45 protein-coding genes and 1 tRNA gene (1 of these 46 only partly in view) are annotated in these 57,671 nt (G+C 57.0%); 22 read left to right on the plus strand and 24 right to left on the minus strand.

The window, feature by feature from the left end; translation table 11 throughout:
- The 4 genes from KGFNPO_RS10710 to xerD form a co-directional block, all read left to right on the plus strand.
- Window positions 1–315 carry the 3' portion of a TRAP transporter small permease gene (locus tag KGFNPO_RS10710; RefSeq protein ID WP_472631273.1) on the plus strand. 246 nt of this gene lie to the left of the window's left edge, so only the last 315 of its 561 coding nucleotides appear in the window; its start codon lies off the left edge, out of view; its stop codon occupies window positions 313–315.
- On the plus strand, window positions 312–1,592 hold the full coding sequence (locus tag KGFNPO_RS10715) for a TRAP transporter large permease (protein WP_472631274.1): 1,281 nt from the start codon (window positions 312–314) through the stop codon (window positions 1,590–1,592). The genes KGFNPO_RS10710 and KGFNPO_RS10715 overlap by 4 nt, the downstream gene beginning before the upstream one ends.
- Before the next feature lie 411 nt (window positions 1,593–2,003).
- The gene (locus KGFNPO_RS10720; protein WP_472631275.1) at window positions 2,004–2,510 is read left to right on the plus strand and encodes a methylated-DNA--[protein]-cysteine S-methyltransferase; all 507 of its coding nucleotides are present in this window, start codon (window positions 2,004–2,006) and stop codon (window positions 2,508–2,510) included.
- Entirely contained in the window at window positions 2,507–3,415 is a 909-nt protein-coding gene (gene xerD, locus KGFNPO_RS10725; RefSeq protein ID WP_472631276.1) for a site-specific tyrosine recombinase XerD, read from the plus strand. Before KGFNPO_RS10720 ends, xerD begins: the two co-directional genes overlap by 4 nt.
- Window positions 3,416–3,419: 4 nt before the next feature.
- Here xerD and KGFNPO_RS10730 read toward each other — a convergent pair whose 3' ends face one another.
- Window positions 3,420–4,421 (minus strand): endonuclease/exonuclease/phosphatase family protein, encoded by a 1,002-nt coding sequence (locus KGFNPO_RS10730; RefSeq protein WP_472631277.1) that lies wholly within the window; start codon window positions 4,419–4,421, stop codon window positions 3,420–3,422.
- 48 nt (window positions 4,422–4,469) lie between these two features.
- On the opposite strand from KGFNPO_RS10730, the gene KGFNPO_RS10735 reads away from it, so the two are divergent.
- The gene (locus tag KGFNPO_RS10735) at window positions 4,470–4,961 is read left to right on the plus strand and encodes an aminoacyl-tRNA deacylase (RefSeq protein ID WP_472613020.1); all 492 of its coding nucleotides are present in this window, start codon (window positions 4,470–4,472) and stop codon (window positions 4,959–4,961) included.
- 124 nt (window positions 4,962–5,085) lie between these two features.
- Here the strand turns inward: KGFNPO_RS10735 and KGFNPO_RS10740 are convergent, their stop codons facing one another.
- From KGFNPO_RS10740 to nirB, 12 genes are all read right to left on the minus strand, one after another.
- Entirely contained in the window at window positions 5,086–5,793 is a 708-nt protein-coding gene (locus KGFNPO_RS10740; protein ID WP_472631278.1) for a pirin family protein, read from the minus strand.
- 253 nt (window positions 5,794–6,046) lie between these two features.
- Entirely contained in the window at window positions 6,047–7,552 is a 1,506-nt protein-coding gene (locus KGFNPO_RS10745) for a DEAD/DEAH box helicase (RefSeq protein ID WP_472631279.1), read from the minus strand.
- Between the two features lie 6 nt (window positions 7,553–7,558).
- A tRNA-Ile gene (locus tag KGFNPO_RS10750) sits at window positions 7,559–7,637 on the minus strand.
- A gap of 94 nt (window positions 7,638–7,731) precedes the next feature.
- A complete protein-coding gene (rpoD, locus tag KGFNPO_RS10755; protein WP_472631280.1) occupies window positions 7,732–9,984 on the minus strand; it encodes an RNA polymerase sigma factor RpoD in 2,253 nt (750 codons plus the stop codon).
- A gap of 551 nt (window positions 9,985–10,535) precedes the next feature.
- Window positions 10,536–12,329 carry a DNA primase gene (gene dnaG, locus KGFNPO_RS10760; RefSeq protein ID WP_472631281.1) on the minus strand — a complete coding sequence of 598 codons (1,794 nt, stop codon included), beginning with the start codon at window positions 12,327–12,329 and terminating at the stop codon, window positions 10,536–10,538.
- A gap of 28 nt (window positions 12,330–12,357) precedes the next feature.
- Entirely contained in the window at window positions 12,358–12,807 is a 450-nt protein-coding gene (locus KGFNPO_RS10765; protein ID WP_472631282.1) for a GatB/YqeY domain-containing protein, read from the minus strand.
- Window positions 12,808–12,900: 93 nt separating this feature from the next.
- Window positions 12,901–13,113, minus strand: a complete 213-nt coding sequence (gene rpsU / locus KGFNPO_RS10770; protein ID WP_025917312.1) for a 30S ribosomal protein S21 — start codon at window positions 13,111–13,113, stop codon at window positions 12,901–12,903.
- A gap of 123 nt (window positions 13,114–13,236) precedes the next feature.
- Window positions 13,237–14,433, minus strand: coding sequence for a BaiN/RdsA family NAD(P)/FAD-dependent oxidoreductase (locus tag KGFNPO_RS10775; protein ID WP_472631283.1), 1,197 nt, complete (start codon window positions 14,431–14,433; stop codon window positions 13,237–13,239).
- A gap of 12 nt (window positions 14,434–14,445) precedes the next feature.
- Window positions 14,446–15,441 (minus strand): DNA-binding protein YbiB, encoded by a 996-nt coding sequence (ybiB, locus tag KGFNPO_RS10780; protein ID WP_472631284.1) that lies wholly within the window; start codon window positions 15,439–15,441, stop codon window positions 14,446–14,448.
- A 54-nt stretch (window positions 15,442–15,495) separates the two neighbouring features.
- A complete protein-coding gene (locus tag KGFNPO_RS10785; RefSeq protein WP_472631285.1) occupies window positions 15,496–18,276 on the minus strand; it encodes a nitrate reductase in 2,781 nt (926 codons plus the stop codon).
- Window positions 18,273–18,626, minus strand: a complete 354-nt coding sequence (nirD, locus tag KGFNPO_RS10790; protein WP_472631286.1) for a nitrite reductase small subunit NirD — start codon at window positions 18,624–18,626, stop codon at window positions 18,273–18,275. Before nirD ends, KGFNPO_RS10785 begins: the two co-directional genes overlap by 4 nt.
- A 214-nt stretch (window positions 18,627–18,840) precedes the next feature.
- The gene (nirB, locus tag KGFNPO_RS10795; protein WP_472631287.1) at window positions 18,841–21,282 is read right to left on the minus strand and encodes a nitrite reductase large subunit NirB; all 2,442 of its coding nucleotides are present in this window, start codon (window positions 21,280–21,282) and stop codon (window positions 18,841–18,843) included.
- Between the two features lie 264 nt (window positions 21,283–21,546).
- Here nirB and KGFNPO_RS10800 point away from each other — a divergent pair, with 264 nt between their 5' ends.
- Window positions 21,547–22,761 carry a nitrate/nitrite transporter gene (locus KGFNPO_RS10800; protein ID WP_472631288.1) on the plus strand — a complete coding sequence of 405 codons (1,215 nt, stop codon included), beginning with the start codon at window positions 21,547–21,549 and terminating at the stop codon, window positions 22,759–22,761.
- Window positions 22,762–23,028: 267 nt separating this feature from the next.
- Window positions 23,029–24,732, plus strand: coding sequence for a protein kinase domain-containing protein (locus tag KGFNPO_RS10805; RefSeq protein ID WP_472631289.1), 1,704 nt, complete (start codon window positions 23,029–23,031; stop codon window positions 24,730–24,732).
- A gap of 119 nt (window positions 24,733–24,851) precedes the next feature.
- Here the strand turns inward: KGFNPO_RS10805 and KGFNPO_RS10810 are convergent, their stop codons facing one another.
- The 4 genes from KGFNPO_RS10810 to KGFNPO_RS10825 form a co-directional block, all read right to left on the minus strand.
- The gene (locus tag KGFNPO_RS10810; protein ID WP_472631290.1) at window positions 24,852–25,667 is read right to left on the minus strand and encodes an ABC transporter ATP-binding protein; all 816 of its coding nucleotides are present in this window, start codon (window positions 25,665–25,667) and stop codon (window positions 24,852–24,854) included.
- A 38-nt stretch (window positions 25,668–25,705) separates the two neighbouring features.
- A complete protein-coding gene (gene ntrB, locus KGFNPO_RS10815) occupies window positions 25,706–26,608 on the minus strand; it encodes a nitrate ABC transporter permease (RefSeq protein WP_472631291.1) in 903 nt (300 codons plus the stop codon).
- Between the two features lie 9 nt (window positions 26,609–26,617).
- On the minus strand, window positions 26,618–27,895 hold the full coding sequence (locus KGFNPO_RS10820) for a CmpA/NrtA family ABC transporter substrate-binding protein (RefSeq protein WP_472631292.1): 1,278 nt from the start codon (window positions 27,893–27,895) through the stop codon (window positions 26,618–26,620).
- 249 nt (window positions 27,896–28,144) lie between these two features.
- Window positions 28,145–28,768, minus strand: a complete 624-nt coding sequence (locus KGFNPO_RS10825) for an ANTAR domain-containing response regulator (RefSeq protein ID WP_472634453.1) — start codon at window positions 28,766–28,768, stop codon at window positions 28,145–28,147.
- 159 nt (window positions 28,769–28,927) lie between these two features.
- Here KGFNPO_RS10825 and tsaD point away from each other — a divergent pair, with 159 nt between their 5' ends.
- Entirely contained in the window at window positions 28,928–29,956 is a 1,029-nt protein-coding gene (gene tsaD / locus KGFNPO_RS10830; RefSeq protein WP_472631293.1) for a tRNA (adenosine(37)-N6)-threonylcarbamoyltransferase complex transferase subunit TsaD, read from the plus strand.
- Between the two features lie 188 nt (window positions 29,957–30,144).
- Here tsaD and plsY read toward each other — a convergent pair whose 3' ends face one another.
- Together plsY and KGFNPO_RS10840 are read right to left on the minus strand one after the other, a co-directional pair.
- Entirely contained in the window at window positions 30,145–30,750 is a 606-nt protein-coding gene (gene plsY / locus KGFNPO_RS10835; RefSeq protein ID WP_472631294.1) for a glycerol-3-phosphate 1-O-acyltransferase PlsY, read from the minus strand.
- Between the two features lie 35 nt (window positions 30,751–30,785).
- Window positions 30,786–31,628 carry a sulfurtransferase gene (locus tag KGFNPO_RS10840; protein ID WP_472631295.1) on the minus strand — a complete coding sequence of 281 codons (843 nt, stop codon included), beginning with the start codon at window positions 31,626–31,628 and terminating at the stop codon, window positions 30,786–30,788.
- Between the two features lie 80 nt (window positions 31,629–31,708).
- On the opposite strand from KGFNPO_RS10840, the gene dnaE reads away from it, so the two are divergent.
- From dnaE to KGFNPO_RS10875, 7 genes are all read left to right on the plus strand, one after another.
- A complete protein-coding gene (gene dnaE, locus KGFNPO_RS10845; protein ID WP_472631296.1) occupies window positions 31,709–35,167 on the plus strand; it encodes a DNA polymerase III subunit alpha in 3,459 nt (1,152 codons plus the stop codon).
- A gap of 136 nt (window positions 35,168–35,303) precedes the next feature.
- On the plus strand, window positions 35,304–36,584 hold the full coding sequence (locus KGFNPO_RS10850; protein ID WP_472631297.1) for an O-antigen ligase family protein: 1,281 nt from the start codon (window positions 35,304–35,306) through the stop codon (window positions 36,582–36,584).
- A gap of 121 nt (window positions 36,585–36,705) precedes the next feature.
- Window positions 36,706–37,806, plus strand: coding sequence for a glycosyltransferase family 9 protein (locus KGFNPO_RS10855; protein WP_472631298.1), 1,101 nt, complete (start codon window positions 36,706–36,708; stop codon window positions 37,804–37,806).
- Window positions 37,807–38,790 carry a glycosyltransferase family 8 protein gene (locus KGFNPO_RS10860; RefSeq protein WP_472631299.1) on the plus strand — a complete coding sequence of 328 codons (984 nt, stop codon included), beginning with the start codon at window positions 37,807–37,809 and terminating at the stop codon, window positions 38,788–38,790.
- A gap of 109 nt (window positions 38,791–38,899) precedes the next feature.
- Window positions 38,900–40,630 (plus strand): lipid A export permease/ATP-binding protein MsbA, encoded by a 1,731-nt coding sequence (gene msbA, locus KGFNPO_RS10865; protein ID WP_472631300.1) that lies wholly within the window; start codon window positions 38,900–38,902, stop codon window positions 40,628–40,630.
- Window positions 40,631–40,889: 259 nt separating this feature from the next.
- The gene (locus tag KGFNPO_RS10870; RefSeq protein WP_472631301.1) at window positions 40,890–42,068 is read left to right on the plus strand and encodes a GGDEF domain-containing protein; all 1,179 of its coding nucleotides are present in this window, start codon (window positions 40,890–40,892) and stop codon (window positions 42,066–42,068) included.
- Window positions 42,069–42,083: 15 nt separating this feature from the next.
- On the plus strand, window positions 42,084–42,974 hold the full coding sequence (locus KGFNPO_RS10875; RefSeq protein ID WP_472631302.1) for an AEC family transporter: 891 nt from the start codon (window positions 42,084–42,086) through the stop codon (window positions 42,972–42,974).
- 229 nt (window positions 42,975–43,203) lie between these two features.
- Here the strand turns inward: KGFNPO_RS10875 and KGFNPO_RS10880 are convergent, their stop codons facing one another.
- Both KGFNPO_RS10880 and KGFNPO_RS10885 read right to left on the minus strand, forming a co-directional pair.
- A complete protein-coding gene (locus KGFNPO_RS10880; protein ID WP_472613046.1) occupies window positions 43,204–43,404 on the minus strand; it encodes a YbdD/YjiX family protein in 201 nt (66 codons plus the stop codon).
- Complete coding sequence (locus KGFNPO_RS10885) at window positions 43,404–45,476, minus strand: carbon starvation CstA family protein (protein WP_472631303.1); 2,073 nt, start codon at window positions 45,474–45,476, stop codon at window positions 43,404–43,406. Before KGFNPO_RS10885 ends, KGFNPO_RS10880 begins: the two co-directional genes overlap by 1 nt.
- A gap of 195 nt (window positions 45,477–45,671) precedes the next feature.
- Between KGFNPO_RS10885 and KGFNPO_RS10890 the strand changes: the two genes are divergently transcribed.
- Window positions 45,672–47,027 carry a cache domain-containing protein gene (locus KGFNPO_RS10890; protein ID WP_472631304.1) on the plus strand — a complete coding sequence of 452 codons (1,356 nt, stop codon included), beginning with the start codon at window positions 45,672–45,674 and terminating at the stop codon, window positions 47,025–47,027.
- Between the two features lie 14 nt (window positions 47,028–47,041).
- Window positions 47,042–47,665: a response regulator gene (locus KGFNPO_RS10895; protein WP_472631305.1), complete on the plus strand. Its 624-nt coding sequence runs from the start codon at window positions 47,042–47,044 to the stop codon at window positions 47,663–47,665.
- An 82-nt stretch (window positions 47,666–47,747) separates the two neighbouring features.
- Here KGFNPO_RS10895 and queG read toward each other — a convergent pair whose 3' ends face one another.
- Window positions 47,748–48,851 (minus strand): tRNA epoxyqueuosine(34) reductase QueG, encoded by a 1,104-nt coding sequence (gene queG / locus KGFNPO_RS10900; protein WP_472631306.1) that lies wholly within the window; start codon window positions 48,849–48,851, stop codon window positions 47,748–47,750.
- Between the two features lie 71 nt (window positions 48,852–48,922).
- Here queG and tsaE point away from each other — a divergent pair, with 71 nt between their 5' ends.
- Together tsaE and KGFNPO_RS10910 are read left to right on the plus strand one after the other, a co-directional pair.
- Entirely contained in the window at window positions 48,923–49,414 is a 492-nt protein-coding gene (tsaE, locus tag KGFNPO_RS10905; RefSeq protein WP_472631307.1) for a tRNA (adenosine(37)-N6)-threonylcarbamoyltransferase complex ATPase subunit type 1 TsaE, read from the plus strand.
- Window positions 49,378–50,724, plus strand: a complete 1,347-nt coding sequence (locus tag KGFNPO_RS10910) for an N-acetylmuramoyl-L-alanine amidase (RefSeq protein WP_472631308.1) — start codon at window positions 49,378–49,380, stop codon at window positions 50,722–50,724. Before tsaE ends, KGFNPO_RS10910 begins: the two co-directional genes overlap by 37 nt.
- A gap of 87 nt (window positions 50,725–50,811) precedes the next feature.
- Here KGFNPO_RS10910 and KGFNPO_RS10915 read toward each other — a convergent pair whose 3' ends face one another.
- The gene (locus KGFNPO_RS10915; RefSeq protein WP_472631309.1) at window positions 50,812–51,219 is read right to left on the minus strand and encodes a MerR family transcriptional regulator; all 408 of its coding nucleotides are present in this window, start codon (window positions 51,217–51,219) and stop codon (window positions 50,812–50,814) included.
- An 87-nt stretch (window positions 51,220–51,306) separates the two neighbouring features.
- On the opposite strand from KGFNPO_RS10915, the gene KGFNPO_RS10920 reads away from it, so the two are divergent.
- Window positions 51,307–53,955 carry a heavy metal translocating P-type ATPase gene (locus KGFNPO_RS10920; protein ID WP_472631310.1) on the plus strand — a complete coding sequence of 883 codons (2,649 nt, stop codon included), beginning with the start codon at window positions 51,307–51,309 and terminating at the stop codon, window positions 53,953–53,955.
- A 139-nt stretch (window positions 53,956–54,094) separates the two neighbouring features.
- Here the strand turns inward: KGFNPO_RS10920 and KGFNPO_RS10925 are convergent, their stop codons facing one another.
- Window positions 54,095–54,748 (minus strand): VTT domain-containing protein, encoded by a 654-nt coding sequence (locus KGFNPO_RS10925; protein ID WP_472631311.1) that lies wholly within the window; start codon window positions 54,746–54,748, stop codon window positions 54,095–54,097.
- 76 nt (window positions 54,749–54,824) lie between these two features.
- Between KGFNPO_RS10925 and mutL the strand changes: the two genes are divergently transcribed.
- Both mutL and miaA read left to right on the plus strand, forming a co-directional pair.
- Complete coding sequence (gene mutL / locus KGFNPO_RS10930; RefSeq protein ID WP_472631312.1) at window positions 54,825–56,696, plus strand: DNA mismatch repair endonuclease MutL; 1,872 nt, start codon at window positions 54,825–54,827, stop codon at window positions 56,694–56,696.
- Window positions 56,693–57,646 carry a tRNA (adenosine(37)-N6)-dimethylallyltransferase MiaA gene (gene miaA, locus KGFNPO_RS10935; protein ID WP_472631313.1) on the plus strand — a complete coding sequence of 318 codons (954 nt, stop codon included), beginning with the start codon at window positions 56,693–56,695 and terminating at the stop codon, window positions 57,644–57,646. Before mutL ends, miaA begins: the two co-directional genes overlap by 4 nt.
- The last annotated feature ends 25 nt before the right edge of the window (window positions 57,647–57,671 follow it).

The following is a 57,671-nucleotide window of genomic DNA, read 5'->3' on the forward strand; positions in this document are numbered from 1 at the left end:
TTGATCAACAAGTTGAATACGCCGTGGCGCAAAAAATTCGTCATCTTCGGCCTGCTGGCCGGCGCCACATTCACCGGCCTGGTCGGTACTTTCGGCGCCAAATTCGTATACGAGCTAAGTCATACCAGCAGCGTTTCCGAAGTACTGGAAATTCCAATGTGGATGGTCTATATGGCAGTGCCGCTCGGCTCGTACCTGATGGCATTTCGCTTCCTGCAAGTGGCCTGGCATTTCATACAAACTGGCGATTTGCCAAAACACGACCATACCCACGTCGAAGGTCTGGAAGAAGAGCTTAAAGGGGAAAAAGCATGAATGCACTGATCATCTTTGTGCTGCTGTTCGGCCTGATGCTGACCGGCATGCCGATCTCGATTTCACTCGGCCTGACGGTATTGACTTTCCTGTTCACGATGACGTCGATACCGATCGAAGCGGTCGCTTTGAAGCTATTTACGGGTATCGAAAAGTTCGAGATCATGGCCATCCCGTTCTTCATTCTGGCCGGCAATTTCCTGACCCACGGCGGGGTGGCGCGACGCATGATTAACTTTGCCACGTCGATGATCGGCCACTGGCATGGCGGTCTGGCTTTGGGCGGGGTGGCGGCTTGCGCTTTGTTCGCCGCCGTTTCCGGCTCTTCGCCTGCCACTGTGGTCGCAATCGGCTCGATTATCATTCCAGCCATGGTCAAGCAAGGTTATCCAAAAAGCTTTGGTGCGGGTGTAGTCACGACATCCGGTGCATTGGGCATCCTGATTCCGCCATCGATCGTGATGGTGATGTACTCGGTCTCGACCAATACATCGGTGGGCAAACTGTTCATGGCCGGCGTGATTCCTGGCATGTTGCTGGCCTTCTTTTTAGGATTGACTACCTGGGTTTTGGCGCGCAAGCGAAAATATCCCCGCATGCCGAAGGCAAGCTGGAAAGAACGTTTGGTCGCCTTTCGCAAAAGCGCCTGGGGTCTGCTACTGATCGTGATCGTGATGGGCGGCATCTATTCCGGCATGTTCACCCCGACCGAGGCAGCTGCCGTGTCAGCGGTATATGCGTTTATCGTCGCCGTGTTTGTCTACAAGGATATGGGCATGAAGCAAGTGCCGAAGGTCTTGCTCGACTCGGCTTCCATGTCTGCGATGCTGCTGTACATCATCACCAATGCGGTACTGTTCTCTTTCCTGATGACCAGCGAGCATATCCCGCAGGATATGGCGGCCTGGATCATGGACAAGGGTTTTGGCATGATCACCTTCCTGCTGGTGGTCAACGTGCTGCTGCTGGTGGCGGGTAACGTGATGGAGCCGTCGTCGATCGTCCTGATCATGGCGCCGATCCTGTTTCCTGTGGCGATGACGCTCGGCATCGATCCGATTCACTTCGGCATCATCATGGTGGTCAATATGGAAGTCGGCATGTGCCATCCGCCGGTGGGTCTAAATCTGTATGTGGCATCCGGAATCGCCAAAATGGGGATTACCGAGTTGACTGTCGCCGTCATGCCGTGGCTGCTGACGATGCTGGGCTTCCTGGTCCTGATCACCTATGTTCCGCAAATCTCGCTGTGGCTGCCGAATCTGATTTTCAATTAAATCGGATTGGCTAAAAAACTGCCGGACGGCTGTAGTCCGGCAGTTTTTAATAACTTAACAAAATTTAATTTGGATCAAACTGCTGTATTGTAAATAATGCTTGTAAATTTCTTTACTGGATCAATTTTTTCTTTCGCTTAATTGTTTTTTCCGATTTCAGTAATCCGGTGTTATTATTGCGAAAATTTTGCATCCGGCGGTAATACGCAAGTCATAACTAAATGAAGCAACCGGCCGTACCGAACACGGAATGCATTCGAATTTCAGAGGGGTAGTGCATAAAAGCGGTAGACATACCGACATATAACGAGGAGACACGCGTTTCAAATGAGCTGTCATAACAGCCTGAACGCGTAGAAGCAATTTGAAGGCGCATCTCACGATGCGCCTTTTTTGTTTTATTCTATCGATATGAAAAATGCATACGCCACTTCCCTGTTCTCAGCCATCGTCGAAGCCCCTTTCGGCGCGGTCGGCATCCGCACCAAAGCTTCCAGCCTGCAGGAGCTGGTCTATCTTCCCCCATCTTTTGAAGCCAAGGCCGCAGCCCCGGACGATGCGCTGGCCGCAAACGTCGCAGCCCAGGTGATGCGCTATCTGGATGATCCGGATACTATTTTTGATCTGCCCTTGCCGGAAATCGGCTCGGTTTTCCAGCGCAAGGTATGGCAAGCGATTGCCGCCATTCCGCGCGGCAAGGTGCTCACCTATGGCCAGATTGCCAAACAAATCCATTCCGCGCCGCGGGCGGTCGGACAGGCTTGCGGCGCCAACTGGTTTCCGCTGGTGATTCCTTGCCATCGCGTCACAGCGGCAGGCGGGCTGGGCGGCTTTTCGCACCACGACGATGCAACCGGCTTCCACGTCGGCGTCAAACGCTGGCTGCTCGCGCATGAGGCTGCCGCTGGCTTTCTATGACGGACCAGTTGCCTGCCGCAAGCCAATCTGCAATCGATGCCTTTTGCGACACCTTATGGCTGGAAGACGGCCTGGCGAAGAATTCGCTGGCGGCTTACCGGCGCGACATGCGCCTGTTTGCGTCCTGGCTGCAGGCAGCGTGCGGCAAAGTTTTGTATCAAGCCCGGGCTGACGATTTGAGCGCCTATTTCAGTGCCCGACATGAAACCACCAAGGCGACCTCGTCGAACCGCCGCCTGGCAGTGCTGAAGCGCTTTTATCAATTGGCACTGCGCCAGCGCAACATCGAGATCGATCCCTGCCTGAAAATGCAGGGCGCCAAACAGCCGCCACGGGTACCGAAAATATTATCTGAAACGCAAGTCGAGGCTTTGCTGGCGGCACCCGATGTCGACACTGCGCTGGGCTTGCGCGATCGCACCATGCTGGAACTGATGTATGCCAGCGGCCTGCGGGTAACGGAACTGGTGTTGCTGAAAACGATGGAAGTCGGCATGAATGAAGGCGTCTTGCGCATCACTGGCAAAGGCGACAAGACGCGCCTGGTACCTTTCGGCGAAGAGGCGCGCAGCTGGATGGAGCGCTATCTGAAGCAGGCCCGCGGCGCGATTCTGGGCGCTCAGATAGATGATGCGTTGTTCGTTACCGCGCGCGGCGGCGCGATGACGCGCCAGATGTTCTGGATATTGGTCAAAAAATATGCAGTCAAGGCCAACATCAATGCACCACTCTCGCCGCATACGCTACGCCATGCGTTCGCCACGCATTTGCTCAATCACGGCGCCGATTTGCGGGTGGTGCAATTGTTGCTCGGACATGCCGACATTTCGACCACCCAGATTTATACCTATGTGGCGCGTGAACGGCTCAAGAAATTGCACGCAGAACATCATCCACGCGGTTAGCGCGCTATCCCACACCGATCCCGCTTGGCGGATTATTGACGCCATACAACTTCATCCGCATCAGCACTTGCCCGTGATCGCTAGTCTCCGGCTGCCGCAACTGAACATGGTCATTGAGATAATTCACTTCGAGTATTTCACCGAGAGCAAAGCGCGAAGACGGATTAAATTCTTCCGACACCAGGATATGGTCGATGGTCTCAAACTGCCCCTGATGCAGGGTGCTGTAACCGATATTGCGCAAGGGATCGGAATGCGACTGGAGGCGGTAACTATCGAACAGGCGGTCGTCGAAACCGGTTTTGCCGTGACGGCCGTCACCCATCACGATCCGGCTGGTGATCGCGCCGGCGACATCGTTGAAGTCACCCATCACCACCAGCGGCACCCGGTTACTCTGGACTAAATCGGTCAGCAGATAACGCAGGCCGAGAGCTTCAGTACCGCGCCGGATCAGCGAGCGCAAAGAACCCATGCCAAGCTGATAGGGATCGTCTTCATCTTCCCCACTCACATAATCGGGGCGCTGAGATTTCAGGTGAACCACAATGACATTCGCGATCAACTCGCTCGACAGCGCCACTTGCACATGCAGAACCGGCCGCGTGAAGCAAGTCGATGTTTCGCCTGCGCCAGTTACCGGTAGCGCCACCGATAGCTGGCGCGGCAATTCGCTGTAAGTCTTTACTTCGCCGACCAGCGGCAGCCGCGATACCAGCGCCACGCTCGGCGTCAACTGTCCATCGCGCGCAACCGGGTCAAAACCAACCTGATGCGCATGCGCATAACGCGTGCTTTTGGCCAGTGCATGCTGCAATGCGGCCTGCGAAAAAATCTCTTGAAAACCGATCACATCGGCATCCAGTCGGTCGATCTGCTGCGCGATCCAGGCGGTTTTTGCTTCAAATTCTGCCGTCGTATAAGGCGCCAGGTTGGCGTAGCAAACCGCGCCCGGCAGCGCCAGATTGCAGACATTGAAAGTGGCGAAACGGATTTCTTGTTGCATAATATGCCCTCGATTGACATCACAACAGATTCGGTGAGCGTATCACGCATGGCAAAAAAAGAGCATACCTCCGAGACCCAGGCGACCCAATTCTTGCGCAAGCACGGCATCGCATTTTCAGAACATTCGTACGCGTATGAAGAACATGGCGGCACCGGATTGTCGGCGCAGGAACTGGCGCTCGATGAGCATTGTGTGGTGAAAACACTGGTAATGCAGGACGAAGCCGCCAAGCCGCTGATCGTCCTGATGCATGGCGACCGCACGGTGTCGACCAAGAATCTGGCGCGCCAGATCGGCTGCAAATCGGTCGCGCCCTGCAAACCGGAAGTGGCAAACCGGCACTCCGGCTATCTGGTCGGCGGCACTTCGCCGTTCGGAACCAAAAAAACAATGCCGGTATATGTCGAACAAAGCATTTTGGCGCTGGACAAAATCTACATCAATGGCGGTCGGCGCGGCTACCTGGTCTGCATTGATCCGAAAATAATCTCCACGCTGCTGCCGATTCAGACAGTCCATTGCGCACTGGACGATTAAAATCCGCTTCCATATGGAAAAACGATGGAGTATGTGATTTCATGCCGCAGTACCGCATTAAACATATGCGGTACCTGCTAATTTTTATCGATACTCCATCATTTCTGAATAGCCCATCCGGCCCCTAAAGCCGCGGCGGCAAATCGAAAACCAGTACTTCGGCTGCGTTGCCGTCACGGATTCGCAGTTCGGTTTCCGCGCTGAGTTTCAAGGCATCGCCGGCGGCCAGCGTCTGACCATTAACGCTGGCACTACCGCGCGCCATGTGGACGTAAGCCAGCCGATTGGCGGCCAGCGTCAGGTCGGCCGCCTGATCGCCATCGAACAGACCAACATACAAGCGCGCATCCTGGTGTATCTTGACTGCGCCATCGGTACCCTCGGGAGACGCCACCAGCCGCAGGCACCCTTCTTTTTGCGCTTGCGGCACATGCTGCTCTTCGTAACTGGGCGCAATGCCTTTTTGATCGGGTTCAATCCAGATTTGCAGCAAATGGGTTTCGCTGCCATCCGCATGATTGGACTCGGAATGCATCACGCCACGGCCGGCACTCATGCGCTGCACGTCGCCCGGACGGATCACACTGCCGTTGCCCATGCTGTCCTGATGCGCCAACTCGCCTTCCAGTACATAGGTAATAATTTCCATATCCTTGTGACCATGGGTACCGAAGCCGCTACCGGGGGCAATCCGATCCTCGTTAATCACGCGCAACGGGCCAAAACCCATGTGCGCCGAATCCACATAATCCCCGAACGAAAAACTATGGCGCGCCTTCAACCAGCCATGATCGGCCTGCCCACGCGCTTCACTTGTGCGTAATTCCAGCATGATGTCTCCTGTTGGTTGCAAATAGGTACTGCGCGATAACGCTATAGACAATTATCGATGTGAGTAACTTAGCATGATTTTCGCCTATTCGCGCAACCCAGGCGCAATCCTGCCGCAGTATTCACACTTCAGATTGTATGGGAGTATAGTGAAAAATCATGCAGTTTCCGCATGATTTCATTGATATTTAAAAAATACATGGTTATGTATTTTTAATTGTAAAGCGATGCCGCCGCTCAGTGCGGCATCAATTTCAAGACTTTGGAGTGCCGCCGAGAAGTACCGCAATCCTGGTTTTGGGCGCTTTGCTCGATCCCGCGGGAATTATGTCCTGCCCTTGCCCGCTGTCGGTATTCGCTGCTGGCACCGCAGGCTCGTAAGGCTTCAGGAACCACGGATCGATCTTTTCCTTGCGCGAAGAGGCAGAATAATTGCTCCGCCCTTGCACAGTTGCCGTGCGGTTGCCATCTTCACGGCGCGGTGGCCGCTCGGTACGTTCGGCCCTTTCAGGACGTTCAGCACGTTCGGAGGAGCGGGCCGGGGCAGCGGAAAAACCGACTAGTTGCTGACGTTCGAATTTCCGCTTAATCAACTTTTCGATATCCACCAGCAAACGCTCGTCCTTGTCGGAATACAGGGAAATCGCATCGCCGGAGGCGCCGGCACGGGCGGTGCGGCCGATCCGGTGCACATAATCCTCGGCGTTAAACGGCAGGTCGTAATTGATGACGCAAGGAAGTTCGACAATATCCAGTCCGCGCGCTGCGACATCGGTTGCGATCAGGAATTCAATTTTTCCCTGCTTGAACGCCTCCAGCGCAGCCATCCGCTCGGCCTGCGTCTTGTCGCCATGAATTGCGGTAGCGTTGATACCTTCCTGTACCAGTTGGCGCGCTAGGCGCGAAGCGCCAATCTTGCTGTTGGAAAACACAATAGCTTGCTTCAGGCCGCGCTCGCGGATGATAAAGGAAACCGCACTGCCTTTCGCCGCTTCGTCGACTTTATACACGATCTGGGTCACATTTTCGGCGGTTGAATTACCCCGCGCGACCTCGATCATGACCGGATTGGTCAGAAAACTGTTGGCCAACCTCTTGATTTCATTGGAGAAAGTTGCGGAGAACATCAGATTCTGCCGCTGCTTCGGCAACAAATTGATGATCCGTTGCAAATCCGGTAAAAATCCCATGTCGAGCATGCGATCCGCTTCATCCATCACCAGCATCTGCACCTGCGACAAATTCAGGGTCTTCTGCTGTACGTGATCCAGCAACCGACCCGGGGTAGCGATCACAATCTCGACCCCGGCACGCAATGCCGCCGTCTGCGGCGCAATATCCACGCCGCCAAAGACAACCGTGGCGCGCAATCCCGTATGGCGCGAATACGCTTTCACGTTATCGGCCACCTGATCGGCCAGCTCACGGGTCGGCGTCAGAATCAAGGCCCGCACCGGATGCCGTGCAGGAGATGCGCTGGTATTGGCATGCGCCGACAAGATCTGAATGATCGGCAAGGCGAAACCGGCAGTCTTGCCAGTGCCGGTCTGAGCCGCGCCCATCACATCGCGCCCCTGCAGTACGATAGGAATTGCCTCCGCCTGAATCGGCGTCGGATGAATGTAACCCTGATCTGTGAGCGCTCGCAAAATTTCGGCTGACAAGCCGAAATCTTCAAAACGAATTGCTGGGATATCAACTTGCGCTGTTTCGGACAGTGCAGATGGTGCGGACAGTGTTTCCGGCGTGGTTTCAGACATAGTATATGGTGGGCCTCCCGTGAGTCGAACACGGCACCAACGGATTATGAGTCCGCTGCTCTAACCAAGCATGAGCTAGAGGCCCAGTATCTTTCGCGCAGGGTATCCTGCTTAAATTTATCTCCGTGGAAAGGAGATTCGGGACGAGGCAAAAAATTGCCTCGCCAATTTTAAACTATTTAGTTACCTTCGAGGAAGCTCTTTAGCTTATCCGAACGGGATGGATGGCGTAATTTGCGCAATGCCTTGGCTTCTATCTGGCGAATCCGCTCACGCGTTACGTCAAACTGCTTGCCGACTTCTTCCAGCGTATGGTCGGTAGACATTTCAACACCAAAACGCATACGCAATACTTTTGCCTCACGCGGAGTCAAGGAATCCAGTACATCCTTGACCACATTGCGCATGGATGCATGCAAGGCCGCATCGGCAGGCGCCAGGGTATTGCCATCCTCAATAAAATCGCCCAAATGGGAATCGTCATCGTCGCCAATCGGCGTTTCCATCGAAATCGGCTCTTTGGCGATTTTCATGATCTTGCGGATCTTGTCTTCCGGCATTTCCATCTTGATCGCCAGCGTTGCCGGGTCCGGTTCTGCACCCGTTTCTTGCAAAATCTGGCGCGAAATGCGGTTCATCTTGTTGATCGTTTCGATCATGTGTACCGGAATGCGGATCGTGCGCGCCTGATCGGCGATGGAACGCGTAATTGCCTGGCGAATCCACCATGTCGCATAGGTCGAGAACTTGTAGCCACGGCGGTATTCGAACTTATCAACCGCTTTCATCAAGCCGATATTGCCTTCCTGAATCAAATCCAGGAATTGCAGGCCGCGATTGGTGTATTTTTTTGCAATCGAAATCACCAGCCGCAAGTTGGCTTCCGTCATTTCACGCTTGGCCCGGCGCGCCTTCATCTCGCCGGCCGCCATCTTCTTGTTGATGTTGCGCAAATCAGGCAATGGCAAAACGACGCGCGTTTGCAAATCAATCAGTTTCTTTTGCAATTCCTGGACGGTTGGCACATTACGTCCCAGGATGGCGCTGTATGCATGGCCAGAATTGACTTCACCTTCGACCCAGGAAAGATTGACTTCATTGCCAGGGAATACTTTGATGAAGTGAGAACGCGGCATGCCACAACGATTAACCGCCACATCCAGGATCTGTTTCTCGATATGACGCACTTCATCCACTTGGCCACGCAGGGTATCACATAACTTTTCAACTACTTTTGCGGTAAAACGCATGCCCAGAAGCTCTTGGGAAATCGCTTCCTGCGCCTTGACGTAGGGCTTCGAGTTGTAGCCTTCTTTCTCATATGACTTGCGCATTTTTTCGAACTGGCTTGAGATGATCGCAAACTTATCCAGCGCATCCCGTTTCAATTGCTCCAGCTGCGCTGCGGAGAAACTTGCGGCGCCGCCGTTGGCGCTCGGCTCTTCCTCATCCTCTTCGTCCGCATTTTCTTCATCCGACTCTTCATCTTCTTCGTCATCCGAAGCAGAAACAGCAACCGGTTGCGCAGCAGCAGGCTCACCTTCATTCAAGTTTACGAGGCCATCGACAATCTCGTCAATCTTGATTTCATCGTTGCCGATTTTATCGGCCGCAGTCAAAATCTCGGCAATCGTCATGGGGCAGGCCGAAATGGCCTGAATCATGTCCTTCAAACCGTCTTCAATCCGCTTGGCGATTTCAATCTCGCCTTCGCGCGTGAGCAACTCCACGGAACCCATTTCACGCATGTACATCCGCACCGGATCCGTGGTGCGGCCGAAGTCGGAATCGACCGTCGACAGCGCCGCTTCAGCAGCGGCTTCCGCCTCGTCATCGCTGGCAACGGTGGCCACGTTATCCGATAACAATAGCGTTTCAGCATCGGGCGCCTGCTCATAAATGGCAATGCCCATATCGTTGAAGGTGCCGATAATGCCTTCGATTGCCTCCGGATCAATAATATTTTCCGGCAGATGATCGTTGATCTCCGCGTACGTCAGAAAACCGCGCTCCTTGCCCAACTTGATCAGGATTTTCAGTTTTTCGCGGCGCGCTTCAAGTTCTTCCTCTGACGCTTCGGTATCCGAAGAAAAGGCATCCTTCAAAAGTGCTTTTTCTTTTGCCTTGCGATCTTTTGCTTTCGCCTTGTCAGCCGCCTTCATCTCGGTACGCTCAACCGCATTCAGTGCCGCAATTTCATCATTTTCCGGCTGAAATTCTTTTGGCTTGCGGCCGCGACGTCCTGGCACCTTGATGGTTGGAAGGATATAACCCGAGGTATCTATTGCTGCCAGCGTTGCTGCATCCGTGGTCGACATTACGACTGGACCACCGACGTTTTTGACGTCCTGCTTGAGCGCTGCAGCTTCAGGTTGGGCTTCGGTTTTGATAGGCTTGATAACAGTTTTCGATTCAGTTTTCTTGGTTGTCACGGGAGCTTTCAATTGCGCAGGGGCCGACTTTGCATCAGTTTTAGACAAAGGCTTCTTAGTTGACTGGGCAGCAGCCCCCGACACCTTTTTCACGACCGCATCGGATTCTTCCAATTTGGCAAATTTAGCAGTTTTTCCAGCTTGCGTTTGGATAGGCGATGGTGTGGCGGCCGAAACCGTTTTCCCCGTCTTGGTTTTACCAGGCGATCGGGAAGAAGCAGAAGTTTGATCGACGGTCTTTGAACCCGTCGATTTCACTGAAGTGGATTTCACTTTTTGTTCGCTCGGAATCTGGAATTTCGCAGGTTTTTTCATTGCGCTCACCATGGAATAACCACCAACTCAAATATTTTTTACGCCACAAGTCAAATCGCGCCTAGCTTGAGAATTCCCGCATAGTGCTGATTGGCTTGCAATGTACTCCTTATGTTTTCACCGATTCAAAGCCATAAGGCCTTGAATTAAAAGCCTTAAACTATAGCATATCGAGTCATATTTTCTCTAGGCCACCGAACCATCCTCATTGCTTCGATTCAGATACTTGAGCCGTCTTAACGCATTGCTATTTCAGCGTCCGCCTGCCGTCTCAACTGCTCTTGCTGCGACATCAATTCCATATAACGCGTACGGACGTTTTCGACACTCTGACCAGAAGTTGCCAATTGATCCAGTTCCGCCTTGATCGCATGCATTTTGGTCTGCCTGACAGCACCGGCCAACTCCAGGCGAACGACATCCACATCCGATTCTGGTTGCGCCGCTATTTCCGCTATCAATGCATCAAAATCAGTCTCAGAGACGCGCAACTGCTCTGCCAACGCCGCAAAATTTGCATTCGCTCCCATCGCCTGACAAGTCGCGACCAACTGCGTCAGCATTGCCGCGTAATCCGACGAAATGTGCGCCACAGCAAGCAGCACAGATGCATCCAGATCCGCTGCCAGCGAAGGATGCGCGATCAGCAACCGGATCATCTGACGCTCCAGTCCCATAGGTGCGGCACGTTTTGTCTTTGGCGGTGCTCTGCGCGTTCTGGATACCGGATTGACAAGTTCGAACAGAGATTCAATTTCCTCAGCAGTCGTAAGCGTCAATTGCGACAAACTCCTGACTATTTGCAAACGCAAAGATGATGCGGGCATCGCTTGCAATAATGGTTTGGCATCAAACTGCACGCGTGCGCGCCCTTCTGGGGTTGCCAAATCATTGTCGCCAATCACTTCCTTCAAAAGAAATTGTGACAATGGCATCGCATCCTGAATTTGCTGCGAAAAAGCATCTGCGCCCAGTTCGCGCACATAACTATCCGGATCATGCTCGGTCGGTAAAAATAAAAATTTAATGACTTTATTGTCGGTTGCCAAAGGCAAACATCCATCGAGCGCACGCCGCGCTGCGCGCCGCCCGGCACTATCGCCATCGAAACTGAACACCACATGATCTGTCTGGCGCAATAATTTCTGTACGTGTGTCGGAGTACATGCAGTGCCGAGCGTCGCAACCGCCTGCGGAAAACCGAGTTGCGCCAGCGCTACAACATCCATGTAACCCTCAGTCACCAATACATAACCGGCAGTGCGTATCGCCTGCCGCGCCTCGAACAAACCGTACAACTCCAGACCCTTCTGAAATAAGGGTGTCTCGGGAGAATTCAAGTACTTCGGTTCGCCACTATCGAGAATCCGGCCGCCAAAACCGATCACCTGCCCTTTTGCATTGCGTATGGGAAACATGATGCGGTCACGGAAGCGGTCATAACGCCGCCGGCTTGTTCCCGGCTCTTCGCTTTTATCGATCACTAAGCCAGCTTCAACCAACGCCGCGGCATCGTAATCGGGAAATACTGCGCGTAAGCCATCCCAGCCATCGGGCGCATAGCCCAAACCGAACCTGGCGGCCACTTCGCCTGTTAATCCGCGTCTTTTCAAATAGGCAATAGCGGGCTCGGCACTGCGCAGCTGGCCGCGATAAAAATCGCAGGCCTGCGTCATCACATCGGTAAGCGCCATGGTCTTTGCCTGCGCCTCGGCACGCTGCGCAGGCAGCAGATGATCCTGTTCCGGAACCGTCAGGCCGACATTCTGTGCCAGATCCTTGACTGCATCGACAAAGCCAGAACCGGCGTATTCCATCAGGAAGCCGATGGCGGTGCCGTGCGCCCCGCAACCGAAGCAATGGTAAAACTGCTTGGTTGGGCTGACGGTAAAGCTGGGTGATTTCTCGTTATGAAACGGACACAAACCCATGAAGTTGGCGCCGCCCTTCTTCAGTTGCACATAACGGCCAACCACCTCGACGATATCGACGCGACTGAGCAAGTCCTGAATGAACGATTGGGGGATCATCTCGACTTAAATCTGTGCAATACGGCGATCAAGCCTTGCTCAAGGCGGCCTTTACCAGCGCAGATACGGCTGTCATGTCGGCGCGCCCTGCCAGTTTCGGTTTCAATACCGCCATCAGTTTGCCCATATCCTGCGGCCCGGTGGCACCGACTTCGGCGATGGCAGCAGCCACCGCAGCCTGCACTTCGGCGTCCGAGAGCGCTTCAGGCATGTAGACCGACAAAATTGCCAGCTCGACTTTCTCGATATCGGCCAAGTCCTGGCGAGCGCCGGCTTCGAATTGGCTGATCGAATCCTTGCGCTGCTTGATCATTTTTTCGACGATGGCAAGAACCTGCGCGTCGGTCACATCAATACGCTCGTCAACTTCTTTTTGCTTGATCGCGGCAGTCAGCATGCGAATCGCGCCCAGCTTGACGCTATCTTTGGCACGCATCGCGGCCTTCATGTCATCGGTAATCTGCTCTTTCAATCCCATATCATCCTCATTTCATTCAGATAAATAGAAAAACCCGCAGCGGAACGACCGAAGCGGGTTTTTAATCCAACCGCACTAACGTGCGGTGAAAAATTAGAACAGCTTTTTCGGCAGCTGTTGGCTACGAATGCGCTTGTAGTGGCGCTTGACTGCGGCAGCAAGCTTGCGCTTACGCTCTGCAGTTGGCTTCTCGTAAAATTCACGTGCGCGCAGGTCGGTCAACAAACCGGTTTTTTCAATAGTGCGCTTGAAGCGACGCATTGCGACTTCGAACGGCTCGTTTTCTTTAAGGCGGATTGTTGTCATGTAAATTCAAACGGTGATTTTAGGAGAAGACGACAATTCTAGCAGACTTGCTTGTTTGATGAAAGTTTTTTAACGTGCATTTTTAATGAGAAACTTTCGCGCCATGCCGGCATAGACTTCGAATCACACCGACATGCCTGCCGCCACCCCGGACGCCCATGCCCACTGGAAATTATAGCCGCCCAGCCATCCCGTCACGTCTACCGCTTCGCCTATGAAATACAGTCCCGGAACCTTGCTTGCCATCATGGTCTGTTGCGACAACTCGCGGGTATCGATGCCACCCAGTGTGACTTCCGCCTTGCGATAACCTTCGGAACCGTCGGGAGTGATGACCCAGGCGTTCAGCGATTCTCCCACCAAACGCAATTGCTTATCGGTCATGTCGGCGATGCGCGCATCGGATTGGATGCCTTTGATTTGCAGCCAGCCGTCCACTAAGCGCGCCGGCAGCCATTGCGATAATGTATTCCCCAGATTCCTTTTTAGTGTCGACTTGCCCTCGATCAGCGTTTGCGCGACACCCATATCGGGCAATAAATTGATGGTGAGCGATGCACCCGGCTGCCAATAACTGGAAATCTGCAATACCGCCGGGCCGGACAGACCGCGATGGGTAAATAACAGGTCTTCGCGAAAACTCCCCCGGCTCTTCTTTTCGCCCGCGCTTATCTCAACCGGCAAGGCAATGCCCGCCAATGCGACAAACGGCTGCCATTCTGCAATATCAAAAGTGAGCGGCACCAGTGCTGGCCGTGGCTCCACCAGTTTGATGCTGAATTGCCGCGCAATCCTATACGCGAAATCGGTAGCGCCGATTTTCGGGATGGAAAGACCGCCGGTGGCAAGTACGACGCTGTCGGCCAAGATGCTGCCGATACTGGTCATCACCATAAATCCGCCGTCAGCGTGGCTAATTGCGCTAACGCTGCACGGCATCTGCCAATGCACTTGGCCCAGATCGCACTCGGCCTTCAGCATTTTGATAATGTCTTCGGCCGAATCGTCGCAAAATAGCTGCCCTTTGTGCTTCTCGTGATACGCGATGCGATACCGCTTCATCAATCCAAGAAAATCCTGCGGCGTGTAACGCGCCAATGCACTTTTGCAGAAATGGGGATTACCGGACAGAAAATTCTGCGGGCCAGCGTCGATGTTGGTGAAATTGCAGCGGCCGCCGCCAGAGATACGGATTTTTTCTGCCAGACGTGTGGCGTGATCGATCAACACCACATTTTTGCCGCGCTGGCCGGCGACAGAGGCGCACATCATGCCAGCGGCACCAGCGCCGATTACGGCGACTTCATATTTTTTCATCATGTCTTGGAAAACCTACCGCGCCAATGGGTCGGCTTGTAATTGCCTTGAAACCTGCAAACAGTGTTTCACCTGCTCGGCAATGGTGGCCGGTACCGGTTGCTCCTGGCGCAATACCGCTTCGGTCCAAAGTGCAGTCGAAGCCGCATCACGCTCCTCGGGCAAGGCAATGGCTGCGTCGGTGACTGGCTGAGTTTGCACCAGCGTCGTGCATGTGCCGGCGTGATACCAGTCGATTTGCTGCGAGCGCCGGGCGTTCGCCACGGTTTCTCCTTCGGTCCCGCGCATCAGGAAAGCGTCGCCGCGTGCGACTAGCGCAGCCGTTGAAAAATAGCTGCTCAACATGGCCAGATATTCCGCATGCGTATACGACACCAAACGCAATGCCGGGCCTTTGAAAGGCTGCATGATCTTGACCAGCGTATGGGTCGAATTGCGCACGCCCAATGTGCGCCGCGTTTCCAACAGGCGCGCCATCGCAGGAGCCAAAGCGCCAATCGGCATGAAAGCGGGTTCATGCCGCGCAAAGCACGCCTCGGCCTGCTGCACAGTCTGCGAATGCTGCAAACCCAGCGCCGTAAAAATTTCGGCAGTGGTCACGCGCCCCGGGTCTTGCGTGACTCCGTGCACCAAAACCGGCACGCCTTCTCGCGCCAGCAACAGCGCCAGCAGCGGCGTCAGGTTCGCCATCTTGCGCGAACCGTTGTAACTCGGAATCACGATCGGAGCAAAGGCGGACAGTGCGCCCGGCACCGACAATTGCTCGAACGATGCTTCTGCGGCATCGAGAAAGCCGGCGATTTCATCCACCGACTCGCCCTTGATGCGCATCGACAGCAAAATCCCGCCCAGTTCCAGATCAGAGATGCGCCGGTCCAGCATTGCCGCATACATATCATGCGCATCATTGCGCGCCAAACTGCGAGCGCCATCCTTGCCGCGTCCGATCACCTTGATGAAACGGGCCGCCGCGAAATTTTCAGAATTTTCAGTTACTTGTGCATTTTCCATGCGCGGATTATACCGATTACGAGCCCCCGACGAAGCCAGCCCAGGCAAGTTTTGTCAGGCAGTTGTTGCAATGGCTTCGCGTGCCAGCACCATCTGTTTCAACTCCGGCACGCAAGAACCGCAGTTGGTGCCGCACTTCAGCTTGGCTTGCAAGCTTGCCAATACAGTATCCGATGCGCCCTCCTGCGCATCCAATGCGTCATTGATTTCCGATTCGGCAACATTAAAGCAGTTACAGACAATCCGACCGCGTGACTTGAATCCTTGCGGCGCTTTGGTCGAGGGCACCAACAACATGCGCCCGAGCGCGGCAACCGGCAATTCGCCTTCCAGATATTCTTTCAGCCAATGTTCTGCCGAGGTATCGCCCGCCATGGAAACCGCTGCCAGTTTGCCATCCCGCACCAGAATATGACGCGCATTGCCGCGCTTGGCATCGTCGTAGCGCAACACACCGGCGCCCTCGATGCCGAAACGGGATTCGATTTCCTTGACCAGCGCTGCATCGGCAACGTAATCGTCGGCGGCGCGAAACAGCACACCGACCTTGTCGCGCCCGAACAGCGTGCATGACGCATAGCTGAAACGGCGCAGGTAAGGCCGCAATGCCGATTGCAGGGCCAATACTTGCGACGCATCGACCCAGCCGAACACCAGAAAACGCCATGGCAATTCAGCCTTCAGAATTTTGACTGCCGCATGCTTGAGTTCCGGCTGCTTGGAAACCGGATCGACAGTCGACAGCGTCAGCGCGTTCACGCCAAAAGTACCATCGCCATCATGGCCGCGGCCGGAAACATATTCTTCGCCCCAATGCATGGCAACGAACGCCTGTCCGGCGCGCATATCGTCACCAGCCACCGCCGGCAATATTTGCGAACCGCGCTTGCTGGTCACATGCACCAACTCGCCGCTCTTGATCAGCCGGCGCTCCATATCGAGTTGCGACATGACGACTGACGGCTCGGATGCGTGCGCAAACAACTGTGCGACGGTACCGGTGCGGCTCATGCCGTGCCACTGGTCGCGCAGGCGTCCTGTCGTCAGGTGAAACGGGTAGCGCGCATCGACCGCTTCGGCTACCGGCTGATAAACCGTATTGACGAATTTCGCCCGCCCACTGGCAGTCGGAAAAATGCCGTCTTGGTACAAGCGCTGCTTGCCGGTCACGGCACCTTGCGGGAACGGCCATTGCTGCGGCCCCTGCTGCTCCAGAATATTGAAAGACAAACCGGTGATATCGAGATCGCGTCCACGCGTGGTTTCGCGGTGCTCGTTCCAAATTTCTTCCGCACTCGCATAGGGAAATAGTGTGCTGGTTTTGCGCGCCTCCTTGTCCATCAGGCGTTCCAGCTTGCGGGCAAATTCGCTCACTATTTCCCAGTCATGGCGGGTCTCGGCCGGTTTCGGCAACGCCGGTTTAATGCGGGTAATGCGACGCTCGGAATTGGTGACTGTGCCATCCTTCTCGCTCCAGGTAGTCGCCGGCAGCAACACGTCGGCGTAATCCACCGTCGCTGTAGTTTTATAGGCTTCCTGCACGATAACCAGCTCGGCCTTTTTTAGCGCTTCGCGCACCAGTTTCTGATCCGGCATTGACTGGGCAGGATTGGTGCAGGCGATCCAGAGCAGCTTGATCTCGCCGCTGCGTACCGCCTCGAACATTTCAACCGCAGTTTTGCCCGGCTGGGCTGGCACATCGTCCACGCCCCATAGCTTCGCCACTTCGGCGCGATGCGCGGGATTGGCCAAATCGCGGTGCGCCGACAACAGATTCGCCATCCCGCCGACTTCGCGCCCGCCCATCGCATTCGGCTGGCCGGTCAGCGAAAACGGTCCCGCGCCAGGCTTGCCGATCTGGTGCGTAGCCAAATGCAAGTTGATCAGCGCCGCATTCTTGGCGGTGCCGGAAGACGACTGATTCAAGCCTTGGCAATACAGCGACAAGGCGGCCTTGGAACGGCCGAACCATTGCGCCGCCTGCACCAAATCGGCCTCGCTGACGCCGCACAGTTCGGCCACATATTTGGGTGTGTAATCGCGTACCGTCTTTTTCAGTTCCGCAAAGCCTTCGGTATGCGCGTCGATATAAGCGCTGTCGAGCAAGTCTTCCCACAGGCAAATATGCAGCATGCCGTTGAACAGCGCGACATCGGTGCCAGGCAAAATCGGCAAAAACAAATCAGCTTCGCGTGCGGTATCGGTGCGGCGCGGATCGGCGACGATGACTTTCAGATTCGGGTTGTTCTTGCGCGCATCTTCGATGCGGCGATACAGAATCGGGTGCGCATACGCGGTGTTGGAGCCGACGATGAAAATCAACTCGGCTTGCTCGATATCTTCGTAACAGGCTGGCGGCGCATCGGCACCCAGCGTTTGCTTGTAGCCGGCCACCGCACTCGACATGCACAGGCGCGAATTGCTATCGATATTGTTGGTGCCGATCAAGCCTTTCGCCAGCTTGTTGAAGACGTAATAATCTTCGGTCAGTAGTTGGCCGGAGATATAAAAGCCGACGCTGTCCGGCCCGTATTTTTTGATGGTGTCAGCAAATTGTTGCGCGATGGCGTCCAGCGTCTGGTCCCAGCCAGCCTGCACGCGTGGCGCAGTGCGTGTAGTGCGCAGTTCCGGATGCAGCGCCCGCGCTTGCCGCTGCAGCAGCGGATTGGCGGTCAAATGCAGCGTGCTGCCTTTGGTGCACAAGCGGCCGAAGTTGGCCGGATGATCAGGGTCGCCACGCACGCCGGTCACCTGCACGCCATCTGTTTCCACGATGACGCCGCAACCGACGCCGCAGTAACAGCAGGTTGCTTTAGTCTCGCGCAATGGGTTCATGCAGCGGCAGCCTCGATCGCCAGCGAAGCTAATTCGACCGCGTCCAGATACACATCGCCCGCTTCCACCTTGACGCTGAATTTTTGCGCGCAGCCTTCATCCGGTGCGGTGGCGCAGCCGGAACCGAGTTCGATGTTCCAGTTATGCAAAGGACAGGCGACACGCTCGCCGTACACGATACCTTGTGACAGCGGTCCGCCCTTGTGCGGGCAACGGTCCACCAGTGCAAATACCTTGTCTTCGCCGTTGCGAAAAATCGCCACGTCCGGTTTCCCATCGCGCTGCACCACGCGCGCGCCCAGTACCGGAATATCGGCAAGTTTGCAAATGACTTTCCATTGATTCGACATTTCAGATCCTTACCATACTAGATAGATGTATATTAAAAAAACACTGCTTTTGCGCATTATTTAAGGGTGACTTTAAAAATACTCATGACTTATTGCTTGTGCTATTCAACCACCTTGGGGATAGTCACCGCCCTCTCTCCCGGCCTCTCTCCCACAAGTGGGAGAGAGGAGCAAAACTCCCTATCCTGCTTGCGGGAGAGGGAACAGAACCAAATCAGGCCGGCAGCGCCACGAACTGGCGCATATCAACCAGCGCCTTCTCTGGCTCAACCCAAGGATCAACCTCGCCGTCGAGCGAGAACAGCATGCGTTCATACAACGCCTTGCGGCTGGCCTCGTCCTCCAGCACCATTTTCTTCGCATGATCGAGGCCGACGCGTTCCAGATAATGGACGGTACGCTCCAGATACCAGCCTTCTTCGCGGTATAGCTGCAGGAAAGCGCCCGCATATTCCAGCACTTCCGCATGGGTCTTGACCTTGACGAAGAATTGCGCGACTTCAGTTTTGATGCCGCCATTGCCGCCGACATAAATTTCCCATCCGGAATCGACACCGATCACGCCGACGTCCTTGATGCCGGATTCGGCGCAATTGCGTGGGCAACCGGAGACCGCGATCTTGACCTTATGCGGCGCGTACATCTTCCACAATTCACGCTCCAGTTGCTGCCCCATCAAAGTCGAATCCTGGGTACCGAAACGGCACCATTCGCTGCCGACACACGTCTTCACGGTACGCAATGCCTTCGCATACGCATGGCCGCACGGCATCCCAAGGTCTTTCCAGACGCCCGGCAAATCCGCTTTTTTCACGCCGAGCAAATCGATGCGCTGGCCGCCGGTGACCTTGATGGTCGGAATTTGGTATTTGTCGGCCACGTCGGCGATGCGGCGCAGATCGGATGCGTTGGTCACGCCGCCCCACATGCGCGGGATGACCGAGTACGTGCCGTCTTTCTGGATGTTGGCGTGCGCGCGTTCATTGATATAGCGCGATTGCGGATCGTCACGGGCTTCGTGCGGCCAGGTTGACAGCACGTAATAGTTGATCGCAGGACGGCATTTGGTACAGCCGTTGGGCGTGCGCCAGGCCATCATTTCCATGGTCTGGGCGATGCTCAGGAATTTCTCGACCCTGATCGCATCGCGCACTTCCTGATGGGTGTGATCGGTGCAATCGCACAGCGGCTTGGCCTTGCTGGAAACGGAATAATCGGCGCCGACGGTGGACATGATGATCTGCTCGACCAGACCGGTGCAGGAGCCGCACGAAGCCGATGCCTTGGTGTGCTTGCGCACATCTTCCAGCGTGAACAAGCCGTGCTCCTTGATCGCCTTGACGATGGTGCCCTTGCACACGCCGTTGCAGCCGCACACTTCGGCACTGTCCGGCATCGATGCGGCCTTGGTGAAACCTTCATGACCGGCGTCGCCGGTGTTCGATTCGCCGAACATCAGGCTGTCGCGAATTTCGGCAATCGCCCGGCTTTCACGCAGCAGCTTGAAGTACCAGCTGCCGTCCACCGTATCGCCGTACAGGCAGGCGCCGATCAGCTTGTCGTCCTTCAGCACCAGTTTCTTGTAGACGCCGCCTATCGGGTCCGACAGGATGATTTCTTCGGTGCCTGCACCGCCGGTAAAATCGCCGGCCGAGAACAGATCGATGCCGGTAACTTTCAGCTTGGTCGAGGTGACCGAACCCTGATAACGGCCAATGCCGAAATTGGCCAAATGATTGGCGCAAACTTTAGCCATGTCGAACAACGGCGCGACCAGCCCATACACATTGCCACGGTGGTTGACGCACTCGCCGACCGAATAAATGCGCGGGTCATAGGTCTGCATCGTGTCATTGACGACGATGCCGCGATTGCAATAAATGCCGGCCGATTCAGCCAGCGCGGTGTTGGGACGGATGCCGACTGCCATCACGATCAATTGCGCCGGAATTTCCAGTCCGTCTGTGAAACGAATCGCTCTTACATGACCGCTTTTTCCACCATCTTCGTCGCCGATAATAACCTCGGTGTTTTTCCCCAGCAGGAAATGCAGGCCGCGATCTTCCAGCGATTTCTGCAGCATCTTGCCCGCGACTTCATCCAGTTGACGCTCCATCAGCCATTTCGGCAAATGGACTACGGTGACATCCATGCCGCGCAGTTTCAAGCCGTTGGCCGCTTCCAGACCGAGCAAGCCGCCACCGATGACGATCGCATGTTTGTACTTGGTCGCCGCGGCTATCATCGCGTTGGTGTCGGCGATGTCGCGATAGGCGATCACGCCTTCCAAGTCCTTGCCCGGCACCGGCAGCATGAATGGATTCGAGCCGGTCGCCAGCAACAAGCGGTCATATTCGGCGACGGTGCCGTCTTCCGCAATCACCTGACGCTTGAGGCGATCGATCTTGATAATCTTTTTGCCCAGATGCAGCGTGATGTCGTTTTCCACATACCAATCGACATCGTTCAACATGATGTCCTGTACGGTTTGCTCGCCGGCCAGCACCGGCGACAACAGGATGCGGTTGTAATTGGCATAAGGTTCCGCACCGAACACGGTGATGTCATAAATATCGGGAGCGATCTTGCGCAGCTCTTCGAGCGTACGCACGCCTGCCATGCCGTTACCCACCATTACCAGTTTCAACTTCTTCATCACGGTCCCCAAATAAATGTCTGTTGGCTTTACTTGAGCAAAATTGATGCCAGTGCGTTTTGTGGTGCATGGCCGTGGCGAAATCCAGATTTGCACCCTTAAAGGGCATTTACCGCACGCAATCACACTGAAATAGTGCAACGCACAAAAATAACCCTTATCCGATTTACGCCATATCAAGTTGTGCCGGCAAGTGTGCAGGCATCACGCAGGCGTATGGCATGGCGCTTGCATTAATGACGCGTATTCATATCAGGAGTCATCATGCAAAAAACATCGTTCTGGAAAACGGGACATACCCCGACGCTGCTTTCCGCCTTCTTTTACTTCGACCTCAGCTTCATGGTCTGGGTTTTGCTCGGCCCGCTCGCGATCCTGATTGCCAAGGACCTGGGCCTGTCAGACGCACAAAAAGGCATGATGGTCGCCACGCCTTTATTGGCGGGCGCTTTGTTGCGTATCGTGATGGGCGTTCTGGTGGACCATCTGAAACCCAAAAAAGCCGGACTGATCGGCCAACTGATCGTGATCGCCGGGCTGACTTGGGCGTGGTTGGGCAACTTGGGAAGTTACCAAAGCTTGCTGACATTGGGCGTCATTCTGGGCGTGGCCGGCGCGGCTTTCGCGGTGGCGCTGCCGCTGGCATCACGCTGGTATCCGCCGGAGCATCAGGGCACCGCGCTCGGCATCGCCGGTGCCGGCAACTCCGGCACCGCGTTTGCGGCATTATTTGCGCCGTCACTGGCGATCGCCTATGGCTGGCAAAACGTGTTTGGCCTGGCCCTGATTCCTTTGAGCGTGGCATTGGTGGTGTATATGACATACGCCAAAGACGCCCCGTCGGCACCACCGGCGAAGTCGCTGGTCGAGTATTTGCACATCCTGAAAGACAAGGATGCATGGTGGTTCATGTTCTTTTACAGCGTCACCTTTGGCGGCTTCTCCGGCCTGGCATCGTCGCTCGCCATTTACTTCAACAGCCAATACGGCTTGTCACCGGTGGCTGCCGGCTATTTCACCGCCGCCTGCGTATTCGCCGGCTCGCTGGTGCGGCCGATGGGCGGCCGTCTGGCCGACCGGATTGGCGGCATCAAGGCCTTGTCGATCATGTATGTGCTGGCCGCAAGTTTTCTGCTGATCGCCAGCTTCGGCCTGCCGTCTGCGGTCGCGGCCGTCATCGTGTTTACGCTGGCAATGCTGGCGCTGGGCACCGGCAACGGCGCGGTATTCCAACTGGTGCCGCAACGCTTTCGCAAGGAAATCGGCGTGATGACCGGCCTGGTCGGCATGGCGGGTGGCATCGGCGGCTTTTACCTGGCATCCAGCCTCGGTTATTCGAAGCAATTGACGGGCAGCTATCAGCTGGGACTTTCCATCTTTGCAGGGCTGGCGATAGTCGCGTTGCTCGGCTTGTCGATGGTCAAGACCCGCTGGCGCACCACTTGGGGTAGCGCGGCGATGACAGCGGCCAAGATTTGATGATGAGGGAAATGCGGAAAAGCATGGTCCACGAAAAGCACGAAAGCCACGAAAAAGGGCGCACTTGGATAGCACAGACGCGGTTCGCACGCTGAACGAGCGCCTGGCTCTTTCTTAGAATTTAATGGAGTATATTTTATATCAACAATAAAAATATGCGTAAAATGCCATGAAAATACATATACTCACTGTTTTTACAAATTCATTGTCCATGAATTTGTTCGTGTCTTTCGTGGACAGAATTTGATTACCGACTGAGACAACACCATGCCACTGATCATCGCCGCCAGCCACGCCACATCCGCTGGGAAACGCGAACGCAATGAGGATTTTCTCGGCATGGTCACGCCCAACGAGCCGGAACTGTCGACCAAAGGCATGCTGGCCGCTATCGCGGACGGCGTATCCGGCAATGAAGGCGGACGCGAAGCGTCGGAATACGCGGTGCGTGGTTTGCTGGCCGATTATTACGCCACGCCCGATACCTGGCCGGTGACGCAAGCGCTGGAGCGCGTGATCAAGGCCACCAACAGCTGGGTCCAGCAACAAGGTTCGATTCGGGCGGAACTGGCCGGCATGGCGACCACGCTGACTGCCATCGTGCTGCGCGGCCGGTTTTACTATTTTGCCCATGTCGGCGACACCCGCTTGTACTTGCTACGCGGCGGCGTACTGTCCCGGCTGACCACCGACCATGTCTGGGACCGGCCCGAAATGCAGCATGTGCTCACGCGTGCAATCGGCCTCGACTCCCGGCTTGCAATCGACCACGGCATGGGCGAACTGCAACAGCGCGATGTGTTTCTGCTGGCCAGCGACGGCGTCTGGGCCTCGATCACGGAATACGACCTGACCGCCGTCTTGTCCGAGGCGGCGCAGGGCCGCGGCAGTATCGAACACGCCAGCCAGGCTTTGCTGGATACGGCGCTGGCAGCCGGCTCGCAAGATAATCTGAGCGCCTTGATATTGCGGGTCGATGCGCTGCCGCAAAAAAACTTGCGCGATGCGGTCGCGATCTCGCGCGATTTGCCGCTGCCGCCCAGGCTGAAAGCGGGCCAGAGCATCGACGGCTACCTGGTTGAAGAAATGATCCATGCGTCGCAAGCGACGCTGTTGTATCGCGTGCTCGATCCGGCCACGCAGCGCAAGCTGGTGCTCAAGACGCTGCACCCCGACCACGCCAATGACGAACAGGAACGCTCGGCTTTCGCGCACGAGGAATGGCTGGCAAAACGGGCGGTCGCACGCTTTTTCCCGCAGGTCATCACGCCGCAACGCAAAACCGCCTTGTATTACCTCTGCACCTGGCATGCCGGCAATAACCTGCAACAGTGCCTCGATGCCGGCCAGCACTTCACGGTGCCGGAAGTCGTCCGCCACGGCGAGCAACTGGTGCGCGCAATCGGCGCGCTGCACCGGCGCAGCATCCTCCATCGCGACATCAAACCGGCCAATGTGCATCTGGGCGACGATGGCGAATTGCGTGTGCTGGACCTGGGCGTGGCGCAATCCGGATTCGAAGCCGAACAAGGCAATCCAGCGCCGCAAGCCGGCACCCCGTCTTTTCTGGCGCCGGAACAATTCGACAATGCGCCGCCATCGCGCCAGACCGATGTGTACGCGGTCGGCGTGACGCTGTATTACCTGCTGACCCGGCATTACCCGTACGGCGAGATCGAACCGTTCCAGCACCCGCGCTTCGGCGAGCCGGTAGCGCCGAGCCGTTACCGGCCCGACATCCCGTTGTGGTTGGAAAACGTGTTGCTGAAGGCGCTGGCCAAAGACACCAGCAGCCGTTTCGAGACTGCGGAAGAATTCCTGCTGGCACTGGAACGCGGTGCAACGCGTCCGCTGACCACCGCCGGCACCCTGCCGCTGGCAACCCGCGACCCGGTTTCCGTCTGGCGCACCCTCGCCATTACCGCCATTATTTTGAATATATTGATGCTGTATTTGATTGTGATTCGCTGAGAACTGTAGGTCGGAAAAGCGCAGCGCCTTCCGACGTTGCGTCTGATTGTCGGAAGGCGCTGCGCTTTTCCGACCTACGTTTCTGGGATTGCGTAAGTCCTAAGAGTATCTACCCACGATTAAGCCACTTCTTTCTCCGCCGGATGCGCCTGGCGGTGATACAAAAACTCCAGCACCGAGGTCCGGTATTCGCTGTACAAGGCATTCTGCGCCAGGGCGACGCGCTCGCGCGGTCGCGCCAGCCGCACGGTCAGAATTTCGCCGATGGTGGCCGCCGGGCCGTTGGTCATCATCACGATCCGGTCCGACAGCAACACGGCCTCATCCACATCGTGCGTGACCATCACCACCGTCGATTGGGTTTTCGCGACGATTTTCAGCAACTCGTCTTGCAGATGGGCGCGGGTCAAGGCATCCAGCGCGCCGAACGGTTCATCCAGCAGCAACACTTTCGGCTCCATCGACAACGCGCGGGCGATGCCGACGCGCTGCTTCATGCCGCCGGAGATCTCGTTGGGGCGCTTGGTTTCGGCGTGGGTCAGGCCGACCATTTCCAGCGCAGCCTTGGTGCGCTCCTTGAGTTTTGCTTTCGATTCGGCAGCGCCGAAAACGCGTTCGACTGCCAGATAGACGTTTTCAAAGCACGTCAGCCACGGCAGCAGCGAGTGGTTCTGGAATACCACGCCGCGCTCCGGCGAGGGGCCGGCGATTTCCCGGTTGGCGCAAATAAGTACGCCGCCGGTGGCCGTCGTCAAACCCGCGAGCAGGTTCAGCAGAGTCGATTTTCCGCAACCGGAATGACCGATCAGGGTGACGAATTCGCCTTTCCGAATGCTCAGGTTGATGTCGTGCAATGCGTGAAAATTATCCTTCCTGGTGTGGAATACCATTTCAGCGTGCTGCACATCAATGAACTTGTGATCTTGGTTTTCCATGATTTTTCCTTATTTTTCCTTATTTTTCTTTACAGCGATCAGTTGCCGCTATCTTCAAAAGTGAATGCCTTCGCGACCGCGACCAGCGCCTGTTCCAGAATCAAACCGACCACGCCGATGACGACGATGGCGATGATGATGTGCGCCACGTTCAGGTTATTCCATTCATCCCAGATCCAGAATCCGATGCCGACGCCGCCGGTCAGCATTTCCGCTGCGACGATGACCAGCCAGGCGGTGCCGATGGCAAGACGCACGCCGGTGAGCATGTGCGGCAACACAGCAGGAAACAATATTTTGGTCAGGATTTTCCATTCCGACAGATTCAGCACCCGCGCCACGTTCATGTAATCCTGCGGCACGCGCTGCACGCCGATGGCGGTGTTGATGATCATCGGCCAGATCGAGCAGATCAAAATCGACCAGATCGCAGCCGGATCAGCCGCCTTGAATACCAACAAGCCGATTGGCAACCAGGCCAGCGGCGACACCGGTTTCAGCAAGCTGATGATGGGACCGAACATGCGCGACAGGAAAGTGAAACGGCCGATCATGAAGCCCAGCGGAATGCCGATTGCTGCCGCTAAGCCGAAGCCGATCGCCACCCGCTTCAGCGACGCATACACGTTCCAGCCAATGCCCTGATCATTCGGGCTGTTGATGTAGAACGGGTCCGAGAACAGGATTACGGCCTCGTTGAAAGTCGCCAGCGGTGAAGGAATGCCGCTATTCTTGATGGAGATGATTTGCCAAATCAGCACCAGCAAAGCGACGCCAATCACAGGCGGCACGACCGCCATAAGGAAAGGTCGGAATGACAGTTTCCTGCCTGCCGCTTTCGCAACAGCTGGGCTGGCACCAGCAACCATCGTTTTCTCCGGTGGTGATTTTGCGACCGCGGTGGCCGGCGTGTTTGTGGTGGAATCCATTACTGCAATCATGATGACTCCTTAGGCTTTGATCTTGAAAGAAGCGGCATAGGCTTTCGGATTTTTGCCATCCCATACGGTGCCGTCCATCAGTTTGCTGGTTCGCATCACCTCTTTCGGCACGGCGACCTTCGCCATTGCGGCAGCATCTTTGTAGATGTCGATCCGGTTCACTGCTTTTGCCACGCCGAGATAATCCGGTTCGCCCTTCAGCAAGCCCCAGCGCTTGTGCTGCGTCATGAACCACATGCCGTCGGACAGGTAAGGGAAAGTCGCTTTCCCTTCGTTGAAAAACTTCATGTGATTCGGGTCGTCCCAGGTCTTGCCGAGGCCATTCTGGTAGCGGCCGAGAATGCGCTGGTTGATCGCATCGACCGAGGTATTCACATACGATTTGGCGGCGATGGTTTCGGCCATCTTGCTCTTGTTGCCCAAGGACGCATCGATCCAGCGGCCGGCTTCCAGCACTGCAGCGACCAGGGCGCGCGCGGTGTTCGGATATTTCTTGACGAAATCGCCGCTGGCGCCCAACACTTTTTCCGGATGGTCTTTCCAAATGTCTTGCGTCGTGGTGGCAGTGATGCCGACGCCATCCATGATCGCCCGATGATTCCAAGGCTCACCAACGCAGAAGCCGTCCATATTGCCGACCCGCATATTGGCGACCATTTGCGGTGGCGGCACCACAATGACGCGTGCATCCTTGAACGGATCAATACCGCTGGCGGCCAGCCAGTAATACAGCCACATCGCATGCGTGCCGGTCGGAAAAGTCTGGGCAAAAGTATATTCGCGCTTTTCGGTACGCATCAGCTTGGCGAGGCTGGGGCCATCGACCGCGCCCTTGTCGGCGAGTTTTTTCGACAGCGTAATCGCCTGCCCATTGTTGTTGAGCGACATCAGCACCGCCATGTCTTTTTTCGGGCTGCCGATGCCCATTTGCACCCCATAAATCAAGCCATACAACACATGCGCAGCGTCCAGTTCGCCATTGACCAACTTGTCGCGCACGCCAGCCCATGACGCTTCCTTGCTGAGTACGATCTTGATGCCGTACTTCTTGTCGTAGCCGAGTACCGATGCCATCACCACCGAAGCGCAATCGGTCAGCGGAATGAATCCGACTTTGACCTCTTCCTTTTCCGGCTTGTCGGAACCGGCGGCCCAGACTCCGCCTGTGGATAATCCAAACATGCTTGCTCCTGCGGCGAGACTTGCGGTTTTGATCAGGCTGCGGCGTTTGCTGTCGACAAGGTCTTGTCCGGTTGCGCTGACTGGATGGTTTTTATCGCTGAACATGGTTGTTCTCCCACTATTTGAACCAATAAAAAAGGTGCCTGTCCGTCATGAAATAAATCATGCGGAGAGACACCTTTGTCTTGGCAGAACCGACCGCCGTTGGCCGGTTCCACACATACGCCATCGTTAGCGCTTATCTTTCATTCAGCAATTGCCGTGCCAGCTTTTCCACAATGGAATCCGTCCATCCGGATGCAACTCAGGCGTTTTTTCGCACCAGTTTTGTGCGACGCACCAACACAAGCCATCTCAACCCAGCAAATCAGCGACATCCAGGATGCGCTGCGCGATGTCGGCCACTTTCAGGTTCTTGTCCATCGCCAACCGGCGCAGTTTCTGGTACGCCTCTTCTTCCGAGAGCTTGTGACGCGTCATCAGCAAGCCTTTGGCGCGGTCGATGGTCTTACGCTCGGCCAGTTTGGCTTTGGTGTCGGACAATTCAATGCGCAATTTTTGATCGGCATTGAAACGCGCCATTGCGACATCCAGCACCGGCTTGACGCGCTCCGCCTGCAAGCCGGCCACCACATAGGCCGACACTCCGGCTTCCATCGCCACCGTCATATGCGATTCGCTGGCATCTTCGGTAAATAACGCAATCGGGCGCGGCGCATCGCGGGTGGCGATCACGATCTGTTCCAGCACATCGCGCGCATCGGACTCGGCGTCGATGATGATGATGTCCGGCTGCAGTTGCGCGATCCGCTCCTGCAGGTAAAAATCCCCAGGAATCGCGGCGACGATGTTGTAGCCCGCCTGCAGCAGGCCGATGCGCAACGCCCGCGAACGCTCCGAATGGGCGCGTGCGGCGGCATCATCCGCATCCTCCAGGGACCAGACGGTATTGACGACAACAATGCGAAGCTTGCCTATTTCTGATGTCGTGATCTGCGTCTTCAAAGTAACAATCCATTCATCGTTGCAGCACGGGTATCGGGCTTAAGGAGCGCCATCTTCTATAATACAAACAAGAAATACACCCAAAAAATGTATGCAAGAATCACACCACACACCTACCTGTAGAGAATCCCCATGCTTGTTTTAGGCGTTGAATCCTCCTGTGACGAAACCGGCATCGCGCTGGTGGACACCGAACTAGGCTTGCTGGCGCACGCGCTGCACTCGCAAGTTGCGATGCACGCGGCGTATGGCGGCGTAGTGCCGGAACTGGCATCGCGCGACCATATCCGGCGCGCCGTCCCGCTGTTGCAACAAACTCTCAAAGACAGCGGCAAAACGCTAACCGACATCGATGCCATCGCCTACACCCAAGGTCCAGGCCTGGCCGGCGCGCTGCTGGTCGGCGCATCGTTTGCCTGCGGTCTGGGGCTGGCGCTCGACAAGCCCATGCTCGGCATTCACCATCTGGAAGGCCATTTGCTATCGCCCTTGCTCGCCAGCAAGCCACCGGCGTTCCCGTTCGTGGCCTTGCTGGTATCCGGCGGCCACACGCAATTGATGCGCGTCGATGGCGTCGGGCGCTATACCTTGCTGGGCGAAACGCTGGACGACGCCGCCGGTGAAGCTTTCGACAAGTCGGCCAAATTGCTGGGACTCGGTTATCCGGGCGGGCCGGAAATCTCGCGCATGGCGGAATTCGGCGACCCCGGCGTGTATAAATTGCCGCGCCCGATGCTGCATTCGAAAGATTTGAACTTCAGTTTTTCCGGCCTGAAAACCGCAGTGCTGACCCTGGTCAAAAATAAGATCACCAATATTTGCGAGCAAGACAAAGCCAATGTGGCGCGCGCTTTTGTCGATGCGATGGTGGAAGTGCTGGTCGCCAAATGCATGACTGCCCTGCGCGATACCGGCCTGAAACGGCTGGTGATTGCCGGCGGCGTCGGCGCCAATGTGCAATTGCGCGAAGCGCTGAATGCGACAGCGGCCAAACGGCGCTTCCAGGTGTTTTATCCGGAACTGGAATTTTGCACCGACAACGGCGCGATGATCGCCTTCGCAGCAGCGCTGCGCTTGAAGGAAAATCCGGATGCGGCCAAGCGCGATTATGCGTTCAATGTGCTGCCGCGCTGGCCGCTGGATACGTTGCGCGCGGCGTAGATCGGTAGGATGGGTGAAATCCATCACTTTTTAATCGCTATCAATGCAAATGATGGGTTTCACCCATCCTACGAAACTGCGCGGGCTGCAACCGATATACTGCATCTGGTATTTTTTAATTTAGCACTAAAAATATGCGGGAATGGCAGTGTTTAAAGCCATACTCCCGCTATTTTTAAAAATCCCAATCACGCCTTCTTGCTACCCAAACGACTTTCCTTGCCGGCCATCAGGTTGGCGATATTCTGGCGGTGGCGAAACACCAACAGCGCGCTCATAGCCAGCACCGCAAACAGGATCGGATTAACGCCGAACATCAAGCCGTAGTAAAACGGCGCGAATATGGCGGCGATCAGGGCGGCAAATGACGAGTAGCGGAATGCATACGCGATCACCATCCAGGTAATCAGCGTCCCCAAGCCGAGCCAGCCGCTCAAACCCAACAGCACACCCAGTGCAGTCGCGACGCCCTTGCCGCCGACGAAGCGGAAAAATACCGGCCACAGATGACCGAGAAAGACCGCCAGCGCCACCAGCGCGACGCCGCCCTCGCCCACGCCGTATTGCGGGCCGAACCGAATGGTGAGCCACACGGCAAGCCAGCCTTTGGCGCCATCGCCCAGCAATGTCAGCAACGCCGCCGATTTGTTGCCGCTGCGCAGCACATTGGTCGCGCCCGGGTTGCCGGAGCCATAGCTGCGCGGGTCGTTCAGCCCGAGCAACTTGCTCACCACCACCGCAAAGGAAATCGAGCCGATCAGGTAAGCGGCGATTGCAAACAGGATGCTAGTCATTCATTCTTTCTTTTGTGGACAATGTTTTTTATGTATTACGCTTTATAGCAATGCGGGCAAGATACGCCCGGCACATATTCCGGCGCCAATTGCTCACTTGGCGTGACCACGGCGCGGCAGGCGAAACATTGGGTGGTGGCGGTCGGTTCCAGCTTCGGGTTGAGCGCAGTGCGATAGTCGAACACGAAACATTCGCCGTCGTAATGGTCGCCGCCGACATCCTCGAAATATTGCAGAATGCCGCCATCCAACTGGTACACATTGTCAAAGCCGATGTTTTGCATGTGAATCGCGGCTTTTTCGCAGCGAATGCCGCCGGTGCAAAAAGTGACCAGCGTCTTGCCCTCCAGCTCGTCTTTGTGGGCGGCGATAACGTCGGGAAATTCGCTGAACTTGCTGATGCGGTAATCAACAGTGTTTTTGAAAGTGCCGACATCAACTTCGAACGCATTGCGGGTTTCCAGCATCACCACCGGCCGGCCGTTGTCGTCATGGCCGCAATCGAGCCAGCGCTTCAGGGTTTTGGGTTCCACGAAAGGGGCGCGGCCTTCTTCGGGCTTGATCAGCGGCATCTTCATCGTGATGATTTCACGTTTCAGCTTGACCAGCAGCTTGGTGAAAGGCTGCTCTGGCGAAGTGCTTTCTTTGACGTAAAAATCCGAAAAACGCGCATCGGCGCGCAGCCACGCCAGAAATTGATCAATTGCAGCACGCCGCCCGGCCAGAAACAGGTTAATTCCTTCCGGCGTCAGCAAAATGGTGCCTTTTAAAGCCAATTTCTCGCACAAAGCGCGAAATTCAGCGCGTTTTTCAACGCTATCGCTGAAAGTGACGAATTTATAACCGGCGATATTGACGAATGGTTCTGTGGCCTGCATGGTGCGATTTCCGCTGTAGAAAGTGTGAGCGCCATTATAAACGGCAGTGAAGCCTTGGCTCCAGCGGGTAAAATACCGCCATGATTACACCGCAATTTATCCACCTTCGCCTGCATTCCGAGTATTCCATCGTCGATGGATTGGTACGGCTCGATGACATTATTCCAGCCGCGAAAAAAGATTTGCAACCCGCGCTGGCGCTGACCGACTTGGCGAACCTGTTCGGCATGATCAAGTTTTACAAGGCCGCACGCGAGAACGGCGTCAAGCCGATTGCCGGCTGCGATGTCTGGATCACCAATGAAGACGAGCGCGACAAACCGTCGCGCCTGTTGCTGCTGGTCAAGAATCGCAGCGGCTACTTGCAATTGTGCGAATTGTTGTCGAAGGCCTGGCTGACCAACCAGCACCGCGGCCGCGCCGAAATCCGCACCGAATGGTTGCAAGCACTGCAACAAGATGGCAGCAAGCCGGGGCTGATCGCCTTGTCCGGCGCGCATTTCGGCAATATTGGTCAAGCAATCGACAACGGCAATCTGGCAGCAGCCGAACGCCATGCAAAGCAGTGGGTCAGCATTTTCCCCGGGCATTTCTACATCGAAATCCAGCGCGCCGGTCAGCCCAACATGGAAGCCCATGTACGCCAAGCCGTCGCGCTGGCCGCCAAATTGCAACTGCCGGTGGTGGCGACGCACCCGATCCAGTTCCTGACGAAAGAGGAATTCATTGCCCACGAAGCGCGCACTTGCATTGCCGAAGGCGAGATGCTGGCCAATGCGCGCCGCGTCAAGCGCTTCAATGATTTGCAATGTTTCCAGACGCAAGACCAAATGGCTGCGCTGTTCGCCGATTTGCCGGTGGCGTTGCAAAATTCGGTTGAGATCGCCAAGCGCTGCAATCTGACGCTGGAACTGGGCCGGCCGCAGCTGCCGAATTTTCCGACGCCGGAAGGCATGACGATTGAGGAATTCCTGAAGACGGAATCGGAAGCCGGCCTTGAAAAGCGTCTGCTGCAACTGTACCCACTGGCAGAAAAACGCGAGCAGGAACGCACCCGCTACCAAGCCCGGTTGGCGTTCGAACTGAAGACCATCATCAACATGGGCTTCCCCGGTTACTTCCTGATCGTGGCCGAATTCATCCGCTGGGCCAAGGAAAATGGCGTGCCGGTCGGCCCCGGTCGCGGCTCTGGCGCCGGTTCGCTGGTGGCGTATTCGCTGCTGATTACCGACCTTGATCCGCTAGAGTACAACTTGTTGTTCGAGCGCTTCCTGAATCCGGAACGGGTATCGATGCCCGATTTCGATATCGATTTCTGTCAGGAAGGTCGCGACCGCGTGATTCAGCACGTGAAAGATTTGTACGGCAAGGACGCGGTGTCGCAGATCGCCACTTTCGGCACCATGGCGGCCAAAGGCGCGATTCGCGACGTCGGCCGCGTGCTCGATTTCGGCTACAACTTCTGCGACGGCATTTCCAAGCTGATCCCGTTCAAACCCGGCAAGCACGTGACGATTGCGGATGCGATCAAGGAAGAACCGCAACTGGCCGAACGGCAGGAAAACGAGGAAGAGGTCCAGCAACTGCTGGAGCTGGCGCAAAAAGTCGAAGGCATTGCCCGCAATATCGGCATGCACGCGGGCGGCGTGGTGATCGCGCCCGGCAAGCTGACCGATTTCTGCCCGCTGTACACGCAGGGCGGCGATTCCGGCGTGGTATCGCAATACGACAAGGACGACGTGGAAGCGGTCGGCTTGGTCAAGTTCGACTTTTTGGGTTTGACCACGCTGACGATTCTGGATCGCGCGGTGCGCTACATCAAGCAACTGGACCCGGCGATGGCCGATTTCAGCCTTGAAAAACTGCCGCTCAACGACCGCGCCTCGTATGAACTGTTGACTGCCGCCAAAACGGTTGCCGTGTTCCAGCTGGAAAGCCGCGGCATGCAAGGCATGCTGAAAGATGCGCGGCCCGATCGTTTCGAGGACATCATCGCGCTGGTGGCGCTGTATCGGCCGGGTCCGATGGATTTGATTCCGGACTTCTGCAAGCGCAAGCACGGCGAACGTTTCGATTATCCCGATCCGCGCACCGAAGGCATTCTGTCCGAAACCTACGGCATCATGGTGTATCAGGAGCAAGTGATGCAGATGGCGCAGGTGGTCGGCGGCTATTCGCTCGGCGGCGCCGATTTGCTGCGACGTGCGATGGGTAAAAAGAAGGCCGAGGAAATGGCGGAACACCGCCAAATTTTCCGCGACGGTGCGGCCAAGGATGGCTTGTCGGAAGCCAAGGCCGACGAGATTTTCGACTTGATGGAAAAATTTGCCGGCTACGGCTTCAACAAATCGCACGCCGCCGCTTACGCCCTGTTGTCGTATCACACCGCGTATCTGAAAGCGCACCACCCCGCCGCTTTCATGGCCGCCAACTTGTCGCTGGCGATGGATGACACCGACAAGATCAAGATTCTGGTCGCGGATGCGCTCGATATCTGTGGCCTGACGCTGTTGCCACCCGACATTAATTTGTCCGATTATCGCTTCACGCCAGAACGCGAAGCCGGCAAGAAAGCCGCCTTCATCCGCTACGGTCTGGGCGCGGTCAAGGGTTCCGGCCAGAATGCAATCGAGGCGATCGTCGCCGCCCGCATAGAATCCCCTTTTGTCGATTTATTCGATTTCTGCCTGCGAGTCGACAAGCGCCAGATCAACCGGCGCACCATCGAGTCGCTAATCCGCGCCGGCGCGTTCGACTGTTTCAAGGTCAATCGCGCCATTCTGCTGGCCTCGGTCGGACGCGCGATGGAAGCTGCCGGTCAAGCGCTGGCATCGATCAATCAGTCCAGCCTGTTCGGCGGCGACGACAGCGATCTGGTGGCGCCGCCGGAATACGTCAAGGTTGCGCCCTGGAGCGAAAAACAGAAACTGACCGAAGAAAAAGCCGCGCTCGGCTTTTGCCTGTCCGGCCACATGTTCGACGCCTACGCGACCGAAGCGCGCCAGTTCGCCCGCTCCAAATTAACCAATCTGGAACCGTCGCGCGATCCAAGACTGATGGCCGGCGTTATTTCGGCATTGCGCACCCAAATGACCCAGCGCGGCAAGATGATCATCATCACCCTCGATGACGGCAGCGCAACCGTAGATGTGACGGTCTACAGCGAAATTTATGATGCCAACAAAGGACTGTTCAAGGAAGACGAATTCCTGGCGGTGCACGGCAAGGTGTCGGAAGACCGTTTTTCGGGCGGGTTGCGGATTACTGCAGAGAAGGTAATGGATATCGCGGCGGCACGCATCCAGTTCGGGCAGCAGCTTGGCCTGTTCTTGCCGGCGACGGTGGCCTCGGCCCAGATTCAGGAAGTACTAGAACCGCACCGCGCCGAGAACGGCCTGCCGATTGCCGTGCGCGTGAAACCGGACGGCGTCGACTGTACGCTGCGCCTGGGCGACACATGGCGTGTGGCGCCGTCGGACGCGTTGCAGATAGCGCTTGAACAGGTGCTGGGCGCGCAACAGGTGGCGGTCGAATATTGAGCAATTTCGATTGCGCATGATGAAAGCTGCGCAAAAATTCTGATTGCGATGGATATAATGTGGCCCGGTTAATTTGAATGGAAGCAAATTTCGCCTGCATGCTTTTCGGGATGAACGGCAAATCAAGGATTTTTCAATGGTTGTTTACACGTCTTTCGCAGTCTTTCTTTTTTATGTAATTGCGCTCGTCATTCCCAGCGGATATTCAGTCGGTGCGGTGCTGCTGCTAGCTGGCAGCGTCGTCCTGCTGCCCAAGCGCGCCGAGATTAAACTGCAACGCAAGCTGCAACGCGAAGAACTGGCATTGATCTCGGTGCTGGCTTTTTATTTCCTGGCCGGCAGCCTTGCCAATGCAGTGCATGGAGCGCCGATCCGGGAATACGACAGTCCGATGCGCTTTCTGCTGGCAATTCCGGTGCTGCTCTTGCTGCGGGTTTTTCCACCGATTCCGCGTTTTTTTTGGGGCGGTCTGGCTGCCGGCGCAATTTCCTCCGGCCTATTCGCGGCATGGCAGTTTTTCTTAGTGGACAGCACGCGCGCAGCAGGATTCACTAATCCGATTCAGTTCGGCGACCTCAGCCTGTTGCTCGGAATTTTTTGCCTGGCCGGCCTGGGCTGGGCGGCTTCACAGCGCCGCTCCGTATTCTGGTTGAGTCTTTTATCGGGTGGGATCTGCCTGGGCTTGCTCGGCTCTTTGCTCAGCGGGAGCCGTGGCAGCTGGGTCAGCCTTCCGGTGGCGCTTCTGGTGGCCTACCGATGTTACGGCGGCGCGCTGAACAGACGTCATATCGCAGCCAGCCTTGCTGCCATGCTGGTGCTGTTTGGCGTCTTATATTCCATGCCCCAACTTCCGATGAAATCACGGGTAAAGCTGGCGGTCGCGGAAACGCAGGACTATTTTAAAACCGGCAACGCCGTGACTTCGACCGGCGCCCGGCTGGAGATGTGGCGCACCGGACTGTTGCTCTTTCCCGAGCGCCCGTGGCTGGGCTGGGGCAAGGAAGGCTATATGAAAGGGGCGGCGAGTCTGGTCGAGACAGGCAAGGTCAGGCTGATTCCGGGACAGCATAACCATCTGCATAACGAGTATCTCGATGCGCTGGTCAAGCGCGGCCTGCTCGGATTAATCGCGCTATTGGCTCTGTACCTGGTTCCGCTGGTGCTGTTCGCAAGACGGGTGACGAATCCCAACCAAGCAGTCCGCCCCTATGCGGTTGCGGGAGTGCTGTTGAGCGTCTGTTACATGTTCTTTGGACTGACGCAGTCTTTTCTGACGCACAATAACGGCGTCATGATCTTTGCATTCACGCTGGTCATACTCTGGTCGTTGCTGCGCGCGCAGGAAGACAGCGGCGCTGTTTATAGCGCAGTTCAGGCATCTGTTCATGGCGCCAATCACGGCGTACCCGTACCATAACCCCGGCCGCCGGCCGCCGGTAGCAAGCAACCCGCGTGTCGAATTTTTCAAAAGCCGCAAGCCACCGAGTCCTGCGAATCGATACCACAACAGACAGTGACGAAACGTTGAAAAAAATTTTATGACACAGCCACTCATCGCGCCGGAATTGCTCCGCAAATCGAACAAGATACTGTTCATCGCACATCTCGCGCTGGGAGATTTCACCTATCTCCAGAACTGCTTTCAGGCATTCTCGCAAGCCTATCCGCAGATCCAGATTGACTTGTGGGTGGACGAAGTGCGCCGCACGGGCGACGCTTCGCAATGGGAACACCTGAAAAAATATTCGCTCTACGACTGGGTCGCCGCCTGTCCGTTCTTCCACAAAATATATAAGCGCACTTACAGTCCGGAACTGTACCGGGAATCAATCCATGAAGCCCGCCAGGAGGCGTATCCGATCGTGGTGTCGCTAGCGACGCTGCGCCCGCAACGCTACGCCGCGCTGGCCCGGTCCATCGCCGGCGACGGCTTGGTGGTGGGGATGAAAGCGAGGGTTGGACTTTTTCAGCTGCATCATCTGCTGGGATACCGGAAGCTGGATCGTTTGATCCCGCCGTATTCAGTAGACAGGAGCAATCCGCAGCACATCAGCGATGTGTATGCCGACTGGTTCCGCCAATTGTGTGGAATCGAAATCCTGCCCGCAGCGCGGTTTCCGTTCGTGACGATTCCCGAGATGTGGCTGCACGAGGCAAATGACAAGCTGGCGACATGGGGCTTCGGCGATCGCAGCGGCAAACTCGTCTTCATCAATCCGTTCGCGAAGTCGAAGAAGCGTTGCTGGCCGCTGGAACGCGTGGCGGAACTGATCGCGGCCATGCGGCAACAGGAAAAATTCCGCGATGCCTGCTTCATCGTCAACGCAGCGCCCAATGAACTGGCCGGCGCGCGCAAGGTATTCGCCGCCTATGCGCTGCTGCGCACGGAACTGTTTTGCGCCGAAGACAATTTTTTCCAACTGCCCGCCATGTTGAAAAAGTGCGATCTGATCATCTCGGTCGAAACTGCGGTCATGCATCTGGCCAATGCGGTGCATGTGCCCGTAATCGCCCTGATGCGCCAGAAAAATCCGGAGTGGGTGCCAATCGACCACGACAACAGCACGCTCATCATGACCGCGCAGCGGCGCGAATGGGTCAAGGCGATCACCGTAGAACAAGTAATGAAAGACATCTGAATGAGCACTGAATCGAACGCACTATCTGAAGCGCACCGTCCTGCGGCCGATCCGTCGTTCCATATCGCATTTTGCGTCGACAACCATTATTTCCGCAGCATGGGTGCGACGATCACCTCCATTCTCGATAACAACCCGGGCGTTCACTTCACTTTCCATGTCTTCGCATTCTCGGTATCCGACCAGCAGCGTGAGCGCTTGCAGCAACTGGATCGGCAAGCGAACGTGCGCACGCAGCTTCACATCATCGATCCGGCCCTGTTCGATAAATTCACGCATTTCATCGAGTTTTCATATTACTCGCTGTCGATTTTCTCGCGCCTCATCATTCCAGCGGAATTGCAGGGCGTGACGGACAGGGTGCTGTACCTGGACGCGGACATCCTGTGCGTTGGCAAGCTCGATGAGCTCATCGAGATGGATATCGGCGCCGATATCGCGCTGGTCGTGCCCGATGCGGAAGAGACGACCCGGCGGCGCTGTGCTGCGCTGCAGCTCAAGCACCCGCGCTATTTCAATGGCGGCGTCATCTTCATCAATGTCGACAACTGGATCAGCAGCAACATCACGGAAGAAGCCATGCAGGCGCTTTTAAAGTTCGGCAAGAAATTGCGCTTCAACGATCAGGATGCGCTGAACATCGTGCTGGACGGACGAGCGCGCTTCATCGCGCCGAAATGGAATTACATCTACGACCTGATCCATGACCTGGACCGCAACATTACCCGGATGCGTCCGGTGGACGATGCGGTATTCATCCACTTCGCCGGCGCGGTCAAGCCGTGGACCGACTGGACCGGGCACGAATCGCGTGCCTTGTTCGTCAAATATCATGCACTGTCGCCATGGTCCGACATGGCGCTCGATCCGGCGCCGAGGAATTCCCGTGAAATGAGAATGCTGTCGCGCTTTCTACTGAAGCGCGGGAAGCTGCTGGACAGCGCACGCTGGTATCTGAAATATCTGAAGGCGAGGTCGCGCTGAGTGACGCCGCGCATCGCCAACATTACTGTTACTGCAGGTCATTCAACTCGGCACAAACCTGATGACTTTCCTGTTCAAGGCGCTTGTGCCTGTATAAAAAAGAGAACTAATGGAAAATAGTGCTGTCATCAAACGCTTGCTGAAGATTATCCGGCCATACCGGTCGCGCGCGTTGCTGGCGCTACTGGCGATGGCCGGCACCGCCAGCACCCAGCCGATGCTGGTCAAAGCGATGGAGGCCTTGATCGATAGCGGCTTTGGCGAGCAACGGGTTGCATTTAGCCTGTGGTTGGTGCCTGCGATCCTGATCTCGATTTTTGCGCTACGTGGCATCTTCACATTTTCGACCGCCTATCTGAACAACTGGGTGATCAGCCGCACGCTCAACGATTTGCGGCGCGGGATGTTCGACCGCCTGCTGCGTCTGCCGGTGGCGCGCTTTGACCAGGAGTCGACCGGCACCTTGATCAACACGATCATAGGCGATGTGCGTCAGGTAGTTGACATGGTCAACTCGGTGTTCCTGGCCTTTGTGCGCGACACGTTGTCGGTGATCGGCTTGCTGACCACCCTGTTTTATCTGAACTGGCGTCTGACGCTGGTCGCACTCGTCATCGTGCCGCTCACCGCCGGCATCGTGCGGCTGACAACAGGCCGCTTGCGCCGCCTGAACCGCGAAAACCAGCGCGTCACCGGCGAGATGACGCAAGTGGTGGAAGAAGCGGCGCGCGGCCATCAAGTGATCCGGGTATTTTCCGGCGAGCGCTATGAGCGCCAGCGCTTCGAAGCACGCAGCGAAGCGTTGCGCGGCTTTTCGCAGCGCATGACGGTCGCCGCTGCGGCGACAGTACCGGTGACGCAAATCGCGACCGCGGTGGCAGTTTCCGTGGTGATTGTGCTGGCGCTGCAGCAAAAAATGACGCCGGGCGAATTTACCGCGTTCATCACCAGCATGTTGATGCTGCTGGCGCCGCTCAAAAGTCTGGTCGAGGTCAACGGTCCCCTGCAGCGCGGGATGGCCGCAGCTGAAACGGTGTTCGCGATGATGGATGCGCCGGTCGAAGCCGACCCTGGCACCAAAGTGCTGGGACGCGTGCGCGGGCATCTGCACTTCGACCAAGTTTCATTTGCCTACTCGCCTACGAGCCCACCGGCGCTGACCGACGTCACGCTCGACATCGCGCCGGGCGAAACGATTGCGCTAGTCGGCACCTCCGGCGGCGGCAAGTCCACCATGGTCAATCTGGTGACGCGTTTTTATGCGCCCACTTCCGGCCGGATATCGCTTGATGGCATTCCGTTTGATGAACTCACTCTGACCAGCTTGCGCGCACAACTGGCGATGGTCAGCCAAAACGTAGTCCTGTTCGACGACACGCTGGGCGCCAATATCGCTTACGGCGCCGAACATGTGGACCGGAAAAAACTGGCCGCGGCCGTCAAGGCGGCGCATCTGAGCGACGTCGTGGCTGCGCTGCCGGACGGGCTGGAGACAATGATCGGCGAGAACGGCATGCGCCTGTCCGGTGGCCAACGGCAGCGTGTGGCGATTGCACGGGCGATTTACAAGGATGCGCCGATCCTGATTCTGGATGAAGCGACTTCCGCGCTGGACTCGGAGTCCGAGCGCGCGGTGCAGGCTGCGCTGGACCAGTTGATGCAAGGCCGCACCACGCTGGTGATCGCGCACCGGCTGTCAACGATTGAACGCGCTGATCGGATTGCGGTACTGGCCAACGGTCACATCGTTGAAATAGGGTCCCATCATGACCTGCTTGCCACAAATGGCGTCTACGCCAATCTGTATCATTTGCAATTCGCAGACAAAGCCGCCCAGTGAACAGCAGAACTCCAATCTGCGGTTGCGCGGTGCCGCACATGGATTCGACAACAAAAATATCCGGGCAATCACAATTCCCAAGTAGCGCGAATGCGCGCTGGAGCATCACGATTGCATGCGGAATGTGACGCCAGCAACGATATGCGCATTTGGTTACAGCCTCAGACATACCAATTTGTAGCGCGCGACGCCTTTCTGATCTGATATCATTCTCAAAAAATTGTATTTAAGCAATCAAAACGAGACTATAAAAATGACCATGCAGCGCATTACAGACTTCGTCTGGCACCGACTGACCGGCCTGATGCCGGGAGAACTTCAACAGGCAGAACTGGGCTGGCTGGCGTCACCCCATCCGCATCTGAGCTTGCTGGCGCGGCGCCGCGCGACCATGATCGTCAACCGGGTGCGCCTGTTCGCATTCCTGTTCGCGGTCTTGACGCCGCTCTGGAGCGTGGTCGATCTGGTCGTCTTTCCCTTTCCGCTGTGGCTCAACCTGGCTCTGATGCGGCTGCTGGCATGTGCTGCCTTCGCCAGCCTGTTGCTGTATTACCGGCCCAACGGCGACCTGTTCGATGCCTACCGCGCGATGGCGCTGCTGTTTGCCATCCCGACCGCTTTTTATGTCGCTTCCTATGCGCTGCTCGGCCACTACCAGTTGACCGGCATCTCGGCCGCAATCGGCGCCGGTTATGCCTTTTTGCCGTTCGTGCTGCTGGCCGGACTAGCCATCTTTCCGCTCACCCTGCTGGAAAATCTGGTGATCGCCAGCCCGATCCTGATCGCCCAAGGTATCGCCGGTTCGCTGCGTTGGGTCACGCTGGACTGGCCGTCGTTCGCCGGCGCTTTCTGGCTGCTGGTGCTGATCACCGGCGTCTCGACGCTGGCCGGCATGAGCCAGCTGGCGTTCATGATCGCTCTGGTGCGCCAGGCCATCCGTGACCCGCTGACCGGGGTTTTTTCACGCTGCAGCGGCGAGGAAGTGCTGGAACTGCAGTACACCATCGCCAGCCGCAGCAATGCAGCGCTGGCGGTAGCCTTCATCGATCTGGATCACTTCAAAAGCATCAACGATAGCTTCGGTCACGAAGCGGGCGACAAGGCGCTGCTCGACATGACCGCTATCGTCAGCAACAATCTGCGCGGTGGCGATATGCTGGCGCGCTGGGGCGGCGAGGAATTTGTGCTGATCATGCCCAACACCGATCTGATGCAGGCGGAAGCGGCGCTGTTGCGACTGCGCAGTATTGGTTTCGGCATCCGTCCAGACAGTACGCCGCTGACCGCCAGCATCGGTATCGCCGAGCGCAGCGCCGATCTGACCACAGACTGGAAAGCGTTGATCGAGTTGGCCGACCAGCGCATGTACCTGGCCAAACAAGGCGGACGCGATCGGGTATTTAGCCAGCATGCGCAGATAGTTGCGCTCACTCAATAAGGCTGTGAACGCCGCATGACGATAGCTTCTCTCCTGTTCCCTGATTTCTCCCTGATCCTGCTCGGTTTTCTGCTCAAGCGCTGCATGCGTTGGGGCGATGATTTCTGGCCGGGCGTGGACCGGCTGGTGTATTTCATCCTGTTTCCGGCGCTGTTGTTCTATTCGACCGCACGCACACCATTTGATTTCCATGCCACCGGCAATCTGCTGGTAGTAAGTCTGGCGGCCTGCTGCAGCGGTATCGCGCTGGGCTGGCTGGCGAAGCCTTTGTTCCAGTCGAAACCGATGATTTTCGAGTCGGGCGTGCAAACCGCCTTCCGCTTCAACTCGTATATCGGGCTGGCGGTGGCGTCGCGGCTGGCGGGTGAGCAAGGCACGGCTTTGATGGCGCTGATCATCGGTTTTGCAGTGCCGCTGTGCAATATGGCGGCAGTGCATGCGCTGGTGCACAAGAATGGCGGCCTGCTTAAGGAGCTGGCTAAAAATCCGCTGCTGCTGGCGACTGCCGCCGGGACGCTGTGCAATCTGGCCGGCGTGGCGCTGCCGGACGTGCTGGGCGCGACGCTGGCGCGACTCGGCAACGCCTCGATTGCGCTGGGGCTGATCGCAGTGGGCGCCGGTTTGCAGCTATCCGGCCTGCACGCATCCAAAGGGATCGCGGCGTATTTCATCGGCGTTAAATTGCTGGCGGTGCCGGCGCTGGCTTTCGGGCTCGGAACTTGGCTGCGTCTGCCGCCGCTGCAATTGCAAATGGCGGTGATGTTTTGCGCATTGCCGACCGCATCGAGCGCCTATGTGCTGGCCAGCCGGCTGGGCGGCAACGGGCCGTTTGTGGCATTCCTGATTTCGGCAGGAACCGTGTTATCGGTATTGAGCCTGCCGCTCTGGCTGGCCCTGGTGCATTAGTCGCACATTCCCGCCGGGCGCTTTCGCAAGTCATATACAGCCATATACAGGACAGGGTATTTTAAATTACCGCCTGAATATATGCGGTAATCAGATATATTCGAGCCATACTCCCCTGCAATATATTGCAACGGAACATCTGCGCGTGATGATCAGGTGCGCGGCGAGCGCACCTGCAGCCGCCGCGATTATTAGCAACATCGTTAGCAACAATCGTTAGCAACAACCGTCAGCAGCAGCGCCCGACCTTGCCATTGCCGCCGTAACGCGCCTCTTGCCGTTCGCGGAAAAACTCCTCGTACGACATCATCGGCAAGTCAGGATGCGTCGCTTCCATATGCGTGACATAGGTGCTGTACTCGGGCAAGCCGACCATCAGTCGCATCGATTGCCCGAGATAGCGCCCGGCTTTGGCAATTTCATCGAACATCAGACTTGCGGCATTGCGCTGGCCGGCAATGTCTCAAATGGCGTCTCTTTGGAAGTAGCCTTGCCCGCAGCGCGCGCCACCAGCACCGTCCGGATGCCGAACACCAGCATACTGAGCAGCACCAGCATGAAGAAACCACTCAGTGCGGCATCCAGGTAATCGTTGAAGATCACTTGCTGCATTTGCTCGATCGATTTGGCCGGCGCCAGCAGTTTGCCCTCGTCGAGTGCGGTCTTGAACTTGCCGGCGTGCGCCAGGAAGCCCACGCGCGGATTGGCATCAAACATCTTTTGCCAGCCGGCGGTCAGCGTACAGATCAAGATCCAGAAGGTTGGCAGGATGGTGACCCAGGCGAAACGGTCGCGCTTCATCTTGAACAGCACGCAAGTGCCGAGAATCAATGCGATGCCGGCCAGCATCTGGTTGGCAATGCCGAACAGCGGCCACAAGGTATTGATCCCGCCCAGCGGATCGACCACGCCCTGATACAGGAAATATCCCCAAGCGGCAACGCACAGAGCGGTTGCAGTCAGGCTGGCCACCAGCGAATCGGTACGCTTCATCGATGGCGCGAAGGTGCCGAGCAAATCCTGCAACATGAAGCGCCCGGCGCGAGTACCCGCATCGACTGCGGTCAGAATGAACAGTGCCTCGAACAAAATCGCGAAGTGGTACCAGAACGCCATCATCGCCTTGCCGCCGGTAAAGCCCGACAATATCTGAGACATCCCGACCGCCAGGGTCGGTGCGCCGCCGGCACGCGAGATGATGGATTTCTCGCCGACATCCAGCGCGGTTTGCGTCAGCATCTCCGGCGTGACATAAAAACCCCATTGCGAAATCGCTTGCGCAGCAGATTCAGCAGTGCTGCCGATCAGCGCGGCCGGGCTGTTCATCGCAAAATACACGCCGGGCTCGATAGTCGAAGCGGCAACCAGCGCCATCATCGCCACAAACGATTCCATCAGCATCGCACCGTAACCGATGAAGCGCGCATGACTCTCGTTTTCGATCATCTTGGGCGTGGTGCCGGATGCAATCAGCGCATGGAAACCGGACACCGCGCCGCAGGCGATCGTGATGAACAGGAACGGGAACAGGCTGCCGGACCAGACCGGGCCGGAGCCATCCACAAACTGCGTGAAGGCCGGCATCTTCAGGTGCGGCGAAAGGAACATGATGCCGACCGCGAGACCGACGATGGTGCCGATTTTCAGGAAAGTGGACAGATAATCACGCGGCGCCAGCAGCAGCCAGACCGGCAACACGGACGCGACGAAGCCATAACCGATCAGCATCCAGGTCAATTCCTTGCCACTGAAGGTAAACATCGCGGCCAGCGCCGGAATTTCCTGCACATATTGCCCGCCGATAATGGCCAGCATCAGCAGCACGAAGCCGATCAGCGACACTTCCCCAATGCGCCCGACACGGATATAACGGGTGTACACGCCCATGAGCAGCGCGATCGGGATCGTCGCAATCACGGTAAAGCTGCCCCACGGCGAATCGGTCAACGCCTTGACCACGATCAGCGCCAGCACCGCCAGGATGATGACCATGATCATGAAGGTTCCGAACAAGGCGATCACGCCCGGCACCTGGCCCAATTCGGACTTGATCAGATCGCCCAGCGAGCGGCCGTCGCGCCGCATCGAAATGAACAGCACGATGAAATCCTGCACCGCGCCGGCGAACACGACGCCGGCCAGAATCCACAGCATGCCGGGCATATAGCCCATCTGGGCCGCCAGCACCGGGCCAACCAAAGGGCCGGCCCCGGCAATCGCGGCAAAATGATGGCCGAACAACACATATTTGTTGGTTGGCACGAAATCCAGGCCGTCGTTGAACTTGTGCGCGGGCGTCATGCGATTGGCGTCCAGTCCCAAAACGCGGTTGGCGATGAACAGGCTGTAAAAGCGGTACGCGATCAGATAGACGCAGACCGATGCGATGACGATCCAGACCGCGCTGATGGATTCGCCGTGTTCCAAGGCGATCAGGCCACATGCGAATGCACCGACGATGGCGAGCGCGAACCAGCCAAGTTTACTGGCGAGATGATGCATTGTCTTCCTCCAAAATGGGATGAATTATTGTTTTTCAAATGCAAAAAACCGCGCTTCAAAAGGTTTTTTTTGAGCGTTTTGCGACTTGTTGCACAGTATTTGGCATAGGGCTTTCGTTCGCAAGCGCGGAACTACGTAAAACGCATGCGTAGTACTACGCAGAAGGTCGGGACGAATTAGCTGTAAAGTAGCGCCATGAAATTACGGCAAAAAATCATATTGCTTGCCATCGCGCCGCTTATTCTGGCTCTATGTGCAATTGCGATTGCGGTGCGCCAACAGGCAACCGCATTGGGACAACAACAGCGCGCCACGATCCAGAGCGCGTATCTGGCGACCAAGAAAGCCGAACTGACCCACTACGTCAGTCTGGCAACGCGTTCGATTGCGCACCTGTACGAGTCAGGCCGAACCGATAGCGCCACGCTGGATGAAGCCAAAGCCATTCTGGCAAAGCTCGATTACGGGCATGACGGCTATTTCTTCGTCTACGATTTGCAAGGCAAAAACATCATGCATCCGCGCCAGCCGGAATTGGTCGGTCAGAACTTATGGAATATGAAAGATGCCGATGGCAAACCGACGATCCAGAATCTGATTAGTCGTGCCAACGAAGGCGGTGGTTTCGTCCGTTATCAGTGGGTAAAACCGTCCAGCCACAATACGGCTCTCAAACTCGGATACGTGGTTGCGCTGCCGCGCTGGGGCTGGATACTGGGCACCGGCATTTATCTGGACGATGTGGATGAGGCGCTGGCAAAAATCGATGCGCAAGTCTCGGGCAATATCCAGAACACGATGCTCTGGATCGCCGCGATAGCAACCTTGAGCGCGGTTGCAGTGGCGCTGTCAGGCCTGGTGTTGAACATCAGCGAGCATCGCGTGGCCGATGCCAAGCTCAAGGTGCTGGCGCAACGCGTGGTCCATTCGCAAGAGGAAGAACGCGCCAGATTGTCGCGCGATTTACATGACGGCATCAGCCAATGGCTGGTTTCGATCAAATTACAAATCGAGGCCGGCATCATCAAACTGGCGGGAACGCCCGAACAATCCATTGCGGCGCGGCGCACGTTCGAGCGCACGGCGGCGCAACTCAATGACGTCCTGGGCGAGGTCCGCCGGATTTCACACGACCTGCGCCCGGCGATTCTGGACGACCTCGGTTTGGCGGCAGCGCTAAAGCATCTGGTGCATGAATTCATCGCGCATGCCGCCACCCCGACCGACTTCAATGCCACCGGCACCACGGACGGCTTGCCCGATGTCGCCAATACGGTGCTGTTTCGGATTGCCCAGGAGGCGCTGACCAATATCGAGCGCCACGCTAGCGCCGGCCAGATATCGATACGGCTGGAAGGTAATTCGCGCTGCGTCACGCTGGTCGTCTGCGACGATGGCGTTGGTTTCGACGTCGATCATATCGACGGCCACCCGAAGCGCGGCATCGGCTTGCGCAACATGACAGAGCGACTGGAAGCTGTCGGCGGAAAGTTAAGTCTCACCTCGTCACCCAACGGCACCACGGTGCAGGCCTCCGTGCTGCGACACTAACTCTCTACCATCCCATGTCCGCCAAACCATTGATCAAAATCCTGCTGGTCGACGACCATCCCCTGGTGCGCGATGGCTTGCGCGCCCGACTGGAGGCGGTTGCCGCTTTCCAGGTGGTGGCCGAGGCTGGCGGTGCGGAAGAAGCGCTGCATCACGCGCACAACATGAAAATCGATCTGGTGCTGATGGATATCAATCTGCGGGGCATCAACGGCATCGAACTGACCGCGCAGTTTCATGCAATGTTTCCGCAAATCGCCGTGCTGATATTGAGCATGCACGATAAGGCTGAATACGTGATGCAGGCAATGCAAGCAGGTGCGCGCGGCTATGTGTTGAAAGACGCACCGGGGCAGGACATCGTGTTTGCGATCGAAACCGTCATTTCAGGCGGCATTTATTACAGTGCAGCCCTGGCCAGGCAACTCTCGCGACCGATGACGCCGGTACTGTTACTGACTGCGCGCGAACGACAAATACTGCAGCAAATTGCCGAGGGAAAATCAAACAAGCAAATCGCCCTCACGCTGGCCCTGAGTGTGCGAACGGTCGAAACCCACCGCCTGAACATCAAGCGCAAGCTCAACATCGATGGCCAGGCCGAATTGATCAAATTCGCCATTCAGCAAATATATTGATGAGTATATTAAATACCGCAATGAATATATGCGGAAAATGGCATGAAAATTGCCATACTCCATATTTTTACGAAAATCGCAATTATTCAGCCGCAGCGGTGTAGGGTGCGCCATGCTGTTCCAGCGCCCAGATCACATGTTCGCGCACCATCGCGCTCGGATGCTCCAGCCGCGCCTTGAGCGCTGCCACCATGGCTGCAGTATCGACGCCGCATCCGGCCGCATTGCCCAGGCCCACCGCCAAATTGCGCAGCCAGCATTCATGGCCGATGCGGCGGATCGGACTGCCTTCCAGATTGCGATTGAATTGCTCTTCGCTCCAGCCGAACAGATCGACCAGCATCGCGTCATCGAGTCCATTGCGCACCTCGAAATCGGGAACCGTGGCCTGTTGTGCAAACTTGTTCCACGGACACACCAACTGGCAATCGTCGCAGCCGTACACGCGGTTGCCGATCAACCCGCGCAATTCCACCGGGATGCTGCCCTTGAGTTCAATCGTCAGATAAGAAATACAGCGCCGGGCATCGACCTGATACGGCGCGACTATCGCCTGCGTCGGGCAGATGTCGATGCAGGCGCTGCAAGCGCCGCAATGGGGCATGATCGGCGCATCCACCGGCAACGGCAAATCGGTAAACAATTCGCCCAGAAAAAACATCGAACCGGCGTCCCGACTCAGCAGCAGCGTATGTTTGCCGCGCCAGCCGAGACCGGATTTCTGCGCCAGTTCGACCTCCAGCACCGGGGCCGAATCGGTAAACACGCGATAGCCGAATTCGCCCACTTCGGTTTTGATGCGATCGGCCAACTGCTGCAAGCGCCCGCGCAACACCTTGTGATAGTCGCGTCCGCGCGCATAGATCGAGATCTTCGCCGCCGCCGGCTGGCTCTGGCGCGCTGCTTCCTTGTCGCGCCATCCGGATGCCGACTGTGGTAAATACGGCATGCGCAGCGTGATCACGCGCGCGGTACCGGGCACCAGTTCCGCCGGCCGGGCGCGCTTCATGCCGTGCGCGGCCATATACCCCATCTCGCCATGAAAGCCCTTATCGAGCCAGGCCTGCAAGCCGGCTTCGGCATGCGCCAGATCAATATCGGCAATACGCACCTCGGAAAACCCGAGTTCACGCCCCCACGCCTTGATACGCAGCGCCAGTGCGAGTAAATTATCATTCTCAGTCATATTCATAAACCTCCAGGTTTAAACATCGTTCAACCCAGCCTAAGCCAATACAAGAGAAACCATTTTACGAGATGCAGCAACTCCACCACCAGATCCATCTACATGACGAAGCCGGCACCGTCGCACTGGGCGCAGCACTGGCGCGCGCGCTGGCGCCGGGCTTGACCATTTATCTGCACGGCGAGCTTGGGACCGGCAAGACCGCGCTGACCCGAGCCCTTTTACATGCGGCCGGTTACGCCGGCCACGTCAAGAGCCCGACCTATACGCTGGCCGAGCCCTATACCATCCACATCGACGACGAGGCGGTACATTTGATCCATTTTGACTTGTACCGGATGCAGTCTGCGGAAGAATTTCTCGATGCCGGTTTTCGGGAAGCGTTTAACGAGCGCAATATCTGCATCGTCGAATGGCCGGAAAAAGCCGATACAGTACTTCCTCCGCCCGATATCAGCATATTTCTGACTGTGGCAGGACTGGGGCGTGATGTAGAATTACAGGCCTTGTCAGCCAAAGGGTCACAATGCCTCGACCGCCTGCACTTCGCACCCAATTTATGAAACCTGGCAGCACAGCGGCAACCCGCCGCATCGTCCTTAAAGCCGGCAGCACACTGCTGCTATCCCTGATCGCACCGTCGCTTTCATTTGCCGCGCAAATCGTCGCAGTGCGGGTCTGGCCGTCGGACGAATACACCCGCGTCACGCTGGAAAACGACAGTGACCTGAAAGCCAGCCATTTTCTGGTGCAAAATCCAAACCGGCTGGTGGTCGATATCGAAGGGCTGGAGCTCAATCCAACCCTGAAGGAACTGATCGCCAAGATTCAGTCCAACGATCCCTACATCAGCCAGGTACGAGTCGGGCAAAACCGTCCAAACGTGGTGCGGCTAGTGTTCGATCTGAAAACGGAAGTCCGGCCGCAAGTATTTACCCTGGCGCCGGTCGGCGAATACCAGCACCGGCTGGTATTCGATCTGTATCCGACCCGCGAATATGACCCGATTGCCGCCCTGATCGAATCAGGCGAGCGGCCGGTCGACCGGCCTTTCGACAACCCGACGGCAACCATCGATACTCTGCCGCAGATCAAGCCCGAACCGCCGCTTGCCAAAATCGAGCCGAAACCCGAGTACCGCAGCGGTAATGCGCCAGCCATGACGCGCATGATCACCATCGCAATCGACCCCGGCCATGGTGGCGAAGACCCCGGTGCGGTCGGTCGCGGCGGCAGTTACGAAAAAAATATTGTGCTGGCGATTGCCAAGCGCCTGAAAGCAAAGATCGAACAACAACCCAATATGCGCGTGATGCTAACTCGCGACGCCGATTACTTCGTGCCGCTGCATGTGCGGGTGCAAAAGGCGCGCCGGGTGCAGGCCGATCTGTTCATGTCGATCCATGCCGACGCCTTTGTGCTGCCGACCGCGCGCGGCTCGTCGGTGTTCGCGCTCTCGGAAAAAGGCGCTTCTTCAACTTCCGCGCGCTGGCTGGCCAACAAGGAAAACGCGGCCGACCTGATCGGCGGCGTAAACATCAAGAACCATGACCGGCAGCTGGCCAGCGTGCTGCTCGACCTGTCCACCACCGCGCAGATCAATGACAGCATGAAGCTGGGAAAAGCGATTCTGGGCGAGATCGGCGGCATCAACCGGCTGCACAAAGGCTCCGTCGAGCAAGCCGGTTTTGCGGTGCTCAAAGCACCCGACATTCCATCGGTGCTGATCGAGACCGCCTTCATTTCGAACCCCGAAGAAGAAGCCAAACTTACCGATAACGCCTATCAGGATCAGATGGCCGACGCGATAATGAATGGCATCAAGAAATACTTTGCGAAAAATCCACCGCTGTCGAAGAACCGGATGACCTGATCCGGTTACCAAGAGTTTCGTAGGATGGGTGCAACCCATCATGTATCTAAACAACAAACATGATGGCTTGCACCCATCCTACTTTGCTCAGCATGTCGACCCCGCCAGCGCTGCGATGATCGGACAAGGCTTAGCCTGATCGGTCGCCGCGCATTGATGGATCAAGTGGTGCAAGGCGCTCTCCATGCGCGCCAGATCGGCGATCTTGGCGCGGATATGCTGCAACTTGTCGGCCGCCAGTTCGCGAATCGCCGCCCGGTCGCTGCCGTCTTCCAGTTGCAGCAATGCCTCGATTTCATCCAGCGAAAACCCCAATTCCTGCGAACGTTTGATGAAGCGGATGCGATCAATCAACGCCACAGGATAGATCCGAAACGCACTGTCTTGCGCAACCGGCAGCGGCAACAACTGGCGGCGCTGGTAGTAGCGCACCGTCTCCACCCCGACTCCGGCGGCACGCGCCAGGCGTCCTATCGTCAAATTTTCTACTTGCATGGATTTTGTCCTCAAAATGGGCTTGACTCTGTTGTTGGGTACGGGGTCCATACTACGACCAGACCATCAACATTTCAAGGAGCAGCGATGAAACAGCGACAAGATTCCGCACCGGCACCAAGTTCGATTCCGGCCGCAGCGCAATGCTGCGGCGGCGCACACGCGCAATCGACCATGACCGACAGCAGCAGTGGCAACGCCATGCGGCAATACACCGATCCGGTCTGCGGCATGACAGTGGCGGCCGATCCTGCTAAAAAGGCGATGTATCAGGGCAAGATTTATTATTTTTGCAGCACTTCCTGCGTCGAAAAATTCAACGCTGAGCCGCTGGCGTATGTGCAGTCTGCCAAGCTGTTGAAAATTTCGGTGGCAGCAACCGTGCCGGCAGGAGTGTTAGTGCCGATAGCACCTGCGCCAGCCATAGACAAGCCTTACACCGACCCAGTCTGCGGCATGAAGGCCGCTGCCAATCCGGATAAATCGGCGACTTTCAACGGCGTCACCTATTATTTCTGCAGCACTTCCTGCGTCGCCAAATTCAAGGCCGATCCCGAAGGGATTCTGGCGCATCCACCCAAACCGATGACGCCAGCCAAACCGAGAACGACGCCGGCCGCCGCAGATGCGATCTACACCTGCCCGATGCATCTTGAGATACAGCAAGTCGGCCCCGGCACCTGCCCCAAATGCGGCATGGCGCTGGAACCGATGGAAGCCAGCATCGAAGAGGACACCAGCGAACTTGACGACATGACGCGCCGCCTGAAAATCAGCGCCGCGCTGTCGCTGCCCTTGCTGCTGATGACGATGGGCGACATGATCCCCGGCGCAGATATCGGGCACCGGATCGGCATGAACGCTTTCGGCTGGCTGCAGGCCGTGCTGGCTACGCCGGTAGTGTTGTGGGCCGGTTGGCCGCTGTTCCAGCGTGGGTTTGACTCGTTCCGGAGCTGGAATCTCAACATGTTCAGCTTGATTGGACTGGGCACCTCGGCCGCCTTCCTGTTCAGCGTGATCGCACTGCTGTTTCCCGAAGCGTTGCCGGAAGCGTTCAAGATGAACGGCATGGCGCCGCTGTATTTCGAAGCTTCGGCGGTCATCATCACGCTGGTGCTGCTGGGTCAGGTGCTGGAGTTGCGCGCCCGTTCGCGCACCAATGGCGCTATCCGTGCGCTGCTGGCGCTGGCGCCGAATACCGCGCTGCGGGTCAAACCCGATGGCAGCGAGGAAGAAGTCCATCTGGATCAGGTGCAGGTCGGCGACATCCTGCGCGTCAAACCGGGCGACAAAGTACCGGTCGATGGAAAAGTGACCAACGGCCACTCGAATGTCGATGAATCCATGATCACCGGCGAACCAATGGCAGTCACTAAAACAATCGGCAGCCAAGCCAGCGCCGGCACCGTCAATCAGACCGGCACCTTCCTGCTGCAAGCGCAAAAAGTCGGCGCCGACACGCTGTTGTCGCAAATCGTGCAAATGGTCAATCAGGCCAGCCGCTCGCGCGCACCGATCCAAAAATTGGCCGACCGGGTTTCCGGTTGGTTCGTGCCGGCGGTGATGGCCTCGTCGGTACTCAGTTTTCTACTATGGACTTGGCTCGGCCCAGCGCCGGCGATGGCGTACGGGCTGGTCGCTGCGGTATCGGTCCTGATCATTGCTTGCCCTTGCGCGCTGGGGCTGGCGACACCGATTTCAATCATGGTCGGGATCGGCCGCGGTGCCGGCGAAGGCATCCTGATCAAGAATGCCGAAGCGCTCGAACGGCTGGAAAAAGTCGATACGCTGGTGGTCGATAAAACCGGCACCCTGACCGAAGGCAAACCGAAAGTCCAAAGCGTGATCGCCGCCGACGGTTTCAGCCAAGCCGAGGTTCTGGCCGCAGCGGCCGCACTGGAAAAACTCAGCGAGCATCCGCTGGCGCAAGCAATCGTCGATTATGCACAAGAACAGAACGCGTCACTGCCAGCGGTCGAACAGTTCAACTCAGTCACCGGCAAAGGCGTGCAAGGTCACATCGACGGAGTCCTGATTTCGCTCGGCAACCAGCGCCTGATGGACGATGCCGGAGCAGACACCAGCGCGCTGCGCGATAGCGCGCAGACATTGCGCGCACAAGGTCAAACGGTGATGTTTATCGCCAGCGCAAACCGGATCAAAGGTTTGATCAGCGTGGCCGATCCGATCAAGGCCAGCACCGCGGAAGCGCTGCATTTGCTGCGCGCTTCGGGCTTGCGGATCATCATGCTCACCGGCGACAACGCCGCCACCGCAGAGGCGGTCGGCCGCCAACTCGGGCTGGATGAAGTCAAGGCGGAAGTATTGCCGCAGGATAAATTCAAGCTGATCGAGGAACTGAAAAAACAGGGCCGCATCGTTGCCATGGCCGGCGACGGCGTCAACGATGCGCCGGCGCTGGCGCTGGCCGATGTCGGCATCGCGATGGGCACCGGCACCGATATCGCCATGAACAGCGCCCATGTGGTGCTGGTCAAGGGCGACTTGCGCGGCATCGCCAAGGCCCGGCTGCTGAGCCAGCACACGATGAAGAACATCCGGCAAAACCTGTTCTTCGCTTTCATCTACAACTTTGTCGGGGTGCCGATTGCCGCCGGCGCGCTATTTCCCTGGTTCGGCATCGTACTCAGCCCGATGATCGCCAGCGCAGCAATGAGTTTTAGCTCGGTATCGGTGATTGCCAACGCGTTGCGGCTGCGCAAAACGACGCTGTGAGCGGGTTTTACAGGCACATCCTTACGGAATAACATACTGCTTTATGTATTTCAAGTTACCGCATATATACATGCGGTAACTGGTATTTTTTTTGGCATACCCCGGTAAATTCCAATAACCCGGAGCATGACAAAGCATCTCAGGCCGGCGACTTTCCAGTCACTTTCCGATAAAACTTCCACAACCCGCCCAGCATCAGCGGCACCACCGCAGCGGCCACACCGATTAAGACGATGGTGTTCAGGTGATCGCGAATGATCGGGATATTGCCGAAAAAATATCCGGCAGCAACCAGTCCGCCCACCCACAGCAGCGCGCCGGTCACATTGAACAGCTGAAATTTGCTGAATGTCATCTTCGACACCCCGGCCACAAACGGTGCAAAAGTACGCACAATCGGCACGAAACGGCACAGGATGATGGTCTTGCCTCCGTGTTTTTCAAAAAACATGTGCGTCCTGTGCAACGCCTTCTTGTCGATCCACTTGTAATCGTGGGTAAACACTTTCTGGCCGATGGCGGAGCCGATCCAGTAATTGAGCGTATTGCCGCCAACCGCTGCGGCTAGCAATATGCTGACCAGCAACCAGACATCCATCGCGCCGGTGGCGCAGAAAGCGCCGCCGATGAACAGCAGCGTATCGCCCGGCAAAAACGGAAATACCACCAGCCCGGTTTCGGCAAACACAATCACAAACAACACCGCGTACACCATGGCCCCGTAGTTTTCCAGCAAATGACCGAGCGTCTTGTCGACATGCAAGATCATGTCGAAAAATTGCATGAATTCCATACTTCTCCTAATGTTCAATTAGCCATCAATTGGGCGTGCGAAATAATACACTAGCACCCCAGCTATAATCTGCCTTATGAATGCTCCGCTCGACCCACACCGCCCAATCCAGGCTTTATCCGACCAATTGATCTCCCAAATCGCCGCCGGCGAAGTGGTGGAGCGGCCGTCTGCGGTGGTCAAGGAATTGCTTGAAAATGCGCTCGACGCCGGGGCCACCCACATCACCGTGCGGCTGGAACAAGGCGGCGTCAAGCGTATCGCCATCACCGACAACGGACGCGGCATCGCGCCGGAGCAAATGCCGCTGGCGCTGGCGCGTCATGCAACTTCCAAGATTACCTCGCTGCACGATCTGGAAAACGTCGCCACCTTGGGTTTTCGGGGCGAAGCGCTGGCATCGATTGCTTCGGTGGCGCAACTGACGCTGACTTCGCGCACCTTGGATGCCGCCCATGCATGGGAAATTTCCGGCACATCTGCCAGCAGCACAGCGCCCGCCTCGGGCGCGCCCGGCACTACCATCGATGTGCAAGACTTGTATTTCAATACCCCGGCACGGCGCAAATTTTTGAAGACCGAACAGACCGAATTCGGCCATTGCGCCGAAGTGGTGCGCCGCATCGCGCTGGCGCGGCCGGACGTCTCTTTTTCGCTGTCGCACAACGGCAAGACCATCGACCACTGGAACGCGACCGAGGTGGCGCAACGCAGCGCGCATATCCTGGGCGACAACTTCGCCACGGCCCGACTGGCGCTGGATGAATCCGCTGGCGACGCAGCAAGCGGCTTGCGCCTGCACGGTTTCGCCGGCCTTCCGACCGCTGCCAAGGCCCGCGCTGACGCGCAATATTTCTACGTCAACGGCCGCTTCGTGCGCGACAAACTGCTTACCCATGCCGTGCGCGCCGCCTATCAGGACGTGCTGCACGGCGACCGCTACCCATCCTACGTGCTGGCGCTGGAACTCAACCCGGCGCTGGTCGATGTGAATGTCCATCCGTCGAAGATCGAAGTGCGCTTTCGCGACAGCCGCGCAGTGCACCAGTTCGTGTTCCACGTCGTGCAGCGCGCGCTGGCGCAAACCTCGGCCACCGCATTCGGCACCGCACCGGCACCACTGGCATCGCCTTCAGGCGCAATGCCGTGGATGCGCGAGCAGCAACAAACCACGTTTGGCGCTCAGTTGCGTTCTGATGCTGCACCACCACAATTCAGCCGGGCAAATTCCGGTTTCGGTGTCGCGCAATCGACCGCCAGTTACGGCGCGCTATTCGCCGCAGCGGCACCGGAATCGTTGCCCCCGGCTATCGCCCCGCAACCAATGCAGGCCTTGCCGGACGACGCCGATAACGACGACTATGAGCATCCGCTCGGCTTCGCGTTGGCGCAGTTGCATGGGGTTTTCATCCTGGCGCAAAACAACCAGGGATTGGTGCTGGTGGACATGCACGCCGCGCATGAACGCATCCTGTACGAGCAACTCAAAAACGCGCTGGACGCGGATGCGATGCAGGTACAGGCGCTGCTGATTCCCGTCACCTTTTACGCCGATGCAGTGGAAGTCGGCACCGCTGCAGAAAGCCGCGCCATCCTGGAATCGCTCGGTTTCGACATCAGCGCGGTATCGCCCACCACGCTGGCGGTGCGCGCCGTGCCGGCGCTGCTGAAAAACGCCGATGCGCAAAGCCTGGCGCGCGACGTACTGCGCGACATCCGCGAATTCGGCGGTTCGCGGGTGTTGATCGAACGGCGCAATGCGCTGCTCGGCACGCTGGCTTGCCATACCGCAGTGCGCGCCAACCGTTCGCTGACCGTGCCGGAAATGAACGCGCTGCTGCGCCAGATGGAAGCCACCGAACGCGCAGACCAATGCAACCACGGCCGCCCGACGTGGGTACAGTTAGCGCTCGCTGACCTCGACAAATTATTTCTACGCGGACAATGAAACTCACTAAACCACTGGCTGTCGCCATCATGGGCCCCACCGCTTCTGGCAAAACTGCGATGGCGCTGGAAATTGCGCGCCGGATACCATCCGAAATCATCTCGGTCGATTCCGCCTTGGTCTATCGCGGCATGGACATCGGCACCGCCAAGCCAAACGCAGCCGAACTAGCCGCCGCGCCGCACCACCTGATCGACATCATCGACCCGCTGGACGCCTATTCCGCCGCGCAATTCTGCAAGGATGCACTGCGACTGAGCGCAGAAATCCGTGCCCGTGGCAAGTTGCCATTGCTAGTAGGCGGCACCATGATGTATTTCAAGGCGCTGATGGATGGGCTGGACATTCTGCCCGCCGCCGACCCTGCCCTGCGCGCACAACTCGATCTCGAAGCCGCCAAAATCGGCACTCCCGCCATGCACGCCAGACTGGCGCAGCTTGATCCGACGACTGCAGCACGGCTCAAACCCAATGACGCGCAACGCATCCAGCGCGCACTGGAAATCATTGCGCTGACCGGCCAACCGATGTCGCAACTACTGGCGTTGCGCCCCAAAACAGAATTGCCTTTCACCCTGCTATCGCTGGCGCTGGAACCGTCGGACCGGAGCGTGCTGCACCAGCGCATCGAAACCCGCTTCGACGCCATGTTGCAAGGCGGCCCCGGCCACAATCTGCTTGACGAAGTGGCAACCCTGCGCGCACGCGGCGATCTGCACCTCGGCCTGCCCTCCATCCGCTGCGTCGGCTATCGCCAAGCGTGGGAATATCTAGATGGACAATACGACCTGCCTACCCTGCGCGGAAAAGGCATTATCGCCACCCGCCAGCTCGCCAAACGCCAACTAACGTGGTTGCGCGCAATGCCGCAGCGCATTTCGCTGGACTGCCTCAGTCCGGACGCAATCGATCAGGCATTGCTGCACATCAATCAATACCAGGCAATTTGAAAACCAAGTACCCTGCAGATTCAGG

The sequence above is a fragment of the Gelidimonas diazotrophica genome (assembly GCF_055694025.1).

Excerpts from the sequence above, each read along its gene's own strand:
- KGFNPO_RS10715 (WP_472631274.1), top strand. The coding sequence starts at position 312 with ATGAATGCACTGATCATCTTTGTGCTGCTGTTCGGCCTGATGCTGACC.
- KGFNPO_RS10720 (WP_472631275.1), top strand. The coding sequence starts at position 2,004 with ATGAAAAATGCATACGCCACTTCCCTGTTCTCAGCCATCGTCGAAGCC.
- xerD (WP_472631276.1), top strand. The coding sequence starts at position 2,507 with ATGACGGACCAGTTGCCTGCCGCAAGCCAATCTGCAATCGATGCCTTT.
- KGFNPO_RS10730 (WP_472631277.1), bottom strand. The coding sequence starts at position 4,421 with ATGCAACAAGAAATCCGTTTCGCCACTTTCAATGTCTGCAATCTGGCG.
- KGFNPO_RS10735 (WP_472613020.1), top strand. The coding sequence starts at position 4,470 with ATGGCAAAAAAAGAGCATACCTCCGAGACCCAGGCGACCCAATTCTTG.
- KGFNPO_RS10740 (WP_472631278.1), bottom strand. The coding sequence starts at position 5,793 with ATGCTGGAATTACGCACAAGTGAAGCGCGTGGGCAGGCCGATCATGGC.
- KGFNPO_RS10745 (WP_472631279.1), bottom strand. The coding sequence starts at position 7,552 with ATGTCTGAAACCACGCCGGAAACACTGTCCGCACCATCTGCACTGTCC.
- dnaG (WP_472631281.1), bottom strand. The coding sequence starts at position 12,329 with ATGATCCCCCAATCGTTCATTCAGGACTTGCTCAGTCGCGTCGATATC.
- KGFNPO_RS10765 (WP_472631282.1), bottom strand. The coding sequence starts at position 12,807 with ATGGGATTGAAAGAGCAGATTACCGATGACATGAAGGCCGCGATGCGT.
- rpsU (WP_025917312.1), bottom strand. The coding sequence starts at position 13,113 with ATGACAACAATCCGCCTTAAAGAAAACGAGCCGTTCGAAGTCGCAATG.
- KGFNPO_RS10775 (WP_472631283.1), bottom strand. The coding sequence starts at position 14,433 with ATGATGAAAAAATATGAAGTCGCCGTAATCGGCGCTGGTGCCGCTGGC.
- ybiB (WP_472631284.1), bottom strand. The coding sequence starts at position 15,441 with ATGGAAAATGCACAAGTAACTGAAAATTCTGAAAATTTCGCGGCGGCC.
- KGFNPO_RS10785 (WP_472631285.1), bottom strand. The coding sequence starts at position 18,276 with ATGAACCCATTGCGCGAGACTAAAGCAACCTGCTGTTACTGCGGCGTC.
- nirD (WP_472631286.1), bottom strand. The coding sequence starts at position 18,626 with ATGTCGAATCAATGGAAAGTCATTTGCAAACTTGCCGATATTCCGGTA.
- nirB (WP_472631287.1), bottom strand. The coding sequence starts at position 21,282 with ATGAAGAAGTTGAAACTGGTAATGGTGGGTAACGGCATGGCAGGCGTG.
- KGFNPO_RS10800 (WP_472631288.1), top strand. The coding sequence starts at position 21,547 with ATGCAAAAAACATCGTTCTGGAAAACGGGACATACCCCGACGCTGCTT.
- KGFNPO_RS10805 (WP_472631289.1), top strand. The coding sequence starts at position 23,029 with ATGCCACTGATCATCGCCGCCAGCCACGCCACATCCGCTGGGAAACGC.
- KGFNPO_RS10810 (WP_472631290.1), bottom strand. The coding sequence starts at position 25,667 with ATGGAAAACCAAGATCACAAGTTCATTGATGTGCAGCACGCTGAAATG.
- ntrB (WP_472631291.1), bottom strand. The coding sequence starts at position 26,608 with ATGATTGCAGTAATGGATTCCACCACAAACACGCCGGCCACCGCGGTC.
- KGFNPO_RS10820 (WP_472631292.1), bottom strand. The coding sequence starts at position 27,895 with ATGTTCAGCGATAAAAACCATCCAGTCAGCGCAACCGGACAAGACCTT.
- tsaD (WP_472631293.1), top strand. The coding sequence starts at position 28,928 with ATGCTTGTTTTAGGCGTTGAATCCTCCTGTGACGAAACCGGCATCGCG.
- plsY (WP_472631294.1), bottom strand. The coding sequence starts at position 30,750 with ATGACTAGCATCCTGTTTGCAATCGCCGCTTACCTGATCGGCTCGATT.
- KGFNPO_RS10840 (WP_472631295.1), bottom strand. The coding sequence starts at position 31,628 with ATGCAGGCCACAGAACCATTCGTCAATATCGCCGGTTATAAATTCGTC.
- dnaE (WP_472631296.1), top strand. The coding sequence starts at position 31,709 with ATGATTACACCGCAATTTATCCACCTTCGCCTGCATTCCGAGTATTCC.
- KGFNPO_RS10850 (WP_472631297.1), top strand. The coding sequence starts at position 35,304 with ATGGTTGTTTACACGTCTTTCGCAGTCTTTCTTTTTTATGTAATTGCG.
- KGFNPO_RS10855 (WP_472631298.1), top strand. The coding sequence starts at position 36,706 with ATGACACAGCCACTCATCGCGCCGGAATTGCTCCGCAAATCGAACAAG.
- KGFNPO_RS10860 (WP_472631299.1), top strand. The coding sequence starts at position 37,807 with ATGAGCACTGAATCGAACGCACTATCTGAAGCGCACCGTCCTGCGGCC.
- msbA (WP_472631300.1), top strand. The coding sequence starts at position 38,900 with ATGGAAAATAGTGCTGTCATCAAACGCTTGCTGAAGATTATCCGGCCA.
- KGFNPO_RS10870 (WP_472631301.1), top strand. The coding sequence starts at position 40,890 with ATGCAGCGCATTACAGACTTCGTCTGGCACCGACTGACCGGCCTGATG.
- KGFNPO_RS10875 (WP_472631302.1), top strand. The coding sequence starts at position 42,084 with ATGACGATAGCTTCTCTCCTGTTCCCTGATTTCTCCCTGATCCTGCTC.
- KGFNPO_RS10880 (WP_472613046.1), bottom strand. The coding sequence starts at position 43,404 with ATGTTCGATGAAATTGCCAAAGCCGGGCGCTATCTCGGGCAATCGATG.
- KGFNPO_RS10885 (WP_472631303.1), bottom strand. The coding sequence starts at position 45,476 with ATGCATCATCTCGCCAGTAAACTTGGCTGGTTCGCGCTCGCCATCGTC.
- KGFNPO_RS10890 (WP_472631304.1), top strand. The coding sequence starts at position 45,672 with ATGAAATTACGGCAAAAAATCATATTGCTTGCCATCGCGCCGCTTATT.
- KGFNPO_RS10895 (WP_472631305.1), top strand. The coding sequence starts at position 47,042 with ATGTCCGCCAAACCATTGATCAAAATCCTGCTGGTCGACGACCATCCC.
- queG (WP_472631306.1), bottom strand. The coding sequence starts at position 48,851 with ATGACTGAGAATGATAATTTACTCGCACTGGCGCTGCGTATCAAGGCG.
- tsaE (WP_472631307.1), top strand. The coding sequence starts at position 48,923 with ATGCAGCAACTCCACCACCAGATCCATCTACATGACGAAGCCGGCACC.
- KGFNPO_RS10910 (WP_472631308.1), top strand. The coding sequence starts at position 49,378 with ATGCCTCGACCGCCTGCACTTCGCACCCAATTTATGAAACCTGGCAGC.
- KGFNPO_RS10915 (WP_472631309.1), bottom strand. The coding sequence starts at position 51,219 with ATGCAAGTAGAAAATTTGACGATAGGACGCCTGGCGCGTGCCGCCGGA.
- KGFNPO_RS10920 (WP_472631310.1), top strand. The coding sequence starts at position 51,307 with ATGAAACAGCGACAAGATTCCGCACCGGCACCAAGTTCGATTCCGGCC.
- KGFNPO_RS10925 (WP_472631311.1), bottom strand. The coding sequence starts at position 54,748 with ATGGAATTCATGCAATTTTTCGACATGATCTTGCATGTCGACAAGACG.
- mutL (WP_472631312.1), top strand. The coding sequence starts at position 54,825 with ATGAATGCTCCGCTCGACCCACACCGCCCAATCCAGGCTTTATCCGAC.
- miaA (WP_472631313.1), top strand. The coding sequence starts at position 56,693 with ATGAAACTCACTAAACCACTGGCTGTCGCCATCATGGGCCCCACCGCT.